Origin of the sequence: Kitasatospora sp. NPDC059599 (assembly GCF_042735125.1) — a bacterium.
Classification (GTDB): Bacteria; Actinomycetota; Actinomycetes; order Streptomycetales; family Streptomycetaceae; genus Kitasatospora.
In genome coordinates this window covers 1-55,554 of sequence record NZ_JBHWCL010000029.1, presented here as the reverse complement: position 1 = coordinate 55,554, position 55,554 = coordinate 1, and the positions used below count along the sequence as shown (strand labels likewise).

55 protein-coding genes (1 of these 55 only partly in view) are annotated in these 55,554 nt (G+C 72.7%); 27 read left to right on the top strand and 28 right to left on the bottom strand.

Translation table 11 applies throughout. The features are described 5' to 3' along the window. On the top strand, positions 1-41 hold the end of the coding sequence (locus ACFV04_RS13465) for a type II toxin-antitoxin system VapC family toxin (protein WP_380346221.1). The gene continues 379 nt to the left of window position 1, outside the view; 41 of the gene's 420 nt are visible here — the last part of the coding sequence; its start codon lies off the left edge, out of view; the stop codon is at positions 39-41. Positions 42-441: 400 nt separating this feature from the next. Here ACFV04_RS13465 and ACFV04_RS13460 read toward each other — a convergent pair whose 3' ends face one another. Beyond that, positions 442-1,563 carry a serine hydrolase domain-containing protein gene (locus ACFV04_RS13460; RefSeq protein WP_380528962.1) on the bottom strand — a complete coding sequence of 374 codons (1,122 nt, stop codon included), beginning with the start codon at positions 1,561-1,563 and terminating at the stop codon, positions 442-444. A gap of 242 nt (positions 1,564-1,805) precedes the next feature. Next, positions 1,806-2,252 (bottom strand): Lrp/AsnC family transcriptional regulator, encoded by a 447-nt coding sequence (locus ACFV04_RS13455; RefSeq protein WP_380346216.1) that lies wholly within the window; start codon positions 2,250-2,252, stop codon positions 1,806-1,808. A gap of 93 nt (positions 2,253-2,345) precedes the next feature. Here ACFV04_RS13455 and ACFV04_RS13450 point away from each other — a divergent pair, with 93 nt between their 5' ends. Continuing rightward, positions 2,346-3,155 carry an LLM class flavin-dependent oxidoreductase gene (locus ACFV04_RS13450; protein ID WP_380528960.1) on the top strand — a complete coding sequence of 270 codons (810 nt, stop codon included), beginning with the start codon at positions 2,346-2,348 and terminating at the stop codon, positions 3,153-3,155. Next, positions 3,152-3,646: a nucleoside deaminase gene (locus tag ACFV04_RS13445; protein WP_380346212.1), complete on the top strand. Its 495-nt coding sequence runs from the start codon at positions 3,152-3,154 to the stop codon at positions 3,644-3,646. The genes ACFV04_RS13450 and ACFV04_RS13445 overlap by 4 nt, the downstream gene beginning before the upstream one ends. Here the strand turns inward: ACFV04_RS13445 and ACFV04_RS13440 are convergent. Continuing rightward, a complete protein-coding gene (locus tag ACFV04_RS13440) occupies positions 3,574-4,230 on the bottom strand; it encodes a TetR/AcrR family transcriptional regulator (RefSeq protein ID WP_380346210.1) in 657 nt (218 codons plus the stop codon). The two genes, ACFV04_RS13445 and ACFV04_RS13440, sit on opposite strands and share 73 nt — an antisense overlap. Positions 4,231-4,305: 75 nt before the next feature. Between ACFV04_RS13440 and ACFV04_RS13435 the strand changes: the two genes are divergently transcribed. The 7 genes from ACFV04_RS13435 (at position 4,306) to ACFV04_RS13405 (ending at position 10,742) form a co-directional block, all read left to right on the top strand. Continuing rightward, positions 4,306-4,893 (top strand): RBBP9/YdeN family alpha/beta hydrolase, encoded by a 588-nt coding sequence (locus ACFV04_RS13435; RefSeq protein ID WP_380346207.1) that lies wholly within the window; start codon positions 4,306-4,308, stop codon positions 4,891-4,893. A gap of 179 nt (positions 4,894-5,072) precedes the next feature. Further along, entirely contained in the window at positions 5,073-5,969 is an 897-nt protein-coding gene (locus ACFV04_RS13430) for a LysR substrate-binding domain-containing protein (RefSeq protein WP_380346205.1), read from the top strand. 126 nt (positions 5,970-6,095) lie between these two features. After that, positions 6,096-6,278: a 4-oxalocrotonate tautomerase DmpI gene (gene dmpI, locus ACFV04_RS13425; protein WP_380528957.1), complete on the top strand. Its 183-nt coding sequence runs from the start codon at positions 6,096-6,098 to the stop codon at positions 6,276-6,278. A 247-nt stretch (positions 6,279-6,525) separates the two neighbouring features. Next, on the top strand, positions 6,526-7,632 hold the full coding sequence (locus tag ACFV04_RS13420; RefSeq protein ID WP_380528956.1) for a threonine aldolase family protein: 1,107 nt from the start codon (positions 6,526-6,528) through the stop codon (positions 7,630-7,632). A 172-nt stretch (positions 7,633-7,804) separates the two neighbouring features. Beyond that, positions 7,805-8,386, top strand: a complete 582-nt coding sequence (locus tag ACFV04_RS13415) for an NADAR family protein (protein WP_380346199.1) — start codon at positions 7,805-7,807, stop codon at positions 8,384-8,386. Then, positions 8,383-9,540, top strand: coding sequence for a hypothetical protein (locus ACFV04_RS13410; protein WP_380528954.1), 1,158 nt, complete (start codon positions 8,383-8,385; stop codon positions 9,538-9,540). The genes ACFV04_RS13415 and ACFV04_RS13410 overlap by 4 nt, the downstream gene beginning before the upstream one ends. 68 nt (positions 9,541-9,608) lie before the next feature. After that, positions 9,609-10,742: a hypothetical protein gene (locus ACFV04_RS13405; RefSeq protein WP_380528952.1), complete on the top strand. Its 1,134-nt coding sequence runs from the start codon at positions 9,609-9,611 to the stop codon at positions 10,740-10,742. A 110-nt stretch (positions 10,743-10,852) separates the two neighbouring features. Here ACFV04_RS13405 and ACFV04_RS13400 read toward each other — a convergent pair whose 3' ends face one another. Next, positions 10,853-12,235, bottom strand: coding sequence for a glycine--tRNA ligase (locus ACFV04_RS13400; protein WP_030233601.1), 1,383 nt, complete (start codon positions 12,233-12,235; stop codon positions 10,853-10,855). Positions 12,236-12,429: 194 nt separating this feature from the next. Between ACFV04_RS13400 and ACFV04_RS13395 the strand changes: the two genes are divergently transcribed. The 4 genes from ACFV04_RS13395 to ACFV04_RS13380 are packed head-to-tail and all read left to right on the top strand — an operon-like array spanning position 12,430 to position 15,646. Then, complete coding sequence (locus ACFV04_RS13395) at positions 12,430-13,491, top strand: metal ABC transporter substrate-binding protein (RefSeq protein WP_380528972.1); 1,062 nt, start codon at positions 12,430-12,432, stop codon at positions 13,489-13,491. Between the two features lie 15 nt (positions 13,492-13,506). Further along, on the top strand, positions 13,507-14,271 hold the full coding sequence (locus ACFV04_RS13390) for a metal ABC transporter ATP-binding protein (protein ID WP_360248761.1): 765 nt from the start codon (positions 13,507-13,509) through the stop codon (positions 14,269-14,271). Beyond that, positions 14,268-15,200 carry a metal ABC transporter permease gene (locus ACFV04_RS13385; RefSeq protein WP_360248758.1) on the top strand — a complete coding sequence of 311 codons (933 nt, stop codon included), beginning with the start codon at positions 14,268-14,270 and terminating at the stop codon, positions 15,198-15,200. The genes ACFV04_RS13390 and ACFV04_RS13385 overlap by 4 nt, the downstream gene beginning before the upstream one ends. A 35-nt stretch (positions 15,201-15,235) precedes the next feature. Beyond that, on the top strand, positions 15,236-15,646 hold the full coding sequence (locus ACFV04_RS13380; protein ID WP_189918013.1) for a Fur family transcriptional regulator: 411 nt from the start codon (positions 15,236-15,238) through the stop codon (positions 15,644-15,646). A 112-nt stretch (positions 15,647-15,758) separates the two neighbouring features. Here ACFV04_RS13380 and ACFV04_RS13375 read toward each other — a convergent pair whose 3' ends face one another. The 4 genes from ACFV04_RS13375 to leuA form a co-directional block, all read right to left on the bottom strand. Next, entirely contained in the window at positions 15,759-16,592 is an 834-nt protein-coding gene (locus ACFV04_RS13375) for an isoprenyl transferase (RefSeq protein WP_380347018.1), read from the bottom strand. Between the two features lie 4 nt (positions 16,593-16,596). Beyond that, a complete protein-coding gene (recO, locus tag ACFV04_RS13370; protein WP_360248752.1) occupies positions 16,597-17,343 on the bottom strand; it encodes a DNA repair protein RecO in 747 nt (248 codons plus the stop codon). 342 nt (positions 17,344-17,685) lie between these two features. After that, complete coding sequence (locus tag ACFV04_RS13365; RefSeq protein WP_380347016.1) at positions 17,686-18,381, bottom strand: TerB family tellurite resistance protein; 696 nt, start codon at positions 18,379-18,381, stop codon at positions 17,686-17,688. 250 nt (positions 18,382-18,631) lie between these two features. Then, positions 18,632-20,428 carry a 2-isopropylmalate synthase gene (gene leuA / locus ACFV04_RS13360; protein ID WP_380347014.1) on the bottom strand — a complete coding sequence of 599 codons (1,797 nt, stop codon included), beginning with the start codon at positions 20,426-20,428 and terminating at the stop codon, positions 18,632-18,634. Between the two features lie 337 nt (positions 20,429-20,765). On the opposite strand from leuA, the gene ACFV04_RS13355 reads away from it, so the two are divergent. Beyond that, the gene (locus ACFV04_RS13355; RefSeq protein ID WP_380528948.1) at positions 20,766-21,788 is read left to right on the top strand and encodes a M4 family metallopeptidase; all 1,023 of its coding nucleotides are present in this window, start codon (positions 20,766-20,768) and stop codon (positions 21,786-21,788) included. Between the two features lie 176 nt (positions 21,789-21,964). Then, positions 21,965-22,231, top strand: coding sequence for a protealysin inhibitor emfourin (locus ACFV04_RS13350; protein WP_360248740.1), 267 nt, complete (start codon positions 21,965-21,967; stop codon positions 22,229-22,231). A 123-nt stretch (positions 22,232-22,354) separates the two neighbouring features. Here ACFV04_RS13350 and era read toward each other — a convergent pair whose 3' ends face one another. From era to hrcA, 15 genes are all read right to left on the bottom strand, one after another. Beyond that, positions 22,355-23,284 carry a GTPase Era gene (gene era / locus ACFV04_RS13345; RefSeq protein ID WP_049651090.1) on the bottom strand — a complete coding sequence of 310 codons (930 nt, stop codon included), beginning with the start codon at positions 23,282-23,284 and terminating at the stop codon, positions 22,355-22,357. Positions 23,285-23,372: 88 nt separating this feature from the next. Next, positions 23,373-23,540, bottom strand: a complete 168-nt coding sequence (locus tag ACFV04_RS13340) for a hypothetical protein (RefSeq protein WP_360248737.1) — start codon at positions 23,538-23,540, stop codon at positions 23,373-23,375. A 160-nt stretch (positions 23,541-23,700) separates the two neighbouring features. Continuing rightward, on the bottom strand, positions 23,701-24,054 hold the full coding sequence (locus tag ACFV04_RS13335) for a cytidine deaminase (RefSeq protein WP_360248734.1): 354 nt from the start codon (positions 24,052-24,054) through the stop codon (positions 23,701-23,703). Positions 24,055-24,082: 28 nt separating this feature from the next. After that, positions 24,083-24,628, bottom strand: coding sequence for a DUF4383 domain-containing protein (locus tag ACFV04_RS13330; protein ID WP_380347010.1), 546 nt, complete (start codon positions 24,626-24,628; stop codon positions 24,083-24,085). 26 nt (positions 24,629-24,654) lie between these two features. Next, a complete protein-coding gene (locus ACFV04_RS13325; RefSeq protein WP_360248728.1) occupies positions 24,655-24,891 on the bottom strand; it encodes a hypothetical protein in 237 nt (78 codons plus the stop codon). 33 nt (positions 24,892-24,924) lie between these two features. Then, positions 24,925-26,250 (bottom strand): hemolysin family protein, encoded by a 1,326-nt coding sequence (locus ACFV04_RS13320; protein ID WP_360248725.1) that lies wholly within the window; start codon positions 26,248-26,250, stop codon positions 24,925-24,927. A gap of 19 nt (positions 26,251-26,269) precedes the next feature. Next, entirely contained in the window at positions 26,270-26,764 is a 495-nt protein-coding gene (gene ybeY, locus ACFV04_RS13315; protein ID WP_030061268.1) for an rRNA maturation RNase YbeY, read from the bottom strand. Between the two features lie 14 nt (positions 26,765-26,778). Then, the gene (locus ACFV04_RS13310) at positions 26,779-27,912 is read right to left on the bottom strand and encodes a PhoH family protein (protein ID WP_380528944.1); all 1,134 of its coding nucleotides are present in this window, start codon (positions 27,910-27,912) and stop codon (positions 26,779-26,781) included. Positions 27,913-28,156: 244 nt separating this feature from the next. Beyond that, complete coding sequence (locus tag ACFV04_RS13305) at positions 28,157-29,080, bottom strand: ribonuclease Z (RefSeq protein WP_380528942.1); 924 nt, start codon at positions 29,078-29,080, stop codon at positions 28,157-28,159. A 6-nt stretch (positions 29,081-29,086) separates the two neighbouring features. Beyond that, positions 29,087-29,440 carry a histidine triad nucleotide-binding protein gene (locus tag ACFV04_RS13300; protein WP_380347006.1) on the bottom strand — a complete coding sequence of 118 codons (354 nt, stop codon included), beginning with the start codon at positions 29,438-29,440 and terminating at the stop codon, positions 29,087-29,089. Between the two features lie 52 nt (positions 29,441-29,492). Continuing rightward, positions 29,493-30,230 (bottom strand): RDD family protein, encoded by a 738-nt coding sequence (locus ACFV04_RS13295; RefSeq protein ID WP_380528940.1) that lies wholly within the window; start codon positions 30,228-30,230, stop codon positions 29,493-29,495. Between the two features lie 111 nt (positions 30,231-30,341). Beyond that, the gene (locus tag ACFV04_RS13290) at positions 30,342-33,590 is read right to left on the bottom strand and encodes a S41 family peptidase (RefSeq protein WP_380528939.1); all 3,249 of its coding nucleotides are present in this window, start codon (positions 33,588-33,590) and stop codon (positions 30,342-30,344) included. Between the two features lie 106 nt (positions 33,591-33,696). Continuing rightward, the gene (locus ACFV04_RS13285) at positions 33,697-34,446 is read right to left on the bottom strand and encodes a 16S rRNA (uracil(1498)-N(3))-methyltransferase (protein ID WP_380528937.1); all 750 of its coding nucleotides are present in this window, start codon (positions 34,444-34,446) and stop codon (positions 33,697-33,699) included. Positions 34,447-34,548: 102 nt separating this feature from the next. Next, the gene (dnaJ, locus tag ACFV04_RS13280) at positions 34,549-35,688 is read right to left on the bottom strand and encodes a molecular chaperone DnaJ (RefSeq protein ID WP_360248710.1); all 1,140 of its coding nucleotides are present in this window, start codon (positions 35,686-35,688) and stop codon (positions 34,549-34,551) included. Positions 35,689-35,759: 71 nt separating this feature from the next. After that, on the bottom strand, positions 35,760-36,794 hold the full coding sequence (gene hrcA, locus ACFV04_RS13275; protein ID WP_380347001.1) for a heat-inducible transcriptional repressor HrcA: 1,035 nt from the start codon (positions 36,792-36,794) through the stop codon (positions 35,760-35,762). A 288-nt stretch (positions 36,795-37,082) separates the two neighbouring features. Between hrcA and htpX the strand changes: the two genes are divergently transcribed. From htpX to ACFV04_RS13260, 3 genes are read left to right on the top strand one after another with little or no spacing between them, the layout of a single operon-like run. Beyond that, positions 37,083-38,003 carry a zinc metalloprotease HtpX gene (htpX, locus tag ACFV04_RS13270; RefSeq protein ID WP_380347000.1) on the top strand — a complete coding sequence of 307 codons (921 nt, stop codon included), beginning with the start codon at positions 37,083-37,085 and terminating at the stop codon, positions 38,001-38,003. A gap of 26 nt (positions 38,004-38,029) precedes the next feature. After that, positions 38,030-38,614 carry a hypothetical protein gene (locus ACFV04_RS13265; RefSeq protein ID WP_380346998.1) on the top strand — a complete coding sequence of 195 codons (585 nt, stop codon included), beginning with the start codon at positions 38,030-38,032 and terminating at the stop codon, positions 38,612-38,614. A 31-nt stretch (positions 38,615-38,645) separates the two neighbouring features. After that, positions 38,646-39,479, top strand: a complete 834-nt coding sequence (locus ACFV04_RS13260) for a DUF3097 domain-containing protein (protein ID WP_380346996.1) — start codon at positions 38,646-38,648, stop codon at positions 39,477-39,479. Here the strand turns inward: ACFV04_RS13260 and ACFV04_RS13255 are convergent. From ACFV04_RS13255 to ACFV04_RS13245, 3 genes are all read right to left on the bottom strand, one after another. Then, positions 39,470-40,036: a Uma2 family endonuclease gene (locus tag ACFV04_RS13255; protein WP_380528933.1), complete on the bottom strand. Its 567-nt coding sequence runs from the start codon at positions 40,034-40,036 to the stop codon at positions 39,470-39,472. The two genes, ACFV04_RS13260 and ACFV04_RS13255, sit on opposite strands and share 10 nt — an antisense overlap. Before the next feature lie 40 nt (positions 40,037-40,076). Continuing rightward, positions 40,077-41,306, bottom strand: a complete 1,230-nt coding sequence (gene hemW / locus ACFV04_RS13250; protein ID WP_380346994.1) for a radical SAM family heme chaperone HemW — start codon at positions 41,304-41,306, stop codon at positions 40,077-40,079. Between the two features lie 79 nt (positions 41,307-41,385). After that, the gene (locus tag ACFV04_RS13245) at positions 41,386-43,308 is read right to left on the bottom strand and encodes an AMP-dependent synthetase/ligase (RefSeq protein ID WP_380346993.1); all 1,923 of its coding nucleotides are present in this window, start codon (positions 43,306-43,308) and stop codon (positions 41,386-41,388) included. 356 nt (positions 43,309-43,664) lie between these two features. On the opposite strand from ACFV04_RS13245, the gene ACFV04_RS13240 reads away from it, so the two are divergent. The 4 genes from ACFV04_RS13240 to ACFV04_RS13225 all read left to right on the top strand — a co-directional run bounded on the left by ACFV04_RS13240 (position 43,665) and on the right by ACFV04_RS13225 (position 49,774). Then, positions 43,665-45,398: an ABC transporter ATP-binding protein gene (locus ACFV04_RS13240; protein WP_380346991.1), complete on the top strand. Its 1,734-nt coding sequence runs from the start codon at positions 43,665-43,667 to the stop codon at positions 45,396-45,398. 161 nt (positions 45,399-45,559) lie between these two features. Further along, complete coding sequence (locus ACFV04_RS13235) at positions 45,560-47,458, top strand: ABC transporter ATP-binding protein (RefSeq protein WP_380347024.1); 1,899 nt, start codon at positions 45,560-45,562, stop codon at positions 47,456-47,458. Between the two features lie 123 nt (positions 47,459-47,581). Then, a complete protein-coding gene (gene sigJ / locus ACFV04_RS13230; protein WP_380528931.1) occupies positions 47,582-48,493 on the top strand; it encodes an RNA polymerase sigma factor SigJ in 912 nt (303 codons plus the stop codon). A 198-nt stretch (positions 48,494-48,691) separates the two neighbouring features. Continuing rightward, positions 48,692-49,774 (top strand): NAD(P)/FAD-dependent oxidoreductase, encoded by a 1,083-nt coding sequence (locus tag ACFV04_RS13225; RefSeq protein WP_380528929.1) that lies wholly within the window; start codon positions 48,692-48,694, stop codon positions 49,772-49,774. A gap of 111 nt (positions 49,775-49,885) precedes the next feature. Here the strand turns inward: ACFV04_RS13225 and lepA are convergent, their stop codons facing one another. Further along, the gene (gene lepA, locus ACFV04_RS13220) at positions 49,886-51,754 is read right to left on the bottom strand and encodes a translation elongation factor 4 (protein ID WP_380346986.1); all 1,869 of its coding nucleotides are present in this window, start codon (positions 51,752-51,754) and stop codon (positions 49,886-49,888) included. Positions 51,755-51,941: 187 nt separating this feature from the next. Between lepA and ACFV04_RS13215 the strand changes: the two genes are divergently transcribed. From ACFV04_RS13215 to ACFV04_RS13205, 3 genes are all read left to right on the top strand, one after another. Further along, entirely contained in the window at positions 51,942-52,247 is a 306-nt protein-coding gene (locus tag ACFV04_RS13215) for an antibiotic biosynthesis monooxygenase (protein WP_360248674.1), read from the top strand. Positions 52,248-52,582: 335 nt separating this feature from the next. Then, positions 52,583-52,852 carry a 30S ribosomal protein S20 gene (rpsT, locus tag ACFV04_RS13210; protein ID WP_329931122.1) on the top strand — a complete coding sequence of 90 codons (270 nt, stop codon included), beginning with the start codon at positions 52,583-52,585 and terminating at the stop codon, positions 52,850-52,852. 457 nt (positions 52,853-53,309) lie between these two features. Continuing rightward, positions 53,310-53,981 carry a hypothetical protein gene (locus ACFV04_RS13205; RefSeq protein ID WP_360248671.1) on the top strand — a complete coding sequence of 224 codons (672 nt, stop codon included), beginning with the start codon at positions 53,310-53,312 and terminating at the stop codon, positions 53,979-53,981. 112 nt (positions 53,982-54,093) lie between these two features. On the opposite strand, the gene holA is transcribed toward ACFV04_RS13205, so the two are convergent. Further along, positions 54,094-55,092 carry a DNA polymerase III subunit delta gene (holA, locus tag ACFV04_RS13200; protein WP_360248668.1) on the bottom strand — a complete coding sequence of 333 codons (999 nt, stop codon included), beginning with the start codon at positions 55,090-55,092 and terminating at the stop codon, positions 54,094-54,096. A 102-nt stretch (positions 55,093-55,194) separates the two neighbouring features. Here holA and ACFV04_RS13195 point away from each other — a divergent pair, with 102 nt between their 5' ends. Next, positions 55,195-55,488 carry a hypothetical protein gene (locus ACFV04_RS13195; protein WP_360248665.1) on the top strand — a complete coding sequence of 98 codons (294 nt, stop codon included), beginning with the start codon at positions 55,195-55,197 and terminating at the stop codon, positions 55,486-55,488. Positions 55,489-55,554: the final 66 nt, after the last annotated feature.

Sequence of the window (55,554 nt, the reverse complement as noted above, 5' to 3'; positions counted from 1 at the left end):
CGGTGATCGCCCCCGGCCTGCCCGTGGGCGGCTCTCGGTGAGCGGCTCGCGGTGAGCGGCGGCCGAACGGTTCGAAACCGTAGCCATGGAGATCGAGGAACTGACCGCCGGGGAGCTGCTGGAGCCGGATCCGGCGGAGACCTCCCGGCTGCAGCTCACGGACACCGGGCGCGGGCTGCACGAGCGCACCACCGCCGAGATCTCCGGGATCACCGACCGGCTGTACGCCGGCGCTCCGGCCGAAGACCTGGCCGTCGCGGGCCGCGTGCCGCGTGCCGACCATGATCACGGAGCGCGCGAACGCCGAACCGGCCGGAGCCCGGGGCACCGGCGCCTGAGCGCCGGGCGGGCCGTACGGGCAGGGCGGGCAGGGCGGGCAGGGCGGGCAGGGCGGGCGCCGGGTGCGGGGCCCGGGGCCCGGGGCCCGGGATGCCATCCGATTCAGCGGCAGAGCGCCGTGTCCACGACGTCCTCGACGTGCCGGGTGACGGCGCCGTCGGCCGGGACGGTGGTCACCGCCACGGTGACGGCGCGGCCGTCGTCGGTGGCACCGCCCCGGGTCTCGTACCCCGGGATGTCGCCGCCGTGCCCCCAGTAGACCCCGCCGCAGGACAGCGGCCGGCTGAAGATCCCCAGGCCTGCGCCCATGCCGGTGTCCCCGACCGGGACGGTGGTGCGCATCTGGGCGAGTTGGGCCGGCGGGAGGAGACGACCGGCGAGCAACGCGGAGTAGAAGCGGTTGAGGTCGGAGCCCGTGGAGATCATCTGCCCGGCCGCCCAGCCCGCCGAGGGGTCCATCTCCGTGAAGTCCTGCAGCGGCTCGTCGGCGGTGCCCCTGCGGTAGCCGTGCGGGTGGGGCTCGCGGATGGTGCGGTCGCCCGCGGCGGGGAAGTAGGTGTGCCGCAGCCCGATGCGCCGGACGACGCGGCGGTCGATCTCCTCACCGATCGGCCGTCCGGTGACCTTCTGGACGATCAGGCCGGCGAGCACGTAGTTGGTGCTGCTGTAACCGAACTTCTCCCCCGGGGCGGAGACCGGCTTCTGCCCGAGGGCGAGGTCCAGGAGCTCGCGCGGCTCGAAGTACCGTTCCCGGAGCGAGGCTTCGTCGAGCGCCCCCTCGTAGTCGGCCAATCCGCTTGTGTGCTGGAGGAGTTGGCGGACGGTGATGCTCCGTCCGTCGATGCCCTCGCCGCGGACCAGGCCGGGGAGGTAGGTGTCGACCGGGGCGTCGAGGTCGACCTTCCCCTCCCCCACCAGTTGCAGCACGACGACGGCGGTGAAGGTCTTGGTGTTGCTGCCGATCCGCACCTGCCCGTCGACCGGAGCCTTCGCCCCGGTGGCCAGGTCCCCCACCCCTGCGGTGAAGTGGCGGACGCGGCCGTCCCGGTCCCGGACGGTCGCGAGCGCGGCGGGCACGCCGTCCGCCCGCACCAGCGCGTCCAGCCCCTGCCGCACCGGTTCGGGCCGGTCGGCGGCCGAGGCGGCGGGTGCCGCCAGGACTCCGGCGCCGACGACGAGCGCGGCCGAGAGCGCGAGGGCCGTGCGGCGGATCCGCTGACGCATGGGTCAACTCCTCTGGGTTCGTGGGGAGTAGGGCCTCCCTGGTCACGACCGCCAGTCTGGTCGGCCGGTTCGTGGACGACCTCCCCCGTTCGAGGGAGCTTTCCGTCGTACCCGCACCCGCACCGCACCCGCACCCCGTTCCCGGCCACCGCGCCTGCACCCGCACCCCGTTCCCGGCCACCGCACCTGCACCCGCGTCCGTCTCCGCGTCCGTCTCCGCGCCCGCTTCCGGGCATCCGCGGTCAGGGCCGGGCGGGCCCGCGCAGGGGCAGCGTCGGGCGGTAGACGACGCTGGTGGTGGTGCTGCCGAAACCGGCCAGCTCGTCGACCAGGGTCTCCAGGTGTTCCATCGAGGTCGCCGCGACCTTCAGGGTGTAGCAGTCGTCGCCGGTGGTGCGCAGGCACTCCAGGATCTCCCGCCGCTCGGCGAGCAGCCGCCGCAGCGGCTCGTGCCGGTTGCCCGGGTACTTCAGCCGGACGACGGCGAGGACGGGGTAGCCGACCTTCGCCAGGTCCACCGAGGCGTGGTAGCCGGTGATGACACCCAGCGTCTCCAGGTTCCGCACCCGTTCGGTGGTCGCGGAGGCGCTGAGGCTGACCCGCCGGCCCAGTTCGCTGAGGGAGATCCGGGCCTCGCGCTGGAGCTGCTCGATGATCGCCCAGTCGGTCTCGTCAAGATTCACGGCCATCCGGCGAATCTACCGGGAGAACCACGGTCACGGGCGGCCAGAACCGGGAGGAGTCCGTTCCTTCGCCCATGATCACGGGGATAGCCTCGAAGCATGCAACTTGGCGTCAACGTCCCGAACTTCGGCCCGGGCACCGATCCCGGCGTACTGCGCGAATGGGCCCGCACCGTGGAGGGCCTCGGCTTCGACCTTCTCATGGTGTCGGACCACGTGGCGGTCACCCCGGACGTGGCCGTGCGGTACCCGGAGCCGTTCCACGAGCCGTTCACCACCCTGTCCTGGCTGGCCGGGACCACCACCGGCCTGCGCCTGGGCACGACCGTTCTCGTCCTGCCGTACCGCAACCCGCTGCTGGTGGCGCGCATGGCAGGCACCCTCGACCGGCTCAGCGGCGGCCGGTTCGTCCTCGGGGTGGGGGTCGGCTGGGCCCGCCAGGAGTTCGACGCGCTCGGCGTGCCGTTCGGCGCGCGCGGCCGGCTGACCGACGAGTACCTGGGCGTCCTGCGGGAGACCTGGCAGCAACACGGCGGGTCCGTACCGGTCTGGGTCGGCGGCCACAGCGAGGCGGCGCTGCGACGCGCGGTCCGGTTCGGCGACGCCTGGCACCCCCTGCGGCTGCCCCTGGCCCGGATGCGGTCGGTACTGGCCGAACACCCGGTGCCGGGCTTCGCCCCCCGCATCGCCCTGCGGCTGACCGACGCCCCGGTCGAGGACCCCGAGCGTCCGGCCGGGGTGGGCAGTGTCGACCAAGTCATCGGCGACCTGCGGCAGTTGCGCGACCTCGGCGCCGAGACCGTCGTGTTCGACCCCTACCACGGGGACCCCGAGGAGACCCGCCGACCACAGACGGCCTGGCGGGACCTCACCACCGTGACCAGCCAGTGGAAGGCGGAGACCACGTGATCACCGAAGCCGACGAGACCCTGCTGCGCCGGGCGCTCGCCATCGCCGCCCACGCGGTCACCCTGGGCGACGCCCCGTACGGATCCCTGCTGGCCGGCCCGGACGGCGAGATCCTCGCCGAGGCCCACAACACCGTGCGGCGCGACAATGACATCACCGCCCACCCGGAGCTGAAGCTCGCCCGCTGGGCGGCCCGCGAACTCGACCCGGCCACGGCCGCCGGGACCACGCTCTACACCAGCTGCCAGCCGTGCGGGATGTGCCACGGCGGCATCGTCCGCTCCGGCCTCGGCCGCGTCGTCCACGCCCTGTCGACGGAGCAACTCGTCGCCCTCAACCCGCAGTCGGGCGCCTGGCCGGTGGTGCCGCAGGACGGCCCCGCCCTGCCCGAGGAGGCCCGCGCCCCGATCGAGGCGTACTACCGACCCCCGGGTCCGCCCGGTCCGGATCGCGGCGCCCCGGGCCGTCCGAGGAGGCCGTTCAGCAGCTGATCGACGTGGGCGGCGGCCAGGGCGGGCTCCAGCGGCTGGTGCTCGACCAGTAGGCGGTACCAGAAGAGGCCGAAGAAGTGGTCGGTGGCGGCCTGGAGGTCGGCGCCGGCGGGGAGTTCGCCGCGCCGGACGCCGCGGGCGAGCAGGGCGAGCACGACGGCGCGCCGGGTCTCCACCCACTCCCGGAAGGGCTCGGCGAACGCCGGGTCCAGCTGGGCCTCCGCCATGAGGCCGCGCAGCGTGCGGACCCGGACGGGGTGCGCGGTGACGCCGTACAGGGCGGTGGCGAAGGCGGTCAGGTCGTCGGCGAGCGAGCCGGTGTCGGGCTCGGGCATCCGCTGCTCGACGGCGGCCCGGTAGGCGTCCATGACGAGGACCGCCTTCGACTTCCACCAGCGGTAGACGGTGCTCTTGGCGACGTCGGCGCGGGCGGCGACGCGTTCGATGGTGACGGCCCGGTAGCCGAGGTCCTCGACGAGTTCGATCGCGGCGGTCAGGACGGCGTCGTGGGCGTCCTGGCTGCGGATCCGGCCGCCGGTGCGGCGACCGCGGGCTTCTCCGCTGGGGTTTTCTCCGGAAGGCACCTCCTCACGCTAGCAGCGTGCTACCTTCTAATCGAAACGCTACGGATCGTTTTAATTCAGGGGAGTGAATCGACCATGAGCGAGATCGTGGTGGCGCACGGCTACGGCGCGAGTGACGACAGCGTCTGGTTCCCGTACCTCACCGAGCAGTTGGCGAAGGCCGGGCACCGGGTCACCGTGCCCCGGCTGCCGGAGACCGAAGCCCCGCGCCTGCAGCCGTGGCGCGAGGCCTACGGCGAAGCCGCGCTCGCCGCGGGCCCGGCCGAATCCACCGTCCTGGTCGGGCACAGCATCGGCGGGGTCAACGTGCTGCGCTTCCTGGAGCAGCACGACCCCGAGGCGAACGGGGTGTTCGCGGGCGTGCTGCTGGTGTCGGCCTCCGCCCACCCCGTCGGGTACGAGGCGCTCGCCTCCTTCTTCGAGGACGAGTTCGACTGGGAGCGCATCCGCCGCTCGGCCCGGGAGTTCCGGATCCTCCAGGCCATGGACGACCCGGTCAACCAGCCCGACCCGGCCGAGCACGTCCGCCTCTTCGTCCGGGGCCTCGGCGCGACCGCCGTCGTGACGCCCACCGGCGGCCACTACGGAGCCGCCCCGGACGACCACGTCGAGGTCCCGGAGGCCGTCCGGCTGGTCACGGAGCTGCTCGCGGCCCGGCCCTGACCCGACCACCGAAGGCCGCAGGCCGCGGACCGAGGACCGCGGACCGCGGACCGAGGCCGTCGGGCGAACGACGGCCACCGCCCGGCGGCCCACGCCCGCCAGTCCGCCCAGCCCGGCAGCGGGGACCGCCTCCGGGCCTGCGACCATGGGCCCGTCGGCACATCGAGCAGGGGGGCCGCATGGAGCTACGGCAGCTGCGCTGCTTCGTCGCCGTGGCCGAGGAACTGCACTTCGGCCGGGCCGCCGAGAAGCTGCTGCTCGGCCAGCCCGCCGTCAGCCAGCAGGTCCGGCGTCTGGAAAGGGAGTTGAAGGTCGAGCTGTTCGACCGCTCGCCCCGGCACGTCCGGCTGACCGCGGCCGGCGAGCGTTTCCTGCCCGCCGCCAGGAACGTCCTGACCGCCGAGGGCGCCGCCCGCGCCCTCGCCGCCGACCTGGCCGCACCCGCCGTGCTCCGACTCGGTACGGTCACCGGACTCGGCGACCGGCTCGACCTGATCCTGGACACCTACCAGCGCCGGGCCCCCGACGTCCACGTCGAACTCCACTCCGCCCCGGTGCGGGACCGGCTCGCCCGACTGGCCGACGGCCGCCTCGACGCCGCCTTCGTGCGCGGGGCCGTCCCCGGGAGCAGCACCGACCTCCGCTTCCTGCCCGTCTGGCAGGACGAGTTGGTGCTCGCGCTCCCCGCCCGGCACCCCCTCGCCGACCGGCCCGAGGTCGACCTCGCCGACCTCGCCGACCTGCCGCTGCGGCTGACCGAACACCGCAACCACCCGGCGCTGGTGGACCTGGTGACGGACGCCTGTGCGCGGGCCGGCTTCGCCCCGGTCCTCGGCCCGGTCCACGGCAGCCTGCAGGACACCCTGGCGTCGATCGGCACCGGCACCCCGATGTGGACGGTGGTCTACGCCGCCAACGCCCGGATGACCAACGCCCACCGGGTCGCCTTCCGCCCCTGCCGCACCCCGCTTGCCCTGCCGACCTCGCTCGCCGTGCGGCGCTCCGCCCCGCTCCCCCGGCTGCTCCTGGAAGCCTGCCGACAGACGCCCCCGAGCTGCGACGATCAGGATTCGTGATCGCTGCCGGAGCGAATCGGGTCTGGGTGCGGGCGGCCCGATCGGATGGACTGTTCCCAGCCGGAGCACCCGGCGACGAGGCCCGGCAGGAATGCCCGGCACGGAACACCCGATCAGGAGCCGAAGATGCCCATCGTCACCATCCAGCAGGGCCCGCGCGACGTCGAGCAGAAGCGCGAGCTGGTCCGGAAGGTCACCGAGGCCTTCGTGGAGGCACTGGAGGTCCCCGCCGAGAGCGTGTACGTCTGGATCCAGGAGTACCAGGCCGAGAACTGGGGCGTCGCCGGCAAGCTCACCGCCGACCGGTGACCTGAAAACCGACGAGGGGATGCCGCCGCTGCGCCGGTCGGCGAGGCGCCTGCGGCTGCCCGGGACCGTCGGGAGGTCGCCGGTCACGGCAGGCGTGAACCAGCCGGCCTCGAAGGACTCGTCGGAGGCGCGGAGCCCGCCGTCGGCGGGGCCGGCGAGCAGGCGGACGGGGCCCCGACGGTCCGGCGCCGACGACCTGCGGGAAAAGCAGTTGGTCCGTTCCTGCCACCGGTCCGACAATCACCGGATGACCGATGACCAGAGCGAGCTCCACCGGCGGCGCGCGGCCCGCATGTCCTGCAAGCGGTTCCTCTCCGGCGACCGCGCCCTCAGCATCCGCGAGCGCCTCGCCCGGCTCGCCGCCCTGGACGGCCTGGACGTCCTCCCCGACTTCTACGGCAGCGACGGCCCGGTGCGCGAGCTGGAGGAGCGGACCGCGGCGCTGCTGGGCAAGGAGGACGCGGTCTTCTTCCCCACCGGGACCATGGCCCAGCAGGTCGCGCTCCGCCACCACGCCGAACGCACCGGCAACCCGGCCGTCGTCCTCCACCCGCTCAGCCACATCGAGCGGCACGAACGCCACGCCTACACCCAGCTCACCGGTCTGCGCGGCCTCTGGCCCACCACCGAGCTGCGCCAGCCCACGCCGGAGGAACTCGCCGCGCTCGGCGAACCCTTCGGCACCCTGACCGTCGAACTCCCGCTGCGCGACCCGGGGTTCCTCCTCCCCACCTGGGACGAACTGACCGAACTCGTCGCGGCGGCCCGCGGGACCGGCGCCCGGGTGCACTTCGACGGCGCGCGCCTCTGGAACACCACGGTCCACTTCGGCAGGCCACTGGACGAGATCGCCGCCCTCGCCGACAGCGTCTACGTCTCCTACTACAAGGACCTCGGCGGCATCAGCGGAGCGGCACTCGCCGGGGACGCCGCTCTCACCGCCCACGCCCGCACCTGGCGCCACCGCTACGGCGGCCAACTCTCCCAGCAGTGGCCGGCCGCCCTCGCCGCCCTCGACGGCCTGGACACCGTCCTCCCACGCGTCGCCGGCCACACCCGGCACGCCGCGTCCCTCGTCCCGGCCCTGGCCGCACTCCCGGGAGCCCGCGTGTACCCGGACGTCCCGCCGACCCACGACTTCCAGCTCTGGCTCCCGCACCCGGCGAGGGCCCTCAACGCCGCGCACCTCGCGCTCGCCGAGCAGGAGGGCATCTGGTTCGTCCCGCACTGGTCGGACGCCGCCCCCGGCCTCGCCATGGCCGAGGTCCGCCTCGCCGGACCGGCGCGGGAATGGACGGCGGACGAGGTGACGGAGGTCGGGCTGCGCTTCCTGGAGCTGGCCGCGGCGGGCTGACGGCATCGGCGGGCGGGCGCGCCACCCCAGGCGTGCCGGCGCACCACCCTCGGTGTACGGGCGCACCACCCTCGGTGTACGGGCGCACCACCCTCGGCGTGCGGGCGTGCCCCCGAGGTGGTGCGCCGCAACCGGGTCGCTACCCCCCGACCCTTTGTGTCACTATGACGATATGAGCGAGATGCACGTGGGGGACCCCGCCGCCGTCCGGAGCCGCGAGGAGCTGGCCGCGCTGACGGCCGGCGGGGTGCACCCGAAGTGGGTGATGTTCTGGGGGCACACCGCCCGCAACGGCGGTGGCGGCACCCGGCAGGAGTGCCTGAGCCAGTGGTGGCCCGGCGAGTTCACCGTCGACGGGGTGACGTACGCGTCCGCCGAGCACTGGATGATGGCCGGCAAGGCCCGGATGTTCGGGGACGAGGCCGTCGAGCGGCAGATCCTGGCGGCCCGGACGCCCGCCGAGGCGAAGAAGCTGGGCCGACTGGTCGAGGGCTTCGACGACGAGACCTGGGTGGCCGGCCGCTTCGAGCTGGTCGTGGCGGGCAACGTCGCGAAGTTCGGACAGGACGAGACGCTGCGCACGTACCTGCTGGGCACCGGCAGGCGGGTGCTGGTCGAGGCCAGCCCGGTGGACCGGATCTGGGGCATCGGGCTCGCGGCGGACGACATCCGGGCGCAGCGGCCCGACGAGTGGCGCGGGCTGAACCTGCTGGGCTTCGCGCTGATGGAGGCGCGGGCGCGGCTGGCCGCGTGAGCACGGTCGCGCCGCTGCTGAACGGGACGGTGGTGGTCTCGGCCGCCGCCTCCCTGGTCCTGGTGCCGGGGGTGCTGCGGGCCGGGCCCCGGCCGCCGAGCCGCACAGGCCGCACGGGCTGTTCAGGCCGAACGGGCCGCACGGGCCGCACGGGCCGGATCGGCCCGGAGGCGGCCCTCGCCGCCGTCGTCGCGCTCGTCTTCGTCAACCAGGTCCTGGTCGCCGTCTACGTGAACCGGGTGCACGGCGGGGACGCCTCCTTCATCGCCCGCTACCTGCCGCCGGGCTGGTTCGACGTCCCCCGCCTCGACTCCCTCGCCGCCCGCTTCCCCGCACCCGAGCTGCTGGCGCCCTCCGTCCTACGGGTGCAGGCCTGCCTCGAACTGCCGCTGGTCCTGCTGGCGTTCGTCTCCGTCGTCCGGCGGCTGGACCGCGACCTGTACGTCCGGCTGGCCCGTTCGCCGCTGGTGCCGCTCGCCGCCGTCTCGTACACGGTGGCGTTCTGCGCGATCGAGTGGGACCTGCGGAACCCGTACACCGTGGACGACCTGGTGCTGCGCGTGCTCTCGGCCGTCGTCACGCCGCCGCTGATCGACCGGCTGGCCCGGCGCGAACCCGCGGTCGGGAGCCCTCCCCGCAATCCGTTCCTCTTCGCGCTCGACCTGTGGGCGTACGGCCAGTTGATGCTGGTGCTGTACGACACCGCGCTGCTCTACAACCTGGCCCGGCTCGGCGCCCACCTCCTCCCCGCCGCGGCCGCGGCGGCGGTCCTCACCGCAACCCGCCTGTTCCGCCGCTCCGCGACCTCACCGACCGGCCCGTACGTCGCCACGCTCGCGGCGACCATCGGCCGGGCGCTGGCGCTCTTCCTCGTGCCCGCCCTGGCGATCCGCTACGCGCAGACCTTCGCCACGCCCCGACTCGCCGCACTGGCGGGCCTGGTGGTGATCGGCGCGGCCGCCCGGCGGGACACCGTACGCCTCCTGCTTCCCGCCGTCGCCGCCACGGCGGTCGGTTGCGTCGTCGCCGTCCTCCTCCCGGGGCCCTACTACGAGGCGACCCTGCTGCGGAGCGCGACCGGCGCACTTCTTGCCGCGACCGCCGTCTGCGCGCTCCTTGACACCACTCGGGCACGACTGGTCGTGCGCTCTTAACTCCCCAGCCACATACCGACGTCAGGATGTCCTGCAGTCAGGGTCTGGATGGACAGGTTGGGGCGATCATGCGCATGCGGCCGACGGCACAATCCGCAGGCCAGCAGCTGGAGGGCGAGCACCAAGCCGCCGAACTCCGCGCAGAGCTGGACGAGTTACTCCGCGCGAGCCGCTACGCGAGCCAGCGTGAACGGCGACTGAACGAGGCGATCCGGGCCAGCCCGGGGCGGCAGCGGCCGGACGGCGACCTGCTGCGGCAGCTCGCCCAGGCCCGCACCCTCCGCGAGGGGCTGGGCGCCCGGTGTCTCCAACTCAGCGACCAGCTGGAGGCGTTGGAGACCCGGCTCAGACACCGGCAGCAGCGGGAACAGGAACCACCGCAGTACCGCCGGCAGCCTCCGGACCCCGGGCCCGAACCGGAACCCGCAGCCCCGAAGGCCCCGCCGCCCCCCGCCCGCCCCGATATCGGCGCCCTCACCGAGCGGATCACCACCCTCCACCGCACCGGCGCCCTCACCGAGGCCGCGGAGCTGCTCGACCAGGCCGCCACCCGCCTCGACGCCGCCGACGCCGCGCTGCTGGTCGGCATGCTCGCCCGGTACGGCCCGACCGGCGCCTCCCTCGACCTCGCCCGCGGCGCCGCGCGATCCACGCCCGAACACGCCGTCGCCGTCCTGGCGGAGCTGCGCGAACTGGGCCTGGCCGAGGAGGCCGCCGCGCTGTTCCACGCCTTCTGGGCCTACCCCGCCGCCTCCGTCCCCGGGCTGCTCTCGGCACTGGAGCGGGCCGGGCAGAACGCCGACAGCGCGACGCTCCTGTGGGAGTGGGGCTCGGCACCGACGCCCGAACTGACCTCCCTCGCCGCCTGCCTCCAGCAGCACGGCCGGCTCGGCGACGTCCGGACCCTGCTGCGCCAGGCCGTCGGCCGCCCCACCGCCGACCTCGCCTCGCTCGCCACCGAGCTGCCGCCCGCGCTCGCCACCGACCTGCTGCACGCGCTGGCGGCGCTCCGACCGCCCGTCGAACTCGTGCGCCTGGCAGCCGCGTTGGACGGTGCCGGCAGCCGGGACCTGTACGGGCAGCTGCTGGGCGCGCTGCTCGCCGACGGCCCCCGCCACCGCGCCACCCTCGCCGCCCTCCGCGCGGCCGGCCTGCCGACCACCCCGCCCGCGGCGCCGCGCTCCCGCTGGGGACGGCGCTAGGGCCCGTCCGGCCGAGGCAGCGGCCGACGCCCGGTGCGTGGAGCAGAAGCAGGAGCCCCCGCCCGCCCCGGTTCGGGGTGGACGGGGGCTCCCCGGCGGGAGGACCCGACCTAGCAGCCGATCAGGCGCGCACCGAGGTACGCCTTGACCTGGTCCAGCGAGACGCGCTCCTGCGACATGGTGTCGCGGTCGCGGACGGTCACCGCGTTGTCCTCGAGGGTGTCGAAGTCGACGGTGACGCAGAACGGCGTGCCGATCTCGTCCTGGCGGCGGTAGCGCTTGCCGATCGCGCCGGCGTCGTCGAACTCGACGTTCCACGCGGTGCGCAGGTCGGCGGCGAGGCCGCGGGCCTTCGGCGAGAGGTCGGCGTTGCGCGACAGCGGCAGGACGGCGACCTTGACCGGGGCCAGGCGCGGGTCGAGCCGCATGCCGACGCGCTTCTCCATGACGCCCTTGGCGTTCGGCGCCTCGTCCTCGAAGTAGGCGTCGATCAGGAAGGCCAGCATGGCGCGGTTGAGGCCGGCCGCCGGCTCGATGACGTACGGGAAGTAGCGCTCGCCGGACTCCTGGTCGAAGTACTTCAGGTCCTGGCCGGACGCCTCGCTGTGCACCCGCAGGTCGTAGTCGGTGCGGTTGGCGACGCCCTCCAGCTCGGAGAACTCACTGCCACCGAAGTTGAAGCGGTACTCGATGTCCACCGTGCGCTTGGCGTAGTGGGAGAGCTTCTCCTTCGGGTGCTCGAAGAAGCGCATGTTCTCGGTGCGCAGGCCGAGGCCGACGTACCAGTCCCAGCGCTGCTGCAGCCAGTACTCGTGCCACTGCTCGTCCTCGCCGGGCTTGACGAAGAACTCCATCTCCATCTGCTCGAACTCGCGGGTCCGGAAGATGAAGTTGCCGGGGGTGATCTCGTTGCGGAAGCTCTTGCCGGTCTGGGCGATGCCGAACGGCGGCTTCTTGCGCGACGTGGTCTGGACGGCCTTGAAGTTGGTGAAGATGCCCTGGGCGGTCTCGGGGCGCAGGAACGCCAGGCCGCTGGCCTCCTCGGTGACACCGAGGTGGGTCTTCAGCATGCCCGAGAAGTCCTTGGGCTCGGTGAACTGGCCCTTGGTGCCGCAGTCGGGGCAGTTGACGTCCTTGAGGCCGTTCGGCGGCGGGAAGCCGTGCTTGGCCTCGTACTTCTCCTCCAGGTGGTCGGCCCGGTGGCGCTTGTGGCAGGAGAGGCACTCGGTCAGCGGGTCGTTGAAGGTGGCGACGTGGCCGGAGGCCTCCCAGACCTCGCGGGCGAGGATCACCGACGAGTCGAGTCCGACGACGTCCTCACGGGCCTGGACCATCGCGCGCCACCACTGGCGCTTGATGTTCTCCTTGAGCTCGACACCCAGCGGCCCGTAGTCCCAGGCGGCACGCGTGCCGCCGTAGATCTCGCTGCAGGGGTAGACGAAGCCACGGCGCTTGCTCAGGCTGACGATCGTGTCGATCTTGTCGGCGGCCACAGTGCTCTCTTCAGTACGTACGGCACGGTCAGGGCACGGCTGGTTGCGCGTACCCGAATACCTCAGGTTACCGGCCATATGGGTACGTGGTTCAAATCGGTATCGTCCGGCGGCCCCCACTCTTCGCCACCTGCCGTTCACCCGTCCGAGTGAGTTGACAATCATTTCCATCTGAGATGAGAATGATTGTCATGATGATCGGACGACGTACCCGCAGCTCCATAGCCCTCGCCGCCACCGCCCTCGTCTCCTCCCTCGTCCTCACCGCCTGCGGAGGCAGCAGCAGTGCCGACAGCGGCAACGGCAAGCTCAAGGTCGTCGCGTCCTTCTACCCGATGGAGTTCCTCGCCCGGCAGATCGGCCAGGAGCACGTCACGGTCACCGACCTCACCGCCGCCGGCGTCGAGCCGCACGACCTGGAGCTCACCGCCAAGCAGGTCGGCGCCGTCCAGAAGGCTGACGCGATCATCTACCTCAAGGGCCTGCAGCCCACCGTCGACCAGGCCGTCGCGCAGTCCTCCAGCAAGCACCGGATCGACGCCACCGCCGCCAGCCCGCTGGTCGACCACCACCTCGACGAGGGCGAGGCGGCCGACGGCCACAAGCACGAGGGCCCGGCCGGCGACCCGCACATCTGGCTCGACCCGACCCGCTACGCGGCGATCGCCAGGAGCGTCGGCGACGAGTTCGCCAAGGCCGACCCGACCCACGCCGAGGACTACCGGAAGAACACCGACGCGCTGGTCACCTCGCTCACCGCGCTCGACCAGGACTTCCGGGCCGGACTGCAGGACACCCGGACCAGGACCTTCGTCACCAGCCACGCCGCCTTCGGCTACCTCGCCGACCACTACGGCCTCACCCAGGTCGCCATCAACGGCGTCGACCCGGAGTCCGAGCCCACCCCGGCCCGCCTCGCCGCCGTACAGAAGGCCGCCAAGGACAACGGCGTCACCACGATCTTCTTCGAGACCCTGGTCAGCCCCAAGCTCGCCGACACCGTCGCCAAGGACCTCGGCCTCAAGACCGCCGTCCTGGACCCGCTGGAGGGCGTCAAGGACACCTCCAAGGACGACTACCTCACCGTCATGAAGCAGAACCTGGCCAACCTCCGGGCCGCCCTCGGCGCCAGCACCACGACCGGCACCGACGCCCCGGCCGCGCCGGACACCCCGGCCGCGAGCAGCACCCCGGACGCCACCCCGGCCGCAACCCCGGCCGGCCAGGACGCCACCACCCCTGCCGCCACCAGCTGACGGGACGCGAACACCATGACCCACGCGATACCCCCGGCCGTCCGCCTCCGTGACGCCGTCGCCTCCCGCGGCGGCCGACCGGTGCTGCGCGGCGTCGACCTCACCGTCCGGCCCGGCGAGGTCGTCGCCCTGCTGGGCGCCAACGGCTCCGGCAAGTCGACCACCGTCAAGACCGTGATCGGCTCCGTCCCCCTGGAGCACGGCACCCTGGAGCTGTTCGGCGCCCCGTACGGCTCCTTCCGCGCCTGGCACCGCATCGGGTACGTCCCGCAGCGCACCACCGCCGCCTCCGGCGTCCCGGCCACCGTGCGCGAGGTCGTCTCCACCGGCCGGCTGCCCCAGCACCGGCTGCTGCCGTTCCGCCGCAAGGACCGCGAGGCCGTGGACCGCGCCCTGGCCGCCGTCGGCATGCTGGAGCGGGCCGGGGACGGCGTGGCCGACCTGTCCGGCGGCCAGCAGCAGCGGGTGCTGATCGCCCGCGCCCTGGTCGGCTCCCCCGACCTGCTGATCATGGACGAGCCGATGGCCGGCGTGGACTCCGCCAGCCAGCAGGTGCTCGCCGAAACCCTGCGCACCGAGGTCGGCCGCGGCGCCGCCGTCCTCCTCGTCCTGCACGAACTCGGGCCGCTGGAGCCGCTGATCGACCGCGCCGTCGTCCTGCGGGACGGCTGCGTCGCCCACGACGGCCCGCCCGTGCCCAACACCGGCCTGCACGCGCTGCCCGGCCACGACCACGTCCACCCGCACGCCGACCTGACCCCGCCGAGGCTGCTCGCATGACCGAGATGCTGTCCTACGACTTCATGCAGCGCGCCCTGCTCGCCGCCGTCCTGGTCGGGATCACCGCCCCCGCCGTCGGCATCTACCTGGTGCAGCGCCGCCAGGCCCTGATGGGCGACGGCATGGGCCACGTCGCGATGACCGGCGTCGGCCTCGGCTTCATCTTCCAGACCAGCCCGGTCTGGATGGCCGTGCTGGTCTGCGTGCTCGGCGCCGTCACCATGGAGCTGGTCCGCTCGCGCGGCAACCAGCGCGGCGACATCGCCCTCGCGATGCTCTTCTACGGCGGCATGGCCTGCGGCAAGCTGCTCGTCTCGCTCTCCGCCGAAGCCGGCGCCGGCTCGCTGGAGAGCTACCTGTGGGGCTCGATCCTCACCGTCGCCCCCGCCGACCTGGCCGCCATCGCGGTGCTCGGCGCGGTGGTCATCGCGGTCACCGTCGGCCTGCGCCGCCAGCTCTTCGCGATCTGCCAGGACGAGGACTTCGCCCGGGTGACCGGCCTGCCGGTGCGCACCCTCAACCTGCTGCTGGCCGTGATGGCCGCGGTCACCGTCACCGTCGCCATGCGGGTGGTCGGACTGCTGCTGGTCAGCGCCCTGATGGTGGTCCCGGTGGTCGCCGCCCAGCAGCTCACCCGTTCCTTCGCCGCCACCCAGGCCGCCTCGATCGCGCTCGGCGTGGTGGTCTCGCTGGCCGGCGTCACCGGCTCGTACCAGCTCGACGTGCCCTCCGGCCCGGCCATCGTGCTGCTCGCCATCGCGGTCTTCGCGGTGTTCAGCGCGCTCGCCGCGCCGCTCGCCCGGCGGCGCCACCGCGCCGACACCGAGCAGGGACCGAAGGTCTGCGACGTCGAACTGCCGGTCCAGTCGCCGGACCGCACTTCCTCCGGCACGACCGCCCCTGAGGGGCGGGCCGGGCTGGCACAATGAGGTGCGAGACGACCACGACCCCAGGAGGACCCACGGTGACCACCGCAGGCCCGTCGCCGCGCGCCCGATCGACCCGGCAGCGTGCCGCCGTCTCGGCGGCCCTGGACGAGATCGCGGACTTCCGCAGCGCGCAGGAGCTCCACGACCTGCTCAAGCACCGCGGGGACTCCGTCGGTCTGACCACGGTCTACCGCACCCTGCAGTCGCTCGCGGACGCCGGTGAGGTGGACGTGCTGCGCACCGCCGACGGCGAGGCGGTCTACCGCCGGTGCAGCAGCGGGCACCACCACCACCTGGTCTGCCGGCACTGCGGCGCCACCGTCGAGGTGGAGGGCCCCGCGGTGGAACGCTGGGCGAACTCCGTCGCCGCCGAGCACGGCTTCAGCGACATCGCGCACACGCTGGAGATCTTCGGCACCTGCGCGGAGTGCGCCAAGAAGGCCTGAGCCCCGCACGCCGTCCGCTCGCGGCCCGCGCACGACGAAGAGGACCCCCGGGATCTGCCCGGTGGGTCCTCTTCGTCGTACGCGGGGGCTGCGCCGGCCCGTCCGGTCGGCGTCAGAACTGGGACGGCCGCGGGGCGGGCAGCTCGTTCGGGATCGCCCCGCCGAAGCGCCGGTCACGCATCGCGTACTGCTCGCAGGCGCGCCACAGGTCCCGCCGGTCGAAGTCCGGCCAGAGCACGTCCTGGAACACGAACTCGGCGTAGGCCGACTGCCAGAGCAGGAAGTTGGAGGTGCGCTGCTCCCCGCTGGGGCGCAGGAAGAGGTCCACGTCCGGCATGTCCGGGTGGTACATGTACTTGGCGAGGGTCTTCTCGTTGACCTTCTTCGGGTCCAGCTTCCCGGCCGCGACGTCGCGGGCGATCCCCTGCGCCGCGTCCGCCAGCTCGGCCCGGCCACCGTAGTTGACGCACATGTAGAGCGTGACGGCGTCGTTGTCCTTGGTGTGCTCCTCGGCGACCTGGAGCTCCTGGACGACGCTCTTCCACAGCTTGGGCATCCGGCCGGCCCAGCGGATCCGCACGCCCATCGCGCCCATCTCCTCGCGGCGGCGGGCGATGACGTCCCGGTTGAAGTTCATCAGGAACTTCACCTCGTCGGGCGAGCGCTTCCAGTTCTCGGTGGAGAAGGCGTACAGCGAGATGTTCTTGACCCCGAGCTCGATGGCGCCGGCGAGGACGTCCAGCACCACGGACTCGCCGACCTTGTGGCCCTCGGTGCGGGGCAGTCCGCGCTCCTTGGCCCAGCGGCCGTTGCCGTCCATCACGATGGCGACGTGGCCGGGGACCAGCTCACCGGGGATCTTCGGGGGCTGTGCGCCGCTGGGGTGCGGGGTCGGGGGCGCGTACGCCCGCTGCTTGCCGCCGCCGAAGAGCCGTCGCGCTGCCATGTGCTCACTTCTCCACGTATCTCATCGAGCGGATGCCCCGCTCCAGGTGCCACTGCAGATAGGCCGCGACCAGGCCGCTGCCCTCCCGCCAGTACCGCGGCTCGCAGGCGTCGGCCGTCCGCCAGTCCCCTGACAACAGCGCCCCGAGCAGTACCAGTGTCTCAGGGGAGGGTACGGCACATCCGGGGACACGGCAGTCCGCGCAGAGCACCCCGCCCGCCTGGAGCGAGAAGAAACGGTTCGGCCCGTCCAGGCCGCACTTGGCGCAGTCGGTGAAGCTCGCGCCGTACCCGTTCACCGCGAGCGACCGCAGCAGGAAGGCGTCCAGTACCAGGTGCGACTCGTGCAGCCCCGCCGCCAGCGTGCGCAGCCCGCCCACCAGCAGCAGGTACTGCTGCACGGCGGGCTCCCCCTCGTTCTCGGCGAAGCGCTCGGCCGTCTCCAGCATCGCCGTGCCGGCGGTGTAGCGGCCGTAGTCGGTGACGATCGACCCGCCGTACGGCGCGATGGTCTCCACCTGGGTGCAGAGCGGCAACCCGCGGCCGACCAACTCACTCCCCCGGCTGAAGAACTGCACGTCCACGTGCGAGAACGGCTCCAGGCGGGCACCGAACTTGGACTTGGTCTTCCGCACCCCGCGCGCCACCGCCCGCACCTTGCCGTGCTGGCGGGTCAGCAGGGTGATGATCCGATCGGCCTCGCCGAGCTTCTGCGCCCGCAACACGACGCCGTCGTCCCGGAAAAGACTCATGGGGACCATTGTCCCCCAGCCGCGGACAACCGCGGACAGCCGTGTTGCCCGCACCGGGGCCGTGGGGGAGGACCACTGCGGTGCGGGTCACGGCGGGCCCGGAGGGGGGTTCGGGCCCGTTTTTGTGGGGGATCTCGGAGATGGTCCACGGGTGGTCGACGGTCGGGGTCGACGGTCAGGGGTGTGACGTGGCCGCAGGGGCCGGGGGTGGGCGGTGTCTCGGGGGTGAGCGGTGTCTCCGGGGGTCGACGGTGTCTCGGGGGCCGGCGGTGACCGACGGCCGTCGACGGTGTCCCGCGGGGTCGGCGCTGCGCTCGCGGCCCGTCGTGCGCCCGGGTCGGGCTACTTGTACGGGGTCCGGGTCGCCGCCTCCAGCAGCGCCCCGACCCGGGCCTTCGGCAGGTCCAGGCAGCGCCCGACCGCGGCCAGCGCCTCGCGCTCCTGCGGCAGGTACCGACCGTCGGCCAGGGCGATCGCCGCGCCCTGCAGCAGCAGCCGCTCGCGGCCCTGGTGGGCGATGTGGGGGGTGAGCGGTTCGAGCACCGCGTGCAGTTCCACGGCCAGGCCGCCGGTGTCCCCCAGCCTCCGGCCGGGGGGCGACTCCAGTTCGTGGGCCTCGTAGAGCTCGCCGCCGAGTCCGGACAGCGCCGCGAGCGCGGCCAGCACCTGGGCCTCGCCGCAGTCCTCGAACCCGGCCTCGCGCACCGCCGCGCAGGCCGCCTCGCGGGCCGCCCGGTGGGCGGTGCCGCCGGCCGCGAGCAGGGTCAGCGCGATGGTGTACTGCGCGTCCCGCAGCATCCCGCCCAGTCGCACGCAGGTCGGCTGTTCCAGGCTCTCGACGCCGTACCGGCCGTGGCAGCTGGTGCACTGCACGCTGCCGATCACCGGTCCGAGCGGGAGCACCGGGGTGCCCAGCAACCGCAGCCACCGCCGGCCGTGCTGCCGGCGGTAGTTGCGGTCCCCGCCGCAGCCCGGGCAGAAGAAGTCACCGAGAACGTCAGTCCGCCACCGCGGGCGAACACCCCACAACCTGGTCACGGCGCCACTCCCCAGACATGGCAGGCGGCCTGCTCGACGATGGGCAGGTCACGCGACCGGACACCGGGCCGTCCCACCGACCCGGCTTTCCGGTGGATCGATGTTGCCACGGTTACCGGCACGTGTCAGTACCTCGAACGGCTTCCGATCCCAAAAAATGTGGCGCAGGACACAGCGCCCCGACGGAGGTGCCGGAGCACGGCGAAGGGCCGCCCCGCAGGACGGCCCCGCCGCGTGCCACTCGTACGAACTACCCGCGCTGCGACCGGTTGACGGCGCTGATCATCGCCTTCAGCGAGGCCAGCACGGTGTTGCCGTCGATCCCCACGCCCCACAGCACCTTGCCGTCCACCGCGCACTCGACGTACGCGGCGGCCTGGGCGTCACCGCCCTCGCTCAGCGCGTGCTCGGCGTAGTCCAGGACGCGGACGTCGAAGCCGATCCTGGCCAGCGCGTCCGCGAAGGCCGAGACCGGGCCGTTGCCGGTACCGCTCAGCGCAACCGGGGCGCCGTCCACCACGGCCTCCGCGGTCAGCGCGTCCCGGCCGTCCTCGGTGGTCAGGGTGCGCGAGCCGCTCAGCGACAGCCGGCCCCACGGGTTGCCCGTGGTCGGCAGGTACTCGTCCTCGAAGACCCGCCAGATCTCCGCCGGGGTGACCTCGCCGCCCTCGGCGTCGGTCTTGGCCTGGATGATCCGGGAGAACTCGATCTGCATCCGGCGCGGCAGGTCCAGCTTGTGGTCGTTCTTCAGGACGTACGCCACCCCGCCCTTGCCCGACTGGCTGTTGACCCGGATGACCGCCTCGTACGTGCGGCCGACGTCCTTCGGGTCGATCGGCAGGTACGGCACGCCCCAGGTGTGCTCCTCCACCGGCACGCCCGCCGCCTTCGCGTCCGCCTCCAGGGCGTCGAAGCCCTTCTTGATGGCGTCCTGGTGCGAGCCGGAGAAGGAGGTGTACACCAGGTCACCGGCGTACGGGTGGCGCGGGTGCACCTCCATCTGGTTGCAGTACTCGGCGGTGCGGCGGACCTCGTCGATGTCGGAGAAGTCGATCTGCGGGTCGATGCCCTGCGAGAACAGGTTCATCCCCAGCGTCACCAGGTCGACGTTGCCGGTCCGCTCGCCCTGCCCGAACAGACAGCCCTCGATGCGGTCCGCGCCCGCCATGTACGCCAGTTCGGCGGAGGCGACGGCGGTGCCGCGGTCGTTGTGCGGGTGGACCGACAGGCAGACGAACTCGCGGCGCGACAGGTTGCGCGACATCCACTCGAACTGGTCGGCCTGGACGTTCGGGGTGGCCCGCTCGATGGTGGCCGGCAGGTTCAGGATGATCTCGCGGCCCTCGCCGGGCTGCCAGACGTCCATGACCGCCTCGCAGACCTCCAGCGCGAAGTCCAGCTCGGTGTCGACGAAGATCTCCGGCGAGTACTGGTAGCCGAAGACGGTGTCGTCGCCCAGCAGCTTCTCCGCGTACTCCATCACCAGCCGGGTGCCGTCGGTGGCGATCGCCCTGGTCGCCGCCCGGTCGTTGCGGAACACCACCCGGCGGAACAGCGGCGCCGTCGCGTTGTACAGGTGGACGGTCGCGCGCGGGGCGCCGACCAGCGACTCGACGGTCTTCTCGATCAGCTCCTCGCGGGCCTGCGTCAGCACCGAGATGGTGACGTCCTCGGGGATCGCCCCCTCCTCGATCAGCGACCGTACGAAGGCGTGGTCGGTCGCCCCGGAGGAGGGGAACCCGACCTCGATCTCCTTGTAGCCCATCGCGACCAGCAGGTCGAACATCTTGCGCTTGCGGGCCGGGGACATCGGGTCGATCAGGGCCTGGTTGCCGTCCCGCAGGTCGGTCGAGAGCCAGCGCGGCGCCTTGGTGATCACGGCGTCCGGCCAGGTGCGGTCCGCCAGGTCCACGGCGCCGAACGGCAGGTAGCGCCCGTACCGCATGCCCGAGGGCTGCTGGCGCACGGAGGCGGCGGTGATCGGGGTGGGCCGGTCGACGAAGGCCGGGGCGGCGGGGACGGACGCGGCGGAGGTCTGCTCGGTCATGGAGGTGACTCTCGGCTTCCTGTGGATGCGTGGTGCGGGCGGGTCGGGAGGGATCAACACCGACTGGCCGGCCTCTGCTGCCGCTGCACGACCCGCCGTTGGGTCGCCCGATGACGCGCACAGCTCGTTCCCCGCGGCGAGGGAGCCGGCCCCAGTGGACTACAGGCCCTCGACGCGGCAGCTAAGAAGAAGCAGCCCGTTGCGCATGATGGGACCCAGCGTAACCCAGCGCCGCGCGCCCCCGAAGTGATCCGGGCCCCCGTTCCACTCCTTGAGACGTCGACCGGTCATGTCAAGGGTGATGACATCCGGTCACCGGGGCCTCACCCTGGGCCACATGACTGCAGCAGTACCGATCTGCGCGATCGTCCCGCCGTACGTCCTGGACCGCCTCGCCGAGGCCGGTCACGAAGCCGCCGTCCACTCCCTCGCACTCGACGCCGCCCACCGTGCGGCCCGCCTCTCCCCGCCCCCGCCCGCCGGCGGCGCCCCGGGACTCGACCGGGTGGTCTCCGACGCCGGCCACGGTCGGCGACTGCCCGGGCGCACCGCGCGCACCGAGGGCCAGGCGGCCGTAACCGACGCCGCCGTCAACCACGCCTACGACGGCCTCGGCGCCACCTTCGCGCTCTACGCCGACGCCTTCGGCCGGCACTCGATCGACGACCACGACCTGCGGCTGGACGCCAGCGTCCACTACGGCCGCAACTACGACAACGCCTTCTGGAACGGCCACCAGATGGTCTTCGGCGACGGCGACGGCGAGATCTTCGGCGACTTCACCGCCTGCATCGACGTCATCGGCCACGAACTCACGCACGGCGTCACCCAGTTCACCGCCGGACTGGACTACCAGGACCAGCCCGGCGCGCTCAACGAGTCGGTCTCCGACGTCTTCGGCTCGCTGGTCAAGCAGTACGCGCTGCACCAGTCCGCCGCCGACGCCGACTGGCTGATCGGCGCCGGCCTGCTCGCCCCCGGGATCCAGGGCGTGGCACTGCGCTCGATGAAGGCGCCCGGCACCGCCTACGACGACCCCCGGCTCGGCAAGGACCCGCAGCCCGCACACATGCGGGACTACGTGAACACCGCCGAGGACAACGGCGGGGTGCACATCAACTCCGGCATCCCCAACCACGCGTTCTACCTGCTGGCCACCGCCCTCGGCGGCTCGGCCTGGGAGCGCGCCGGGCGGATCTGGTACGACGCGCTGACCGGGCGCACGCTGCCGGCCGACGCCGGCTTCACCGCCTTCGCCCGGGCCACCGTGGCCGCCGCCGAGGCCCGCTACCCCGACCAGTCCTCGATCGCGGACACCGTCACGGCCTCCTGGGCGCAGGTCGGCGTCAGCCCGGGGTGACCGGAAGCCCCGGACCGGACCGCCGGATCCGGGCCTCCGGGCCGGGTCTCCGGGCCAGGTCTCCGGGCCGGGTCTCCGACCGACCGAGACCGGTTGAGACCGGGTTGAGGTGCGCTTAAGGTCACGGTCCGGGAAAAGCGCCGCAAAAGCCTTCCCTGCGTAGCACCATGGACACCATGCGTATCCAGGTGACCCGGACCGGCGGCTTCGCGGGAATCGTCCGCCACGCGGAGCTCGACACCGCCGAGCGCACGGACGCCCCGCACGTCCACGCGCTCGCCCGCGAGGCCGTCGCGGGCGGGTTGCGCGCCCCCTCCTACGGGGTGCCGGACGGCTTCCACTACGAGATCACCGTCGACGGCCGGAAGGTCTACTGCGCCGATCCGAAGCTCACCGACTCGCAGCGGGAGCTGGTGTCACTGGTGTTGCGCGAGGGCGCCTAGGATCCGCCTTCCGGCCCCTGCCCGTGGGGCCGGGGAACGGCGGTGGCCCGCCCGGACGCTGCACGTCCGGACGGGCCACCGGCCATCCCGTTCTCGCCGAACTCCCTTTCCGGGAGGGCTGGTTCAGAAGCCGAGCTTGCGCAGCTGCTTCGGGTCGCGCTGCCAGTCCTTGGCGACCTTGACGTGCAGGTCGAGGTAGACCGGCGTGCCGAGCAGTGCCTCGATGTGCTTGCGGGCGGTGGTGCCGACGTGCTTGAGCCGCGCGCCCTTGGCGCCGATCACGATCGCCTTCTGGCTCTGCCGCTCGATGTAGACGTTGGCGTGGATGTCCAGCAGCGGGCGGTCCGCCGGGCGGCCCTCGCGCGGGAGCATCTCCTCGACCACGACGGCCAGCGAGTGCGGCAGTTCGTCCCGCACGCCTTCGAGCGCGGCCTCGCGGATCAGCTCGGCCACCATGATCTGCTCGGGCTCGTCGGTGAGGTCGCCCGCCGGGTAGAGCTGGTCGCCCTCCGGCAGCAGCTTGGTGAGCAGGTCGGCGACCAGCTCCACCTGCTTGTCGCCGACCGCGGAAACCGGGATGATCTCGGCCCACTCGAAGCCCAGCTCGATGCCGAGCTGGTGGATGGCGATCAGCTGCTCGGCCAGGCGCTTGGAGTCGACCAGGTCGGTCTTGGTGACGATGGCGACCTTCGGGGTCTTCTTGATCCCGGCGATCTCCTTGGCGATGAACTTGTCGCCGGGGCCGATCTTCTGGTCGGCGGGCAGGCAGAAGCCGATCACGTCGACCTCGGCCCACGTGGTGCGGACCAGGTCGTTGAGGCGCTCGCCGAGCAGCGTGCGCGGCTTGTGGAGGCCGGGGGTGTCGACCAGTACGAGCTGGGCGTCGGGGCGGTGCACGATGCCGCGCACGGTGTGCCGGGTGGTCTGCGGTCGGTCGGAGGTGATCGCGACCTTCGTCCCCACCAGGGCGTTGGTCAGGGTCGACTTGCCCGCGTTGGGCCGGCCGACGAAGCACGCGAACCCGGAGCGGTACGAGGAGGAAGGGGCATTCATGGGCTCCATTCTCCCTGATCACCGGAGCCCCGCCGTCCGGGGTCGTCCGAGGGGGCTCCGACGGCCGCGGGCGCGCCCGGCGCGGGGCTCAGCCCTTCTTGCCGCCCTTGCCGCCGCCGGGGATCAGCGAGACCACCACCAGCACCAACAGGAAGGCCAGCGAGCCGAACAGCCAGACCTGCGATCCGGTCTCCTGCCACTTGCCCAGCCCCATCACGAACAGCAGCAGCCCGGCGAAGAACGCCACCGCCCCCATGCCCCAGTCCCCTCACCGAGTCCACTCCCCCGGTGAGATTATCTGCAGAAGCCATGGGGGCAACCACGCCGGGCCACCCTGGCCGGAAAGGCCTCCCCGAGGCCCCCGCCGACGTTCCCGACGGCACCCCGCCCCGCCTCCGACGCCCCCGCGCGAGGCCTCAGCGCGCCTCGGCGGCCACCCGCAGCACCCCGTCCGGACCGGCCAGCAGCACCGGCGTCCCCGCCCCGCCCAGGTCCCGCACGGCGGCCAGGTCCGCCTCGGCGGGCTGCTCCGCCTCGCTCACCACGGCCGCCGCCTCCAGCGACCTGGCGCCACTGGCCACCGCCATCGCCACCGCCGTCTGCAGTGCGCTCAGCCGCAGCGACTCCAGGGCGACCGTCCCGGCCACGTAGGTGCGACCGGTCTCGTCACGCACCGCGGCCCCCTCGGGGACGCCGTTGCGGGCGCGGGCCGAGCGGGCCAGGGTGATGATCTTCTTGTCTTCGGGGTCGAGCTCGACGATGTCACTCATGCCGCCGAGCATAGGGACCCGTCGCGGATCAGTGGCCGACCGGGTGGGTAGGGCCCGGGTTCGGGTTCATGACCTTGACGAAGGTCTTCGGCCCGGACGGCATCGGCTCCTCGGTCTCCGCACGGTGGCGCCAGTACGGGTTGTCGTGCGGCAGGTGGCTGCTCACCCGGCCGTACATGCCGAAGGTCGTCAGGACGACCCCGAAGAGGAACGCGAACAGCACGTTCGACATCCGGAAGTTGAGGATGTTGGCGTCCGGGCGTCCGAGCACCGTCAGGCCGTAGAAGCCGGACACCACGAACAGCACGCCCACCACCATGTTCAGGTTGGCGGCGAAGTTCCCGCCGATCACCGCGCCGATCACCAGGATCGCGCCCACCACGATGGACAGGACGGCCAGCGTCCCGTTGGTCGACAGCCCGACGATCCGGTCCCCCTCGGTGTCCAGGAAACCCGGGTGGTCGGCCAGCCCGAGGGCGCCGAACACGATCAGGAAGACCCCCCCGAGTCCCGCTCCGATCCGCCAGACCAGGAGGAGCTTGTGGTCGACGGGCAGTTCGTCTTGCAGCTTCATGGCGACCTCCATGGCTCGGCCACGGCCTAGCTGTAGGGATGGCTCCCCTGCATGTGCGGCACCTCGTGCATGTAGAGCGAGCCGCACTGCTGGCAGCACCGCAACCCGGTCCCCCACTCCTGCTCGGGCCGCGTCTCGGCGTCGTCGGGCATGGTGCGCCCGCAGAGCGCCACCGACAGGTCCTCGTCCCGCACCACGTGCCAGGACTTGACTCCGCCGGCCGCCCCCTGCGGGCCGTACTCCGCGCGAAGTTTGTGCGTCATGCCCTCCATGGTCGCTCGGCGACCGCCCACCCGCTACTCGCCCGCCGGGTCCTCGGGGTCGTCGGTGGCGCGGACCGGGGCGGCGACCACGGAGCCGATGCGGTTGCGGCGGCCGGCCGAGGACTCGGCGGTCAGCAGGATGCCGGTCAGGCCGTCCTCGACGGGTTCCGGCAGCGGGATCTCGCAGGCGGAGCCGGGGATCGGCACCCGGCCGAGGTGCTTGGCCAGCAGTCCGCCGACGGTCTCGACGTCCTCGTCCTCCAGCTCGATGCCGAACAGCTCGCCCAGGTCCTCCACCAGGAGGCGGGCGGTGATCCGGTACGAGCCGTCACCGAGGTCCTCCACCGGCGCGATCTCCCGGTCGTACTCGTCGGTGATCTCGCCGACGATCTCCTCCAGGACGTCCTCGATGGTGACCAGGCCGGCCGTGCCGCCGTACTCGTCGATCACGATCGCGACGTGCGAGCGGCGCTGCTGCATCTCGCGCAGCAGGTCGCCGGCCGGCTTGGAGTCCGGGACGAAGACGGCCGGGCGCATCACCGCGCCGACCTCCTCGGCCTCCGCCTCCCGGTTGATGTGGGTACGCCGCACCAGGTCCTTGAGGTAGACGATGCCGACCACGTCGTCCTCGTTGTCGCCGACCACCGGGATCCGCGAGAAGCCCGAACGCAGCGCCAGGGTGAGCGCCTGACGGACGGTCTTGTGGCGCTCGATCATCACCAGGTCGGTGCGCGGCACCATCACCTCGCGCACGATGGTGTCGCCCAGTTCGAAGACCGAGTGCACCATCCGGCGCTCCTCGTCCTCGATCAGGTCGTCCTTCTCGGCGAGGTCCACCAGCGCCCGCAGCTCCGCCTCGGAGGCGAACGGCCCCTCCCGGTAGCCCTTGCCCGGGGTCAGCGCGTTGCCGAGCAGGATCAGCAGCCGCGGGATCGGGCCGAGCACCGCGGCCAGCGGCAGCAGCACGAAGGAGGCGGCGGTGGCCGTGGTGAGCGGGTGCTGGCGCCCGATCGTGCGCGGCGAGACTCCCACCGCGACGAAGGACACCAGCACCATCACGCCGAACGCCAGCAGGACGGCCTGCCAGGTCGGGGTGACGTTGCGCACGCACACCACGGTGACCAGGACGGCCGCCGCCATCTCGCTGGCCACCCGGATCAGGGTGGCCAGGTTGAGGTAGCGGATCGGGTCGGAGGCGAGGGTCAGCAGCCGCGCGGAGCCGCGCCGTCCGACCCGGACGGCCTCCTCCGCCCGGAACCGGGAGACCCGGGAGATGCCCGCCTCGGCGCACGCGGCCAGCCAGCCGAGCACGACGAGCAGCACGGCACCCAGGATGAAGCTCGTACTCTCACCACTCACAGGGGTTCGGGCTCCGCGCTCAGTGGGTGGTGGGGGCCGGGGAGATGCCGCCGAGGCCACGGCCCGCCCGCCAGTCGTCCAGGATGCGCTTCTGGAGGGCGAACATCTCCTCCTCCTCCTCGGGCTCCTCGTGGTCGTAGCCGAGGACGTGCAGCACGCCGTGCACGGTGAGCAGTTGCAGCTCCTCGTCCATCGAGTGCTTGGAGGGGGCGGCCTTGCCCTGCTGCTCGGCGACCTCGGGGCAGAGCACGATGTCGCCGAGCAGGCCCTGCGGCAGCTCCTCGCCCTCCTTGCCGGGCCGCAGCTCGTCCATCGGGAAGGACATCACGTCGGTGGGTCCGGGGAGGTCCATCCACTGGATGTGCAGCTCCTCCATCGCCGCACCGTCCACCAGGATCACGGACAGTTCGGACTGCGGGTGGATCCGCATCTTGTCCAGGGCGAAGCGGGCGACGTCGAGGATGGCTTCCTCATCGGCGTCCCAACCGGACTCGTTGGCGATGTCGATCGACATGACGGGCTGTGTGCTCAGCTTTCGGTGCGATGGGACTGGCGGGGTGCGCGGGGCGCGGTCGTCTTGCCCGGGCGCCGCTGGGCGGGCTTGCGGGCGGCCGGGGACGCGTCCTCGGCCTCCTGACGGGCGTCCCAGCGCTCGTACGCGTCCACGATCCGGCCGACCAGCTTGTGGCGGACCACGTCGGTGCTGGTGAGGACGGAGAAGTGGATGTCGGGCACGTCGGCCAGGATCTCCTGGACGACCTTGAGGCCGCTGCGGGTGCCGCCCGGGAGGTCGATCTGGCTGGTGTCGCCGGTGACGACCACCCGGGAGTTGAACCCGAGGCGGGTGAGGAACATCTTCATCTGCTCGGGCGAGGTGTTCTGGGCCTCGTCGAGGATGATGAAGGCGTCGTTGAGGGTGCGGCCGCGCATGTACGCGAGCGGAGCGACCTCGATGGTGCCGGCCGCCATCAGGCGCGGGATGGAGTCCGGGTCCATCATGTCGTGCAGCGCGTCGTAGAGCGGGCGCAGGTAAGGGTCGATCTTCTCGTAGAGGGTGCCGGGCAGGAAGCCCAGCCGCTCCCCCGCCTCGACCGCCGGGCGGGTCAGGATGATCCGGTTGACCTCCTTGGCCTGCAGGGCCTGGACGGCCTTGGCCATCGCCAGGTAGGTCTTGCCGGTGCCGGCCGGGCCGAGGCCGAAGACGATCGTGTGCTTGTCGATCGCCTCGACGTAGCGCTGCTGGTTGAGGGTCTTGGGACGGATCGTGCGGCCGCGGTTGGACAGGATGTTCGCGGTGAACACCTGGGACGGCGCCGGGCTGTCCGGGTCCTCCTCCTGGCTGCGGAGCATCGCGATGGAGCGCTCCACGGAGTCCTCCGTCAGGGGCTGGCCGGTGCGCAGCACCAGCATCATCTCGTTGAAGAGCTTCTGCACGAGGGCGACCTCGGCGCGCGCCCCGGTGGCCGTCACCTCGTTGCCGCGGACGTGGATGTCGGCGGCGGGGAAGCCCTGCTCGATCACGCGCAGCAGCGAGTCCGCGGCGCCGAGCAGGGTGACCATCGGGTGCTTCTCGGGGATGACGATCCGGGCGCTGACGTGGCCGTCGTCGGCCGGTTCGGGGCGCGACTGACCGTTGGTACGGGTCTGCGATGTGTCACTCATAGGTCGGCGCTGGGGCCTGCCTCATCCCATCCGTGGTGTCGTGTGCCGCTCGGTGTCTCCGGGGCACCAGGGTACGCCGCAGGCGTGATCGCCGCGGCGGGCGGCGGGGCCGCACCCGTCGATGCTGCGGCAGTTCGGGGGACGGCGCGAGCCCTTTTTCCGCGGGTGCCCGGCGCGGGCCGGTCCACGGCCGGTGCGGGCGGGGCCGCGGCCCGGGTCGCGGCCGTCGGCGGCGGGGGCGGGTTCACGGCTGGCGGCGGGCGGGGACGGGCACCCGGGCGAGGTCGGCGGCCAGCACCAGCTCCCCGTCGAAGTGCTTGCGGGCGTCGGCCAGGTGCTGGCCGAGGTCCGGGTAGCGCTGGGAGAAGTGGGTCAGCACCAGGGTGCGCGCGCCGGCCTCGGCGGCGACCTTGGCGGCCTGCCCGGCGGTGAGGTGGCCGTGGTCCTCGGCGAGCCGGGCGTCGGCGTCGGTGAAGGTGGCCTCGACGACCAGCAGGTCGGTGCCCTCGGCGAGCGCGTACACGCCCTCGCAGAGCCGGGTGTCCATCACGAAGGCGAACTTCTGGCCCGGCCGGGGCTCGCTGACCTCGTCCAGGGTGACCTGGCGGCCGTCCACCTCGATCGCTCCCCCGTGCTGCAGCCGGCCCACCGCGGGGCCCCCGACGCCGAGCGCGGCGAGCCGTTCGGGCACCAGTCGGCGGCCGTCCGGCTCGGACAGCCGGTAGCCGAAGGACTCCACGGGGTGGTCCAGCCGCACGGCGTCCAGCGCGAAGCGGGCGCCGGGCGCGGGCAGCGGCCCGGGCTCGTCGATCGGCCGGGGTCGCAGGACGGCGGTCTCGTGGTAGGCGGTGGCGTGCCGCAGCCGCTCGAAGTACACCTCGCCGGAGGCCGGGAAGTAGACGTCCACCGGGTGCGGGACCCGGTCCAGGTTGATCCGCTGGATCACTCCCGCGAGGCCCAGGCAGTGGTCGCCGTGGAAGTGGGTGACCGCGATCCTGGTGATCTGGGTGGCCGTGACCCCGGCGTGCAGCATCTGGCGCTGGGTGCCCTCGCCGGGGTCGAACAGCAGCCCCTCGCCGTCCCAGCGCAGCAGGTAGCCGTTGTGGTTACGGTGCCGGGTGGGCACCTGGCTGGCGGTGCCGAGGACGACGAGTTCGCGCTGGGACACCTGGGATCAGACCATGCTCTCGGTCATGTGCGTGCCGCCGAGCACGTGGACGTGGGCGTGGAAGACCGTCTGCCCGGCCCCCGCACCGGTGTTGAAGATCAGCCGGTAGTCCGCGATGCCCTCGTCCTCGGCCACCCGGCCCGCCTCGGCGAGCAGTTCGCCGGCGATCTCCGGCTCGGCGGCGGCCAGCGCGGCCGCGTTCGGGTAGTGGGCGTGCGGGATCACCAGGACGTGCACGGGGGCCTTGGGGGCGATGTCGCGGAAGGCGAGGGTGCGCTCGGTCTTGCGCACCACGGTCGCCGGGATCTCGCCCGCCGCGATCTTGCAGAACAGGCAGTCGGGCTGCGGCTCGCCGGCCATCGGCTACTCCTCGGGATCGGTACGTCGGGTGGTGGGGCCGTACGGGCGCAGCCTAGCCGAGCCCGGCCACGGCCTGCTGGTACTCCTGCAGGTGCTTCCAGCGCACCGCACGCATGCCGACGATGTCGCCGTCGTCCAGGTCGAAGTCCTCGGAGATCAGCGCCACCGCGAGGAAGACGAAGCCGAGCAGCCAGCGCCTGGTGAGCCGCCAGGTGTTGGGCCGCATCACCCGCTTGGTGCGCACCACCCGCATCGCCAGGACCGCCTTCCCCACGCTGAAGCCGACGAGGCGGGCGAGCACCACCTGGTTGAGGAAGGACACGGCGAGGCCGACGACGAGCAGCGCCACGACGTACGGCACGGCCGGGCCGCCGCTCTGGACGGTGTGGCCGGCCACGTGACGGACCTTCGGCCGGCTCGCGGCGTCGGCGGCGACGAAGCCGAGGCCGACGGCGAGGGCGAAGTCGAGCACGATCGCCAGGAAGCGCCGCCCGCCGCCCGCCTCCTTGGGACAGGGCGGCAGGGCGGCGCCGGGCCGCGGGTGCTCCGGCTGCTGCGGGTAGGGGTTCGGGTACGGCTGCGGCTGCCCGTACTGCGGCGGCTGGGGCTGCGCGTACCCCTGCGGCGGGTACCCCTGCGGTTGTTGCTGCGGGTACCCCTGCTGCTGCGGCGGGTACGGCTGCGGTTGCGGCTGTCCGTAAGGGTCCTGGCCGTACGGGCCCTGGCCGTACGGATTCTGACCGTAAGGGTTCTGTCCGTGCTGCTGCGGCGGCGGGTAGCCCTGCGCCATGGTGGTTCCCCCGTGAGCTGTCGATCCGGTGCGCGATCAAGAAACAGCCCCGCATCCTACCCACGCCCGGGAGCGGGAAGTCGGCCCGTCCGACTTCCCGCTCCCCGGCCGCTACCGCCAGGGCAGCGGCGGCGCCGTGCGGGCCGGGCTCTCGGCGAGCGCGGCCAGCGCGAGCCGGACCCCCTCGGCGAGCTGCGGGTCCTCGCCGGCCGCCCAGTGGTGCGGGGCGATCGGCACCTCGACGTCCGGGTCGACGCCGTGGTTCTCCACGCCCCAGCCGTAGTTGTCCAGCCAGAACGCGTACTTGGGCTGGGTGACCAGGGTGCCGTCGACCAGCCGGTAGCGGCTGTCGATGCCGATCACCCCGCCCCAGGTGCGGGTGCCGACGACGGGGCCGATCCCCAGCGCCTGGATGGCGGCGTTGACGATGTCGCCGTCCGAGCCGGAGTCCTGGTCGGCGAGCGCGACGACCGGCCCGCGCGGGGCGTCGCCGGGGTAGGGCACCGGGCTGTCGGTGTCCCGGCTGACGTTCCAGCCGACGATCCGGCGGGCGAGCTTCTCGATCACCAGCTGGGAGGTGTGGCCGCCGCGGTTCTCCCGGATGTCGACGATCACGCCCTCCTTGGCCATCTCCGAGCGCAGGTCGCGGTGGATCTGGGCCCAGCCGGTGGTCTGCATGTCGGGGACGTGCAGGTAGCCGAGCCGCCCGCCCGCCAGTTCGCGCACCGCGGCCCGCCGCCCGGCCACCCAGTCGTGGTAGCGCAGCGCCTCCTCGTCGGCGAGCGGGACGACCACCGGGTGGCGCCGGTCGGTGCCGTCCTTGCCGGCCACGGTCAGCTCGACCGGCTGCCCGGCGGTGCCGGCCAGCAGCGGGGCCGGGCCGGTGACCGGGTCCACCGGACGGCCGTTGACCGCGAGGACCGCGTCGCCCGGGCGGATCGCCGCGCCGGGGGCGGCCAGCGGCGAACGGGCCCGCGGGTCGGAGGACTCGCCGGGCAGGATCCGGGCGATCAGCCACTGCCCGCCCTCCTTCACGAGGTCCGCGCCGAGCAGCCCCTGGCGCCGGGCGGGCTCGGTGTGCGCGCCGTACGGGACGACGTAGGCGTGCGAGGTGCCGAGTTCGCCGTGCACCTCCCAGAGCAGGTCCACCAGGTCGTCGTGCGAGCCGACCCGCTCGACCAGCGGCCGGTAGCGCTCCAGGACGCCGGCCCAGTCCACGCCGGCCAGGTCGGGGCGCCAGAAGTTGTCCCGCATCAGCCGGCCGTTCTCGGCGAACATCTGCCGCCACTCGGCGGCCGGGTCGACGGTGACCCGCAGCCGGGCGAGGTCCACGGCGGTCTCGTCGTCCTCGCCGGCCGCCTTGTGGTCGGCCGGGACGATCCGCAGCTCGCCCTCGTCCAGCACGGCGACCCGGCTGCCGTCCCCGCTGACCGCGAAACCGTCGACGTCGTGCACCAGTTGCTCGGCCCGGCGCTTCTTCAGGTCGAAGCGCTCCAGCACCGGCCGGGGCCGATCGTCCTCCAGGGAGGCCGCCTCGTCGCCGAGTTCGCCGAGCAGTGGGACCCTGGTCCACAGCAGGCCGTCCTTGGCGGCCCGCAGGGTGCCGAACAGGCCGCCCTCGACCGGGAACGGGACGATCCGGTCGGCGATGCCGTCCAGGTCCACCCTGGTCACCGGTGCGGCGTCGCCGCCGCCCTCCTCACCGTCGGCCTTCTTGGCCCGCGGCTCGTCCTCCTCCCCGCCGAGCGGGCGCCCGGCCCGCTGCGGGCCGAACGGGGACGGCGTGTCGGCCGCCAGCGTGATCAGGTACGGGCGGCAGCCGTTGGGGAACGACAGGTCGAAGACGTGCGAGTCGTAGACCGGGTCGAAGTTGCGCACCGACAGGAACGCCAGGTAGCGGCCGTCCGCGGTGAAGGCCGGCGAGGTGTCGATGAAGCGCTGCTGGGTGGCCTCGCTCACGGTGCGGGTGGCCAGGTTGGCCAGCACGATCTGGCGCAGCGAGTACGGGCCCAGCCCCGGCACCGGCCGCGACCAGGCCAGCCAGGCCGAGTCCGGGCTGAAGACCAGCCCGCTGACCTCGCCGTCGGTGCTGCGGTCCAGCTCGTGCACGGTGCCGTCGGCGAGCGCCACCAGCAGCACCCGGCCGTCGTGCACGCCGAGCGCGGCCTGCTTGCCGTCCGGGGAGACCGTCAGCGCGTTGACCCGGCCGAGCTGCCCGGCGGCCAGCCGGCGGCGCTCGGCGCCGTGCACGGCGGGCGCGAACTCCAGGGCGTCCTCGCCCTCGGCGTCGGACACCCAGAGCACGCCCTGGGAGCCGTCCTCGCCCGGCACCACCCGCACCAGGCGCCCGCGCACGCCCGGCGTCTCGTCCAGCACCCGGGCCGGGCCCTCGCGGTGGGTCAGCCAGTGCACGCTGCCGCGCACCACGACGGCGCTGGCCCGGCCGGTGCGGTCGGGGGCGACGGACTCCAGCCAGTGCGCGGCGGGCACCGGGCGGGGGCGGCGGCCGCTGCGCGGGCCGGCCAGCCGGATGTCCAGGCGGCGCGGCTCGGCGCCGGCCAGGTCGTCCAGCAGCCAGACGTCACCGGCCCGGTGGAACACCACCCGGGTGCCGTCGGTGGCGGCGTTGCGGGCGTAGAAGCCGTCCGTGCCGGTGGTGTGGCGGCGCAGGTCGGTGCCGTCCGGGAGGCTGGACCACAGTTCGGCGACGCCCTCGTGGTCGGACAGGAAGGCGATGCGGCCGCCGTCCCCGCCGGCCACCCACAGGGGCGAGGACAGCTGCCCGTCCAGCTCCTCGTGGACCCGGGCGAACTCCTCCCGGCCCAGCCACAGCTTGCCCGCCCGGCCGCCCCGGTAGCGCTTCCACCAGGCCGGTTCGCGGATCGCGGCGCTGGCCAGCAGCACCCGGTCGCCGCCCGGCTCGAAGGCGATCCCGCCGACCGGCCCGTACGGCAGTCGCGCGGGCTCGCCGCCGTCCGGCGGCACGGCGTGCGCCCAGGTGCGGCGCGGGGTGGCCTGGCCGGCGGTGGTGGTGGCGATCGGGCGGCCGTCGGCCGTCCAGCCCTGGACCCGGGTCTGGCCGCTGCCCCAGTGGGTGAGCCGGCGGGACGGGCCGCCGTCCACCGGCACCACGTGCACCTCGGGCGCGCCGTCCCGGGTGGAGGTGAAGGCGATGTGCCGCCCGTCCGGGGAGAACCGGGGGTCGTGGACCGGCAGGTGGTCGGCCGTCAGCCGCCAGGCCCGGCCGCCCTCCAGCGGGGCGAGCCAGAGGTCGTTCTCGGCGACGAAGGTGACCAGGTCGCCGTGCAGGTGGGGGTGGCGCAGGTAGGCGCCCGCGGGGGTGCTCAGGGAGTCCGTCACGCGGCCAGGGTAGGCACGTACGCGTACGAGCCGCCGGGCTTTTCGGCAGAGTCGGGCCACTCGGGCGAGCCCGCTGGACCCGGCCGCGGGACCGTAGTACGGCGGGCTACGCCCAGCGGCGGGTGCGTCCCAGCAGCAGCGCGCCGGCGGCCACCCCGGCGGTGGAGGTGCGCAGCACCGAGGGGCCCAGCCGGTACGGCTTCGCTCCCGCGTCGGCGAACGCGGCCAGCTCCTCCGGGGACACCCCGCCCTCCGGGCCGACGACGAGCACGAGGTCGCCGGCGGCGGGCAGCGCGGCGTGCGCCAGCGGTTCGGCGCCCTCCTCGTGCAGCACGGCGGCGAACGCGGCCCCGGCGAGCACCGGTGCCAGCTGCCTGGTGGTCATCGGGTCGCGCACCTCGGGGAAGCGCAGCCGACGGGACTGCTTGCCCGCCTCCCGGGCGGTGGCCCGCCACTTGGCGAGCGCCTTGGCGCCGCGCTCGCCCTTCCACTGGGTGATGCAGCGGGAGGCCGCCCAGGGGATCACCACGTCCACACCGACCTCGGTCATGGTCTCCACGGCCAGTTCGCCGCGGTCGCCCTTCGGCAGCGCCTGGACGACGACGATCCGCGGCGCGGGCTCCGGCTCGCGCCGCACCGCGGCGACCGCGACGTCGATCGCGTCCTTGCCGTGCACCGTGGCGACCGTTCCGTCCACGCCGAGCCCCCGTCCGTCGGCGAGGGTCACCGCCTCACCGGCCTCCAGGCGCTTCACCGCGGCCGCGTGCCGCCCCTCCGGGCCGTCCAGGCGCACCAGCGCGCCGGGCGCGGCGGCGGCGATCCGTTCGGTCTCGACGACGAAGACGGGCGCGGTCATGCGGGGGCACCTTTCCGGGGCGGGGCCTGGGGCGGGAGGGGGAACCGGCGGGGGCACGCGAAAGGGGTGCCGGGGTCGGCCCCCGGCACCCCCGCGCGACGGCTACCGGCCGTTGAAGGCGTCCTTCAGCCGGGAGAACAGGCCCTGCTGGCCGGGCGCGAACTGGCCGGAGGGCCGCTCCTCGCCGCGCAGCACCGCCAGACGGCGCAGCAGCTCCTCCTGCTCGGGGTCGAGCTTGGTGGGCGTCTTCACCTCGACGTGCACTATCAGGTCGCCCCGGCCGCCCCCGCGCAGGTGGGTGATGCCGCGGCCGTGCAGCGGGATCGACTGGCCGGACTGGGTGCCGGGCCGGATGTCGACCTCCTCCAGGCCGTCCAGGGTCTGCAGCGGCACCTGGGTGCCGAGCGAGGCAGCCGTCATCGGGATGGTGACGGTGCAGTGCAGGTCGTCGCCGCGCCGCTGGAAGATCGCGTGGGCGGACTCGGCGATCTCGACGTACAGGTCGCCGGCCGGGCCGCCGCCGGGGCCGACCTCGCCCTCGCCGGCCAGCTGGATCCGGGTGCCGTTGTCGACACCGGCCGGGATCTTGACGGTCAGGGTGCGACGGGCGCGGACCCGGCCGTCGCCGGCGCACTCCGGGCACGGGGTCGGCACGACGGTGCCGAAGCCCTGGCACTGCGGGCAGGGGCGGGAGGTCATGACCTGGCCCAGGAAGGACCGGGTGACCTGGGAGACCTCGCCCTTGCCGCGGCACATGTCGCAGGTCTGGGCGGAGGTGCCGGGGGCCGCGCCCTCGCCGCTGCACGTGGTGCAGGTGACGGCGGTGTCGACCTGGAGCTCCTTGGTGGTGCCGAACGCGGCCTCCTCCAGGGTGATCTCCAGCCGGATCATGGCGTCCTGGCCGCGGCGGGTGCGCGAGCGCGGGCCGCGCTGGCCGGCCGCGGCGCCGAAGAAGGCGTCCATGATGTCGGAGAAGCCGAAGCCCGCCGCGCCCGCGCCGAAGCCGCCCGCACCGCCCCCGCCCGGGGACAGCGGGTCGCCGCCGAGGTCGTAGACCTGGCGCTTCTGCGGGTCGGAGAGCACCTCGTAGGCGGCGTTGATCTCCTTGAACCGCTCCTGCGTCTTCGGGTCCGGGTTGACGTCCGGGTGCAGTTCGCGTGCCAGGCGCCGGAACGCCTTCTTGATCTCGTCCTGCCCCGCATCCCGTCGGACGCCGAGTACCGCGTAGTAGTCCGTGGCCACCAAATGCTCCGCTTGTTCCGCCTGTAGTAGTGCTGCGACTGGACGCCGTCAGGATGTCCGACGGCTGTTTGCTACGACTCGGCCAGGATCTGACCCACGTACCGCGCCACCGCCCGCACCGCCCCCATTGTGCCCGGGTAGTCCATCCGGGTCGGACCGATCACACCCAGTTTGGCCACGCTCTCGTCGCCCGAACCGTAACCGACCGACACGACCGAGGTGGAAATCAGCCCTTCGTAGGCGTTCTCCCGCCCGATCCGGACCGTCATCGCGGCGTCATTGGTCTCACCCAGGAGGCGGAGCAGGATGACCTGCTCCTCCAGGGCCTCCAGCACCGGCTGGATGGTGAGGGGGAAGTCGTGGCCGAAGCGGGTCAGATTGGCCGTGCCGGCCAGCATGATCCGTTCCTCGTTCTGTTCCGCGAGCGTCTCGAACAGGGTCGCCAGGACCGTGCTGACGGTCGGCCGGTCGGCCTGCTCGAACATCGCCGGGAGTTCCTCCAGCAGCCCCGGGACGTCCGGGAGGAGGCGGCCGGCCGCTCTGCCGTTCAGCGCGGTCCGCAGGTCCGCCAGGACCGTCTCGCCGACCGTACCCGGGCAGTCGACCATCCGCTGCTCGACCCGGCCGGTGTTGGTGATCAGCACCAGCATCACCTTGGCCGGGGCCAGCGCCACCAGCTCGATGTGCCGGACGGTCGAGCGCGTCAGCGACGGGTACTGGACGACCGCGACCTGCCGGGTCAGCTGGGCGAGCAGCCGCACGGTGCGCGCGACCACGTCGTCCAGGTCGACCGCGCCGTCCAGGAAGTGCCGGATCGCCCGGCGCTCGGGGGCGCTCATCGGCTTGACCTCGGCGAGCCGGTCGACGAAGAGGCGGTACCCCTTGTCGGTCGGGATGCGGCCGGCGCTGGTGTGCGGCTGGTGGATGTAGCCCTCCTCCTCCAGCGCCGCCATGTCGTTGCGGACCGTCGCCGGCGAGACCCCGAGATTGTGCCGCTCCACGAGGGCCTTGGACCCGACCGGCTCCTCGGTGCCCACGTAGTCCTGCACGATCGCGCGGAGCACGGCGAGCTTGCGGTCGTCCAGCTGGCGGACCTCTCCGGCCATGGGGCACGCACCTCCGTCTTCGCACGTTGTCCGTCTGTGTCCCTGAGTGCTGCGGGCCGCTCCGGGAGGCCCCGGTCCTGGCACTCTGAACGCGCGAGTGCCAGAACCGTACCTGCCAGTGTAAGGCCCGGGTCCTACGGCAGGAACGGCCGGACCGGAGTGATCCTGCCCGCAGTTCCGGGTACGGCCCGCGGGACGGGGAGCGTTCACGCTTCCCGGCGCGGGGGTGGTGCCTCGCGGCCGTCCGGGTGGCAGCATCGAAAGCGACGGCGAATGGAGGAGCAAGCGATGTCGAGCTCGGGCCAGCACACCCGTTTCGCGCCCGACCGCGGCCTGACCGGCCGCATGGTCGCCACGATGTTCGTGATCGGGCTGCTGTACGTCGGTTTCACCGGCCTGCTGATCGCGCTGCTGCGCGGCGCATGGCCGCTGATCGTCCTGATCTCCGGCGGGCTGTTCGTGGCCCAGTTCTGGTTCAGTGACAAGATCACCGAACGGGCCATGGGAGCCCACCAGGTGTCCCCGGAGGACTTCCCCCAACTGCACGGCACGATCGACCGGCTCTGCGCGCTGGCCGACATGCCCAAACCCCGCGTGGCGGTCGCCGACAACGACATGCCCAACGCCTTCGCCACCGGCCGCAACCCGCAGAACGCGGTGGTCTGCGTCACCACCGGCCTGCTGCGCCGGCTGGAGCCCGAGGAACTGGAGGGCGTCCTCGCGCACGAGCTGTCCCACGTCGCCCACCGGGACGTCGCGGTGATGACGATCGCCGGCTTCCTCGGCGTGCTCGCCGGAGCGATGACCAGGATCGCCGTGTACGGCGGGTTCATGGGCGGCGGCCGCAACAACAACGACCAGAACACGGCGATCCTGGCGCTGATCATCCCGCTGGTCTCGATGGTCGTCTACGCGATCAGCTTCCTGCTCACCCGGCTGCTGTCCCGCTACCGCGAGCTGGCCGCCGACCGCGCCGCCGCCCAGCTCACCGGCCGGCCCAGCGCGCTCGCCTCGGCGCTCACCAAGGTGACCGGGCAGATCTCCGCCATCCCCACCGAGGACCTGCGCAAGTCGCAGCCCTACAACGCCTTCTACTTCGCGCCCGCGCTGAGCGCCCGGGAGACGGCCTCGCAGCTGTTCTCCACCCACCCGACGCTGGAGACGCGGCTGGCGCAGCTGGCGAAGATCTCCGAGCAGCTCGGCCGCTGACCGTCCGAGCACACGAAAGGACCGCCGTGGGAATCCTGGACGCCCTGTTCGGCCGCACCAAGCCCGTCAAGCCCGACCTCGACCAGCTGTTCGGCGTGCCGTCCGCCGCGCTCACCCTGGAGGCCGCCACCGGCTTCCTGCCCACCGGGCTCGGCTCGGTCTGCTTCGCGGCCGTCGAGGGCGCGGCCTTCGTCCAGGTGGAGCAGCAGGTGCGGGCGCTGCTGGACGCCGACACCGAGCGCGGCGGCGTCCCGGTGGAGGCCTCCAAGGACGACTACGGCTACTCGTGGCTGCTCGCCCGGCACTCCCCCGGGGAGTTGCCGGAGCTGGTGAACGACCTGCACGCGGTCAACAGCGAACTGGAGGCGAACGGCTTCGGGCCGCAGCTGCTCTGTTCGCTGGTCGGCTTCCGCGACGCGCAGGGGCAGTCGCTGGCCCTGGTCTACCTCTACAAGCGCGGCACCTTCTACCCGTTCGCCCCGATGCCCGGCGGCGGGGAGAAGCGCAACAGCCCGCTGGAACTGCAGGTCAACGCGATGCTGGGGAACGACCTGCGGCTGGAGAAGGACCTGAGCCGCTGGTTCCCGGTCTGGGGCGCGCCGGGCCTCTGACGCACCGTCCGCCCTCCCTATGATCACCCGTATGCGCAGCCGCCAGTACGGACCCGACCTGACCCCACCGTGGAAGAAGCAGACCCCCGCCCCGGAGGTGCCCGCCGAGCGGGACCTGGTGGTCGAGGAGGCGGCGACCGGCTTCTGCGGGGCCGTGGTGCGCTGTGAGAAGACCGCCGAGGGGTTCACCGTCACCCTGGAGGACCGCTTCGGCAAGCACCGGGTGTTCCCGCTGGTGCCGCGCGGCTTCCTGCTGGAGGGCTCGGTGGTCACCCTGGTCCGTCCCGCCGCCCCCGCGGCGCCCCGCACGCCCGGCCGCACCGCCTCCGGCTCGGTCGCCGTGCCCGGCGCCCGCGCCCGGGTCGCCCGGGAGTCGCGGATCTACGTCGAGGGCCGGCACGACGCCGAGCTGGTCGAGCGGGTCTGGGGCGACGACCTGCGGATCGAGGGCGTCGTGGTGGAGTACCTGCGCGGCATCGACGACCTGCCCGCGATCGTCGCCGACTTCGCCCCCGGCCCCGGCCGCCGCCTCGGCGTCCTGGTCGACCACCTGCTCCCGGGGACGAAGGAGCACCGCATCGCCGCGCAGGTCACCGGGGAGTCCGTCCTGGTCGTCGGCCACCCCTACATCGACGTCTGGCAGGCCGTGAAGCCCTCCTCCGTCGGCATCCCCGGCTGGCCCGCCGTCCCCCGCGGCGAGGACTGGAAGGAGGGCACCTGCCGCCGCCTGGGCTGGCCGGTCGACACCCCGGCGGCGTGGAAGCGGATCCTGTCCGGGGTGGACAGCTACAAGGACCTGGAGCCCGAACTGCTGGGCCGGGTCGAGGAACTGATCGACTTCGTGACGCTGCCGGATCAGGCGTAGGTCCGGAACTCCGAGGTGTCGAGCGTGACGCCGAGCACGTCGACCTCGATCGGATCGCCGAACTTGCTGGTCCGTTCGGCCCAGTACACGGGGACACCGGAAGCCGTGTCGGTGGTCGGATCCGTGAGGAGCACGCACACACCCTTGAGCGGATCGACGATGAGGTACGCCGGGATCCCGCCCTGGGCGTACATCTCGCGCTTGGTCCGGTAGTCCCGGTGCACGCTGGTCCTGGAAACCACCTCGACCGCCACGGTCACCGCGGAGGCGGGCAGCAGACGGCCCGCCTCCGGGACGACACCCCGCTCGAAGACGACCAGATCCGGCTGGGGTTCGCCGGCCTCGCCGGAGATGATCAGATCCTGGGTCTGCAGCGCCCGGAACCGTGCGTAGGGAGTTTGGTGCTGAATCGCGGAGACGATGAGGTTGTGGACCGTGTCCGGCCCGGCCGTCATCACGATTTCCCCCCCCCCCCCCCGGATGAGCTCGGCCTTGACGCCCTCCGGAGCCTCCAGGTTCTCGAAGATCCCCGTCATCCGGCCATCGATGGCGGTCATTGCGCGCTCCCTCCGACGGCTGACACCACGTCAACGAACGTCAGTCCACGAGGTCACGCACGACCCCGTCGGCCAGCAACCTCCCCCGGAGGGTGAGGGCGGCGCGGCCCCGCCGGTAGGGCTCCTCGGCGAGCAGGCCGTCGGCGAGGGCCCGGTCGGCGGCCTTCCGGCCGGTGTCGGTGAGCAGGTCGAGGGCGACGCCCTCGACCAGGCGCAGCTCCAGCAGGACGCGTTCGACGCGGCGGTCCTCGTCCGCCAGGACCTCGCGGCCCAGCGCCGGGGTGCGGCCCTCGGCGAGGGCCTGCGCGTAGGCGGCCGGGTGCTTGGCGTTCCACCAGCGGACGCCGCCGACGTGGCTGTGCGCGCCGGGGCCGGCGCCCCACCAGTCGGCGCCGGTCCAGTAGAGCTCGTTGTGGCGGCAGCGGCCCTCGGGGGTGGTGGCCCAGTTGGAGACCTCGTACCACCGGTACCCGGCGGCGGAGAGCGCCTGCTCGGCGATGAGGTAGCGGTCGGCGTGCACGTCGTCGTCGATCATCGGCAGTTCGCCGCGCTTGACCCGGGCGGCGAGCTTGGTGCCCTCCTCGACGATCAGGGAGTACGCGGAGACGTGGTCCGGTCCGGCGCCGATCGCCGCGTCCAGGGAGGCCCGCCAGTCGTCGTCGGACTCGCCCGGGGTGCCGTAGATCAGGTCCAGGTTGACGTGCTCGAAACCGGCCTCGCGGGCCTCGGCGACGCAGGCCTCGGGGCGGCCCGGGGTGTGGTGGCGGTCGAGCAGGCTCAGCACGTGGGGCCGGGCGCTCTGCATGCCGAAGGAGATCCGGTTGTAGCCGCCCTCGCGCAGCTCGGCCAGGTACGCCGGGTCGACGGACTCCGGGTTGGCCTCGGTGGTGACCTCCGCGTCCGGGGCGAGCCCGAACTCGTCGCGGATCGCGGCGAGCATCTTCACCAGGTCGCGGGCGGGCAGCAGGGTGGGGGTGCCGCCGCCGAGGAAGACGGTGCGCACCGGCAGTTCCGCGTCCCCGAGCACCCGCCGGGCCAGCCGGACCTCGGCGACCACGTTGTCGGCGTACGTCTCCTGGGAGGCGACGGCCCCGGAGGAGCGCAGCTCGGTGGCGGTGTAGGTGTTGAAGTCGCAGTAGCCGCAGCGGCTGGCGCAGTACGGCACGTGCAGGTAGAAGCCGAACGGCCGGCTGCCGAGCCCGGCGAGGGCGTGCGCGGGCAGGGAACCGTCGGACGGCACGGGTTCGCCGTCGGGGAGTGCGGAGGGCATGCCCCCATTGTCCCGTACGGCCCGCGGAGCTCCCGTACGGTCCGCGGCGCACGCGCGGACCGTACGGGGACGGGGTGGGTCAGGCCTCGTTGGCGCCCGCGTACATCGCGGTCACGGCGTCGGCGTAGGTCCGCTCCACCACCGGGCGCTTGATCTTCAGGCTCGGGGTGAGCTCGCCGTGCTCGATGTCGAGGTCGCGCGGCAGCAGGTGGAACCTCTTGATCGTCTGCCAGCGCTGCAGCCCCGCGTTGAGCCGCTTCACGAAGCCCTCGATCAGCTCGTGGACGGCCGGCTCGGCGGCCAGCTCGGCGTAGGACCTGCCCGCCAGGCCGTGCTCGGCGGCCCACGGCATGAGGACCGCCTCGTCCAGGCCGATCAGCGCGGTGCAGTAGTTGCGGCCGTTGCCGATCACCAGGATGTTGCTGACGAACGGGCAGACCGCCTTGAACTTGCCCTCGACCTCGCTGGGCGCCACGTACTTGCCGCCGGAGGTCTTGAACAGGTCCTTCTTGCGGTCGGTGATCCGCAGGAAGCCGTCCGGGCTGAGCTCGCCGATGTCCTCGGTGTGGAACCAGCCGTCCGGCTCCAGCACCTCCGCGGTCTTCTCCGGCAGGTTGTGGTAGCCGCGCATGATGCCCGGGCCGCGCAGCAGGATCTCGCCGTCCTCGGCGATCCGCACCTCGGTGCCGGGCAGCGCGCGGCCCACCGTGCCGATCCGCACGTCCTCCTCGCGGTTCACGCAGGAGCCGGCGCTGGTCTCACTGAGGCCGTAGCCCTCCAGGATCGGCACGCCCGCGCCGAGGAAGAAGTAGCCGATCTCGGGGGCGAGGGCGGCGCTGCCGGAGACCGCGCCGCGCAGCCGCCCGCCGAAGGCCGCCCGGATCTTCGCGTACACCAGCTTGTCGGCCAGCGAGTGCTGCACCCGCAGCCCGAACGGGGCGGTGCCGGTGCCGGTGGCGACGCGGCTCTCCTGGACGGCCCGGGCGTGCTCGCGGGCGACCTTGGCCGCCCACAGGAAGATCTTGTACTTGGCGCCGCCCTCGGCACGGGCCTTGCCCGCGATGCCGTTGTAGACCTTCTCGAAGATGCGCGGCGCCGAGGCCATGATGGTCGGCCGGATCACCGGCAGGTTGTGGATGATCCGGTCCACCCGGCCGTCCAGCGCCATCACGTGGCCGGTGGCGATCTGCCCCGAGATCAGCGTCTTGCCGAAGACGTGCGACAGCGGCAGCCACATGAACTGCACGTCGTCGGAGCGCAGCAGCCCGCTGGCCTCCTGCGCCCGGCCCTCGTACGCCCAGCAGTCGTGCACCAGTCGCACGCCCTTGGGGCGGCCGGTGGTGCCGGAGGTGTAGATCAGGGTGGCCAGCTGTTCCTTGCCCAGCCCCTCGACGGCCTTCTCGACCGCGTCCGGGTGCTCCGCCAGGTACTCGGTGCCGCGCCGTTCCAGCTCGGCGAGGGTGAGCACGTCGAGGCCGGCCGCGTCGGGGGCCTCGTCGGGGGCGTCGAACAGGACGACGGTGCGCAGCTCGGGCAGCTTCTCCAGCTGCGCGGCGGCCTTGGCCAGCTGGGCGGCGTTCTCCGCGAACAGCGCCCGGGAGCCCGAGTCGGACAGGATGAAGGCGGTCTCGTCCTCGTTGGTGCTCGGGTAGACGGTCGTGATCGCGGCGCCCGCGCACATGGCGCCGAGGTCCGCGAGGACCCATTCGAGCCGGGTGGACGACGCCAGGGCGACCCGGTCCTCCGGCTGGATGCCGAGCGCCATCAGACCGGCGGCCACCGCCTTGACCCTGGTCGCGGTCTGCGCCCAGGTCAGCGAGCGCCACTGCTCCGCGCCGGGCGCGCCGTCGGCGGCCTGCTCGTCGACCGGGGCGGGGTAGCGGTAGGCCTCGCCGTTCGGGGTCGCGGCGACCCGCTCCAGGAACAGGTGGGCGACGGATGCGGGACGCCCGGCGACGAGGTCGGGCCTGCCGGAGTCGATCAAGGACTGCGCGGAACTCAACGAGGACCTCCGGGGGCGGGTGGCCGTCTGAGGGATTGTCTCGGCGGCCGTGGGGGCGGTCACCGGGCCCCGGGTTCACCTGGACGGTACCGGTCGGTAACAAGGGGGCAACCAGCAGCCTAGGGGGAAACCGGTCATTCCGTAAGGGGGCGAAGCCGGACGGCACGCCCCGACGGCACCGGTGACCACGCCGCGCCGACGGACGCGGCCCGCGTGGAAACCAACGAGCGAACTGCCGGACGGTTCGGCAAAAGCCCGGCAAACCCCCGGTTCCCACACGCCGAATGGCCTGTACGACGCTACAGAAGAACGAGAATTGGGGTGCGAACCCGACCGGCGACGACAAGAGTGTGCAAGTGCTGATCAGACTGCTGAGGGCGTACCTGCGCCCCTACTCCCGACCGATCACCCTGCTGGTGCTCCTCCAGCTGGTGTCCACCCTCGCGGCGCTCTACCTGCCGACGCTCAACGCCGACATCATCGACGACGGCGTGGTCAAGGGCGACACCGGCTACATCCTGCGAGTCGGCGGGGTGATGATCGGCGTGACCGTCCTCCAGGCGCTCTGCTCCATCGGCGCCGTCCTCATCGGCTCCCGCGTCGCCATGGCCTTCGGCCGGGACGTCCGCGCCGCCGTCTTCGACCGGGTGCAGAGCTTCTCCGCCCGCGAGGTCGGCCAGTTCGGCGCCCCCTCCCTGATCACCCGCACCACCAACGACGTCCAGCAGATCCAGATGCTCGCCCTGATGAGCTTCACGCTCATGGTCGCCGCACCGATCATGTGCGTCGGCGGCATCATCATGGCGCTCAACCAGGACGTCCCGCTGTCCGGCCTGCTGCTCGCCGTCATCCCCGCCCTCGCCGTCGTCGTCGTCCTCCTGGTCCGCGCGCTGCGCCCGCAGTTCCGCAGCATGCAGGAACGGATCGACACCGTGAACCGGGTCCTGCGCGAACAGATCACCGGCATCCGGGTCATCCGCGCCTTCGTCAAGGACGGCCAGGAACAGGCCCGCTTCGCCACCGCCAACGAGGACCTCACCGACGTCGCCCGCCACGTCGGCCGGCTGATGGCCGTCATGTTCCCCGCCGTCATGCTCGTCGTGAACGTCTCCAGCGTCGCCGTCCTCTGGTTCGGCGCCCACCGCATCGACAGCGGTGCCATGGAGATCGGCGCGCTCACCGCCTTCCTCTCCTACCTGATGCAGATCCTGATGAGCGTCATGATGGCCACCTTCATGTTCATGATGGTGCCCCGCGCCGAGGTCTGCGCCGAACGCGTCCAGGAAGTCCTCGGCACCGAGTCCAGCGTCGTCCCGCCCGCCACGCCCACCACCGAGGTCCCCCGCCGCGGCAACCTCGAACTGCGCGCCGTCGACTTCCGCTACCCCGGCGCCGAGGCCTCCGTCCTGCGCGGCATCGACCTCACCGCCCGCCCCGGCGAGACCACCGCCATCATCGGCTCCACCGGCAGCGGCAAGTCCACCCTCCTCGGCCTCGTCCCCCGGCTCTTCGACGCCACCTCCGGCCAGGTCCTGCTCGACGGCATCGACGTCCGCGAACTCGGCGCCGACACGATCGCCGACAACGTCGGCATCGTCCCCCAGAAGCCCTACCTGTTCACCGGCACCGTCGCCAGCAACCTCCGCTACGGCCGGCCCGACGCCACCGACGAGGACCTCTGGCACGCCCTGGAGATCGCCCAGGCCAAGGACTTCGTCGAAAAGCTCCCCGAAGGCCTCGACGCCCCCATCGCCCAGGGCGGCAGCAACGTCTCCGGCGGCCAGCGCCAACGCCTCGCCATCGCCCGCGCCCTCGTGCGCAAGCCCTCCGTCTACCTCTTCGACGACTCCTTCTCCGCACTCGACTACGCCACCGACGCCAGACTGCGCAAGGCCCTCTCCCGCGAGACCTCTGACGCCACCGTCCTGATCGTCGCCCAACGCGTGTCCACCATCCGCGACGCCGACCGGATCGTCGTCCTCGACGAGGGCGCCGTCGTCGGCACCGGCACCCACCGCGAACTGATGGCCGACAACCCGACGTACCGGGAGATCGTGCTCTCCCAGCTCACCGAGCAGGAGGCGGCGTGACCAGCCCCGGAAGCCCCACCGCGGACACCGCGGACACCGCGAAAGCCGATCTGACCAAACCCGGCCCGGCACCGGCCGCCCCGGCCAAGGCCGCCGGCGGACTGACCACCGACTCCCAGGCCGCCGCCGCCCGCCGCGGCCCCGCCGGCCCCGGCCGCTTCATGGGCGGCCAGGGAGCCGAGAAGTCCATGGACTTCAAGGGCTCCGGCAAGCGCGTCCTCGGCCTGCTGCGCCCCGAACGCAACATCCTCGTCGGCGTCCTGCTCCTCGGCGTGCTCGGCATCGGCTGCGCCGTCATCGGCCCCAAGATCCTCGGCAACGCCACCGACCTGATCTTCGCCGGCGTCGTCGGCGCCCGCTTCGCGCCCGGCACCTCCAAGGCCCAGGTCATCGACGGACTGCGCGCCCACGGCCAGGGCGGCGTCGCCGACCTGCTCTCCGCCGTCGACTTCACCCCCGGCCAGGGCATGGACTTCGGCGCCATCGGCACCGTCCTGCTCTGGGTGCTCGGCATCTACGTCGCCTCCGCCGTCTTCGGAGTCTTCCAGGGCCGCCTGGCCACCAAGGCCATCCAGCTCGCCAGCTACCGGCTGCGCCAGGACGTCGAGGCCAAGCTCGCCCGGCTGCCGCTCAGCTACTTCGACAAGCAGCCGCGCGGCGAAGTCCTCAGCCGGGTCACCAACGACATCGACAACATCGGCCAGTCCATGCAGCAGACCATGGGACAGGTCGTCAACTCGCTGCTCACCGTGGTCGGCGTGCTGGCCATGATGTTCTGGATCTCCCCGCTGCTCGCCGTGATCGCCCTGGTCTCCGTGCCGGTCTCGGTGGTCGTCGCCACCAAGGTCGGCAAGAGGGCGCAGCCCCAGTTCGTCCAGCAGTGGAAGTCCACCGGCCAGCTCAACGCCCACATCGAGGAGATGTACACCGGCCACACCCTGGTCAAGGTCTTCGGCCGCCAGCGCGAGGCCGCCGAAACCTTCCGCGAGCACAACGAGGCCCTGTACGAAGCCAGTTACAAGGCCCAGTTCATCTCCGGGATCATCCAGCCCGCGATGATGCTGATCGGCAACCTGCAGTACGTGCTGGTCGCCGTCGTCGGCGGTCTGCGGGTCGCCGGCGGCGCCCTGTCCATCGGCGACGTGCAGGCGTTCATCCAGTACTCCCGGCAGTTCAGCCAGCCGCTCACCCAGGTCGCCAGCATGGCCAACCTGGTCCAGTCCGGCGTCGCCTCCGCCGAGCGCGTCTTCGAACTCCTCGACGCCCCCGAGCAGAGCGCCGAACCCGCCGTTCCCGAGAAGCCCGACGCCGTGCACGGCCGGGTCGCCTTCCAGGACGTCTCCTTCCGCTACGACCCCGACAAGCCGCTCATCGAGGACCTCTCACTCAAGGTCGAACCCGGCCACACGGTCGCCATCGTCGGCCCCACCGGCGCCGGCAAGACCACCCTGGTCAACCTGCTGATGCGGTTCTACGAGGTCAGCTCCGGACGGATCACCCTCGACGGCGTCGACATCTCCGCGATGTCCCGCGAGGACCTGCGCTCCGGCATCGGCATGGTCCTCCAGGACACCTGGCTGTTCGGCGGCTCCATCGCCGACAACATCGCCTACGGAGCCCGCGGCGCCACCCACGAACAGGTCGTCGAAGCCGCCAAGGCCGCCCACGTCGACCGCTTCGTGCGCACCCTCCCGGACGGCTACGACACCGTCATCGACGACGAGGGCGCCAACGTCAGCGCCGGCGAGAAGCAGCTCATCACCATCGCCCGCGCCTTCCTCGCCCAGCCGTCCATCCTGGTCCTGGACGAGGCGACCAGCTCCGTCGACACCCGTACCGAGGTGCTCATCCAGCGGGCCATGGCCCGGCTGCGCACCGGCCGCACCAGCTTCGTGATCGCCCACCGGCTCTCCACCATCCGGGACGCCGACGTGATCCTGGTGATGGAGAACGGCTCGATCGTCGAGCAGGGCTCGCACGACGAACTGATCGCCGCCGACGGCGCCTACGCCCGGCTCTACCAGGCCCAGTTCGCGGAGGCCGTGGCCGAGGTGGACTGACGCGAGGCGGACCGGCGGGCCGGGGCGGAACCTTCCGCCCCGGCCCTTCGCGCGTCCGGGCCCGGCCCCGCCCCGCCCGCCCCGGTCTTCGCAACCGGGCCCGGCGGGAGCTACCTTGGGCCCGTGATCGACGACCAGCCCCCGGCCGCACCGGACGCCTTCGAGGCCAACCGCCGTTACCTGGGCTCGGTCGCCTACCGCCTGCTCGGCTCCTTCACCGACGCCGAGGACGTCCTGCAGGACGCCTGGCTCCGCTGGCAGGCCGCCGACCGCTCCACCGTCGCCGACCCCCGCGCCTTCCTGACCACCGTCGTCACCCGGCTCTGCTACGACCAGCTGGGCTCCGCCCGGGCCCGCCGGGAGGCCTACTACGGCGAGTGGCTGCCCGAACCGGCCGTCTCCTACGCGGACGGCCCCGACACCCCCGCCGACCTCGCCGAACGCGGCGAGTCCGTCTCGCTCGCCCTGCTCGCCGTCCTGGAACAGCTCTCCCCGGCCGAGCGGGCCGCCTTCGTGCTGCACGACGTCTTCGCGGTCGGCTTCGAGGAGATCGGCGCCTCGCTGGACCGATCCGCCGACGCCGCCCGCCAGCTCGCCTCCCGGGCCCGCCGCCGGGTCAAGGACGGCAGCCGGCGCGGCGGCGGCACCGGCACCGCCGAGCACCGCCAGGCGGTCGAAGCCTTCGCCGCCGCCAGCAGCCGCGGCGACATCCTCGCCCTGATGGAGGTCCTCGACCCGGACGTGGTCTGGCACTCCGACGGCGGCGGCATCGTCCGCGCCGGCGTCCGCCCCATCCACGGCGCCGACCGGGTGTCCCGCATGGTGGCCGGCCTGGTCGCCAAGTGGTTCACCCCCGACACGGCGATCGGCCACGCCCTGGTCAACGGCGAACCCGGCCTCGTCTGGTACGACCGGGCCGGCGGCACCGTCGGCGGCGTGCTCGCCTTCACCGTGACCGACGGACGGATCACCGAGGCGTACGTCGTCGTCAACCCCGAGAAGCTCGGCCGGATCAGCCCCGTCACGGCCCCCTGACGACTCCCCGACGACCCTCCGGCACCCCCGGATACCTCCGAAGACCCCGGGAGACCCCGGAGGCACCGGAGGCACCGGAGGCCCCTGGCCGGACCCTCCGCGGTGCTGTGACGCGGGTCACGGTCACATCCCGACCGGCCGCGTCGTCCCCTTCCCGAACAGCGCCCCACGGGGGCGCACCGAACGGAGGCGGACGAGATGACCAGCACCACCACCACCGGAAAGCGGATCGTCGTCCTGGGCGCCGGGTACGCCGGGCTCACCGCGGCCAAGGGCGCCGGACGGCACCACGACGTCACCCTGGTCGCCCCCGAGGAGCGGCTCCTGCACCGCATCCGCCAGCACGAGGCGGCGGCCGGCCGCGGCCGCGACTGGCCGGCCATCGGCGAACTGACCCGCGGCCGCACGATCCGGCACCACCGGGCCCGCGCCGTCGAACTCGACCTCGCCGGCCACCGGGTCCGGCTCGACGACGGCGCCAGCCTCGCCTACGACACCCTGGTCTACGCCCTCGGCAGCCGCACCGCCTGGCACGGCGTCCCCGGCGCCGCCGAGCACGCCCTCCCCGCCGAACGCGCCGCCGAGGTCCGGCACCGGATCCGCGAAGCCGACCGGCCCGGCACGCTCGCCGTCGTCGGCGGCGGCGCCACCGGCATCGAGCTGGCCACCGAACTCGCCGAAGCCCACCCCGACTGGACGGTACGGATCGTCGCGGCCGGCCCGGTCGGCGGCATCTACTCACCCAAGGGCCGCACCCACGTCCGGCGCGTCCTCGACCGGCTCGGCGTCCACCTCCACGAGAACGCCACCGTCACCGAGGTCACCCCGGACGGACTGCGCACCACCGCCGGCCCGGTCGACTCCGACCTCACCGTCTGGGCCGCCTCGATGGAGCCGCACCCGCTCGCCGCCGAAGCCGGGCTGGCCGTGGACGAACGCGGCCGGGCCCTGGTGGACGACCACCTGCGCTCGGTCTCGCACCCGGACGTCCACGTGGTCGGCGACGCCGCCGCCGTCACCGTCCCCGGCGTCGGCACCCTGCGGATGGGCTGCGCCACCGCCCTGCCGCAGGGCCAGTACGTCGGCAAGCTGCTCGACGGACGCACCGGGAAGCCGTTCTCGTTCCGGTACGTCGTGCAGTGCCTGAGCCTCGGCCGACGGGACGGGCTGCTCCAGCTGGTCCACGCCGACGACTCGATGAAGCCCACCGTGTTCACCGGCACCATGGGCCGGCTGGCCAAGGCCGGGATCGTCTCGGCCGTCTTCAGCGCCCTGAAGTGACCGCCGCGGCGACCCGCGCCGCGTTCCGCTGCGGCGCCCCCGCCGCCGGAGTGCCCCGCGGGAACGCGAAAGGGCCCGGGCGTGACGCCCGGGCCCTTCGGCTCGCCTCGGTTACTTCTTTTCCTTCGGCGCCTCGGCGTCGGTGGACAGCGCGGCGATGAAGGCCTCCTGCGGGACCTCCACGCGGCCGACCATCTTCATCCGCTTCTTGCCTTCCTTCTGCTTCTCCAGCAGCTTGCGCTTGCGCGAGATGTCACCGCCGTAGCACTTGGCGAGGACATCCTTGCGGATCGCGCGGACCGTCTCACGGGCGATCACCCGGGAGCCGATGGCCGCCTGGATCGGCACCTCGAACTGCTGGCGGGGGATCAGCTTCTGCAGCTTGCCCGCCATCATCACGCCGTAGCCGTAGGCCTTGTCCTTGTGGACGATCGCCGAGAAGGCGTCCACCGCGTCACCGTGCAGCAGGATGTCGACCTTGACCAGGTCGGCGGTCTGCTCGCCGATGGGCTCGTAGTCGAGCGAGGCGTAACCGCGGGTCTTGGACTTCAACTGGTCGAAGAAGTCGAAGACGATCTCCGCGAGCGGGAGGGTGTAGCGCAGCTCGACCCGGTCCTCGGAGAGGTAGTCCATGCCCTGCAGGCTGCCGCGGCGGGACTGGCAGAGCTCCATGATCGCGCCGACGAACTCGTTGGGCGCGAGGATGGTGCCGCGCACGACCGGCTCGTACACCTCGGCGATCTTGCCGACGGGGAACTCGCTCGGGTTGGTGACGGTGTGCTCGGTGCCGTCCTCCATGATCACCCGGTAGACCACGTTGGGGGCGGTGGAGATCAGGTCGAGGTTGAACTCGCGCTCCAGGCGCTCCCGGATGATCTCCAGGTGCAGCAGGCCGAGGAAGCCGCAGCGGTAGCCGAAGCCGAGCGCGACCGAGGTCTCCGGCTCGTACACCAGGGCCGCGTCGTTGAGCCGCAGCTTGTCCAGGGCGTCGCGCAGCAGCGGGTAGTCCGAGCCGTCCAGCGGGTAGAGGCCGGAGAACACCATCGGGCGCGGGTCCTTGTAGCCGCCGAGCGGCTCGGTCGCACCCTTGTGCATCGAGGTGATCGTGTCACCGACCTTGGACTGCCGGACGTCCTTCACACCGGTGATGATGTAGCCCACCTCGCCGACGCCGAGGCCGTCGGCGACCTTCGGCTCGGGCGAGATGACACCGATCTCCAGCAGCTCGTGGGTGGCGCCGGTCGACATCATCGCGATGCGCTCGCGCTTGGTCAGCTGGCCGTCCACGACACGGACGTAGGTGACCACGCCGCGGTAGGAGTCGTACACCGAGTCGAAGATCATCGCGCGGGCCGGGGCGTCCTTGACGCCGACCGGGGCCGGGATGGTGTCGACGATGTGGTCCAGCAGGTCCTCGACGCCGAGGCCGGTCTTCGCGCTGACCTGGAGCACGTCACCCGGGTCACAGCCGATGATGTGCGCGATCTCGGCGGCGTACTTCTCCGGCTGCGCGGCCGGCAGGTCGATCTTGTTCAGCACCGGGACGATCGTGAGGTCGTTCTCCAGCGCCAGGTACAGGTTGGCGAGGGTCTGCGCCTCGATGCCCTGGGCCGCGTCGACCACCAGGATGGTGCCCTCGCACGCGGCGAGGGAGCGGGACACCTCGTACGTGAAGTCCACGTGGCCCGGGGTGTCGATCATGTTGAGGATGTGCGTCGTCCCGGCGTTCGAGCCGGTCTTCGGCGCCCACGGGAGGCGGACCGCCTGCGACTTGATGGTGATGCCGCGCTCACGCTCGATGTCCATGCGGTCGAGGTACTGGGCACGCATCTGCCGGGGGTCGACGACGCCGGTGATCTGCAGCATCCGGTCTGCGAGCGTCGACTTGCCGTGGTCGATGTGGGCGATGATGCAGAAGTTGCGAATCAGCGCCGGGTCGGTACGGCTGGGCTCTGGCACATTGCTGGGGGTCGCGGGCACCTTGGTCCGATTCTCCGTTGGTCCGGGGCCGGGGGCGTCCGGGTCATCACTGACCGGTTCCCGGGGACCGGACAGTCTCGTCCGATCGAAATAGTTCCTCCCATCCTCCCACGAGCAGGGGCCCTGCTGCCGTTCGGGCACCGTCCGGCCCTTCCCGCACCCCTCACCGGGCGGCAGGATGGCCCCCGTGATCCTCGAAAGCGCCCTGCTCGACGTCCTGCCCGGCCGGGAGGACGAGTTCCTCGCCGCCTTCGCCGAGGCCCGCCCGCTGATCACCGTCCAGCGCGGCTTCCGCTCCCTGCGGCTCCGGCGCTGCCTCGACGAGGGACGCGACTCGCGCTTCCTCCTCCAGGTCGAGTGGGACACCCTCGCCGACCACACCGAGGGCTTCCGTACCTCCCCCGAGTACCAGCGCTGGCGCGCGCTCCTGCACCACTACTACCGGCCGTTCCCCGAGGTCGAGCACTACGGCGAGCCGCTGCTCGACGCGTAGCGCCGGCCGAGGCTGTCCGGGCGTGGCGCGCGGGGGCGGAGCCGAGGGGCCAGCCGGGGGCTGGCCGGGGCGGTCCGGGGACGCTTCCGGGCCGCTTCCGGGGGCGGTCCGGGGACGCTTCCGGGGGCCGATCCCTGGGCAGTCCGGACACGGTCCGCAGGGCGGCGCCGGGGCGTCTCGCGCGACGGTCCGCGGACGGGAGCCCGGTTTGGGGCGTGCGGCGGGCCCTGGTAGCGTGGTCAGCTGCACCTGGCCTCGGCATGCCCTCTCAGCTGGTCCGACGGCCGCCCGGTGTGATCCCGTTCAGCATCTTTAGACAAGACTGAGGCTCTTTCGTGGCGAACATCAAGTCCCAGATCAAGCGCAACAAGACCAACGAGAAGGCGCGCCTGCGCAACAAGGCCGTCAAGTCCTCGCTGAAGACCGCTCTGCGCAAGGCCCGTGAGGCCGCTGCCGCCGGCGAGACCGAGAAGGCCGTCGTGCTGGCCCGCGCCGCCTCCAAGGCGCTGGACAAGGCCGTGAGCAAGGGCGTCATCCACGCCAACCAGGCCGCCAACAAGAAGTCGGCCATCACCAAGCGCGTCAACACGGCCGCCCAGGCCTGACGCCCCTCGGGGGTCTGAACCCCCGACCGCCTCGGGACGGTCCGGCCCTCTACCCGGACACCCGAGACGAGCGAGACTCGCACCGCACGCGGCCTGCGTTCGCCACGCGGGTGCGGTGCACGAAGCAGTACGGCAGGCGCCGTAGTCGGCCTCCTCCCCGGAGACCACTGCGGCGCCTGTCGCGTTCCCCGGTCCGGCCGCTATGGTCGGTCAGGTGCGATCGAGGTGCGGGGGAGCACCCCGGCGCCGGGTTTGGGGGGAGAACTTCATGACGACGCCACCACCGCCGGCACCGAACGGGCCGGGGTACGGATTCCCGCAGCAGCCGCAGGGCACGGGCGCACAGCCCGCACCGGGGGCGCAGCCTCCGTCGGGCGCGCCGGGCTTCGGGCCGCCCCCCGGATTGCCCGCAGCCCCGGGCATGCCCGCGGCCCCGGGGACGACGACCGCTCCCGGGATGACGGCGGTGCCGGGGGGCCGCGCACCGGGTTCCGGGGGGAACCTGCGACGCAACGCCGTCTGGGCCTTCGTCGGCGCCGTGCTCGCCTCGGCCGGCTGGACCGCCGCCGTGATGACCGTCCCCGGCATCGTCAGCAGCGCCTCCTCGCCGCGCAGCCTCGGCAGCTACCACCTCTCCGACGACTTCTGCACCACCGGCAAGCCCACCAAGCTGCTCCAGACGTACTCCGTCTCGGACACCTCCGCGCCGACCCACCACACCGACCGGAACCCGGCCCTGGACAGCATGAACTGCTCGATGAGCCTCAAGCGGACCGGCGGCAACAGCGACAGCGAGTACGCCTCGGTCTACCTGCGCGCCGACCTGCACAAGGCGGTCAACCCGGCGCCCGAGCTGCAGGCCAACAAGGAGCTCTACCGGGCCCGCGGGTACCAGGTCACCGACGTCTCCGGGATCGGCGAGGAAGCGTACTTCCTGTACAAGGACGACAGCTCGGACAAGTACCACAGCATCTACGCCGAGCTGGACATCCGCGACGGCGGGATGACCTACTACATCAACTACAGCGCCAGCTACACGGACGGGAAGGCCAAGCCGCCGTCCAAGGACGACCTGCGCAGCGCCCTGCAGTCCGACGGACAGGACGCCATCCGGGCCATGCGGAAGTAGGCCCCGGCGCGGGATGCCACGGTCCGCGCCGAGCCCCTCCGGTCAGTGCCGGTTCGTGCCGGTTCGTGCCGGATGGCGCCGGGCCACGCCGGGACCCGCCGAGGCCGCCGCGTCAGTAGGCGGGGCGGGAGCCGGCCCGTGCGGCCCGGGCGACGGCGACCACCGCGCGCTCCAGGGCGAAGGCCGGGTCGTCCGAGCCACCCTTGACGGCGGCGTCGGCCTGGGCGATCGCGGTCAGCGCAGTGGCCACCCCGTCGCCCGTCCAACCCCGCATCTGCTGGCGGACCCGGTCCACCTTCCACGGCGGCATGCCCAACTCGCGGGCCAGGTCGGCCGGACGCATGTTCCGCCCGGTGGTCGCCAGCCGCCCGATACTGCGCACGCCGGAGGCCAGCGCGTAGGTGATGCCGGTCGGCGGCTGGCCGACGGCCAGTGCCCACCGCAGCCGCTCCAGCGCCTCCGCCGCGCGGCCGGTCACCGCCAGGTCGGCCACCTCGAAGCCGGTCGCCTCGGCCCGGCCGCTGTAGTAGCGGGCCACCACCGTCTCGTCGATCGTGCCCTCGACGTCCGAAGTCAGCTGGTGGCACGCGGCCGCCAGCTCGCGCAGGTCGCTGCCGAGCGCGTCCAGCAGCGCCTGACAGGCCTCCGGCGTCGCCGAGCGGCCCAGCGCCCGGAACTCGCCCTTGACGAAGGCCAACCGCTCGTTCGCCTTGGTCAGCTTGGCGCAGGCCACCTCGCGGCCGCCCGCCTTGCGCCCGGCGTCCAGCAGGCCCTTGCCCTTGGCGCCGCCCGCGTGCACCAGCACCATGATCACTTCTTCGGCCGGTGCCTCGATGTACGCCTTGACCTCCTTCACCGAGTCGGCGGAGAGGTCCTGGGCGGCGCGCACCACGATGACCTTGCGCTCGGCGAACAGCGACGGCGTGGTCAGCTCCGCCAGACTGCCCGGCTGCAGCCCGCCGGGCGGCAGGTCCCGCACGTCGGTGTCCGGATCCGCCGCCTTCGCCGCCGCCACCACCTGGGCGACCGCGCGGTCCAGCAGCAACTCCTCCTGGCCGACCGCGAGGGTCAGCGGGGCGAGCAGGTCGTCGGGTGCACTCTTCCTGGCCATCGCCTACCAGCATCCCACGCGCCGCGGACACTCCGGCCCGACCGACGGCCTGACCAGCCGCCCACCCGAACGGCCGAACCGGGCGGCCTGGAGAATGGCCGGGTGACCGACAACCACACCACCGACCTCCCGGACGTCGCCGACCCGCACGCCCGGCAGCTGCTCGTCCTGCCCGACCGCGACGCCGCCGAAGAGGCGGCCGAGGACCTCGGCGCCACCCAACCCGACCTCGGCGAGCTGGAGATCGTGCGCGACTCGCTCGCGGGCGAGGACGACGCCGAGGACGCCCAGTGGCTCGTCGTCGTCGAAGCACCCGACACCGGCTGGACCCCCGCCGTGCTGAGCGCCCTCGACGCCCTGGCCGCCGAGCACGAGGGTTGGCGCGAGGAGGCCTGAACCGGAGGCATGACGGGCAAAATTTGGCCCTTCATTTCTCGGCGCGGGGCGGGGCGGGGCCCGGGC

What these genes read in the sequence shown, in the direction of transcription:
- ACFV04_RS13460 (WP_380528962.1), bottom strand. Translation starts at nt 1,563, where the DNA reads ATGCGTCAGCGGATCCGCCGCACGGCCCTCGCGCTCTCGGCCGCGCTC.
- ACFV04_RS13455 (WP_380346216.1), bottom strand. Translation starts at nt 2,252, where the DNA reads ATGGCCGTGAATCTTGACGAGACCGACTGGGCGATCATCGAGCAGCTC.
- ACFV04_RS13450 (WP_380528960.1), top strand. Translation starts at nt 2,346, where the DNA reads ATGCAACTTGGCGTCAACGTCCCGAACTTCGGCCCGGGCACCGATCCC.
- ACFV04_RS13435 (WP_380346207.1), top strand. Translation starts at nt 4,306, where the DNA reads ATGAGCGAGATCGTGGTGGCGCACGGCTACGGCGCGAGTGACGACAGC.
- ACFV04_RS13430 (WP_380346205.1), top strand. Translation starts at nt 5,073, where the DNA reads ATGGAGCTACGGCAGCTGCGCTGCTTCGTCGCCGTGGCCGAGGAACTG.
- dmpI (WP_380528957.1), top strand. Translation starts at nt 6,096, where the DNA reads ATGCCCATCGTCACCATCCAGCAGGGCCCGCGCGACGTCGAGCAGAAG.
- ACFV04_RS13420 (WP_380528956.1), top strand. Translation starts at nt 6,526, where the DNA reads ATGACCGATGACCAGAGCGAGCTCCACCGGCGGCGCGCGGCCCGCATG.
- ACFV04_RS13415 (WP_380346199.1), top strand. Translation starts at nt 7,805, where the DNA reads ATGAGCGAGATGCACGTGGGGGACCCCGCCGCCGTCCGGAGCCGCGAG.
- ACFV04_RS13405 (WP_380528952.1), top strand. Translation starts at nt 9,609, where the DNA reads ATGCGCATGCGGCCGACGGCACAATCCGCAGGCCAGCAGCTGGAGGGC.
- ACFV04_RS13395 (WP_380528972.1), top strand. Translation starts at nt 12,430, where the DNA reads ATGATCGGACGACGTACCCGCAGCTCCATAGCCCTCGCCGCCACCGCC.
- ACFV04_RS13390 (WP_360248761.1), top strand. Translation starts at nt 13,507, where the DNA reads ATGACCCACGCGATACCCCCGGCCGTCCGCCTCCGTGACGCCGTCGCC.
- ACFV04_RS13385 (WP_360248758.1), top strand. Translation starts at nt 14,268, where the DNA reads ATGACCGAGATGCTGTCCTACGACTTCATGCAGCGCGCCCTGCTCGCC.
- ACFV04_RS13375 (WP_380347018.1), bottom strand. Translation starts at nt 16,592, where the DNA reads ATGGCAGCGCGACGGCTCTTCGGCGGCGGCAAGCAGCGGGCGTACGCG.
- recO (WP_360248752.1), bottom strand. Translation starts at nt 17,343, where the DNA reads ATGAGTCTTTTCCGGGACGACGGCGTCGTGTTGCGGGCGCAGAAGCTC.
- leuA (WP_380347014.1), bottom strand. Translation starts at nt 20,428, where the DNA reads ATGACCGAGCAGACCTCCGCCGCGTCCGTCCCCGCCGCCCCGGCCTTC.
- ACFV04_RS13355 (WP_380528948.1), top strand. Translation starts at nt 20,766, where the DNA reads ATGACTGCAGCAGTACCGATCTGCGCGATCGTCCCGCCGTACGTCCTG.
- ACFV04_RS13350 (WP_360248740.1), top strand. Translation starts at nt 21,965, where the DNA reads ATGCGTATCCAGGTGACCCGGACCGGCGGCTTCGCGGGAATCGTCCGC.
- era (WP_049651090.1), bottom strand. Translation starts at nt 23,284, where the DNA reads ATGAATGCCCCTTCCTCCTCGTACCGCTCCGGGTTCGCGTGCTTCGTC.
- ACFV04_RS13340 (WP_360248737.1), bottom strand. Translation starts at nt 23,540, where the DNA reads ATGGGGGCGGTGGCGTTCTTCGCCGGGCTGCTGCTGTTCGTGATGGGG.
- ACFV04_RS13335 (WP_360248734.1), bottom strand. Translation starts at nt 24,054, where the DNA reads ATGAGTGACATCGTCGAGCTCGACCCCGAAGACAAGAAGATCATCACC.
- ACFV04_RS13330 (WP_380347010.1), bottom strand. Translation starts at nt 24,628, where the DNA reads ATGAAGCTGCAAGACGAACTGCCCGTCGACCACAAGCTCCTCCTGGTC.
- ACFV04_RS13325 (WP_360248728.1), bottom strand. Translation starts at nt 24,891, where the DNA reads ATGACGCACAAACTTCGCGCGGAGTACGGCCCGCAGGGGGCGGCCGGC.
- ybeY (WP_030061268.1), bottom strand. Translation starts at nt 26,764, where the DNA reads ATGTCGATCGACATCGCCAACGAGTCCGGTTGGGACGCCGATGAGGAA.
- ACFV04_RS13310 (WP_380528944.1), bottom strand. Translation starts at nt 27,912, where the DNA reads ATGAGTGACACATCGCAGACCCGTACCAACGGTCAGTCGCGCCCCGAA.
- ACFV04_RS13300 (WP_380347006.1), bottom strand. Translation starts at nt 29,440, where the DNA reads ATGGCCGGCGAGCCGCAGCCCGACTGCCTGTTCTGCAAGATCGCGGCG.
- ACFV04_RS13295 (WP_380528940.1), bottom strand. Translation starts at nt 30,230, where the DNA reads ATGGCGCAGGGCTACCCGCCGCCGCAGCAGCACGGACAGAACCCTTAC.
- ACFV04_RS13285 (WP_380528937.1), bottom strand. Translation starts at nt 34,446, where the DNA reads ATGACCGCGCCCGTCTTCGTCGTCGAGACCGAACGGATCGCCGCCGCC.
- hrcA (WP_380347001.1), bottom strand. Translation starts at nt 36,794, where the DNA reads ATGGCCGGAGAGGTCCGCCAGCTGGACGACCGCAAGCTCGCCGTGCTC.
- htpX (WP_380347000.1), top strand. Translation starts at nt 37,083, where the DNA reads ATGTCGAGCTCGGGCCAGCACACCCGTTTCGCGCCCGACCGCGGCCTG.
- ACFV04_RS13260 (WP_380346996.1), top strand. Translation starts at nt 38,646, where the DNA reads ATGCGCAGCCGCCAGTACGGACCCGACCTGACCCCACCGTGGAAGAAG.
- ACFV04_RS13255 (WP_380528933.1), bottom strand. Translation starts at nt 40,036, where the DNA reads ATGACCGCCATCGATGGCCGGATGACGGGGATCTTCGAGAACCTGGAG.
- hemW (WP_380346994.1), bottom strand. Translation starts at nt 41,306, where the DNA reads ATGCCCTCCGCACTCCCCGACGGCGAACCCGTGCCGTCCGACGGTTCC.
- ACFV04_RS13235 (WP_380347024.1), top strand. Translation starts at nt 45,560, where the DNA reads ATGGGCGGCCAGGGAGCCGAGAAGTCCATGGACTTCAAGGGCTCCGGC.
- ACFV04_RS13225 (WP_380528929.1), top strand. Translation starts at nt 48,692, where the DNA reads ATGACCAGCACCACCACCACCGGAAAGCGGATCGTCGTCCTGGGCGCC.
- ACFV04_RS13205 (WP_360248671.1), top strand. Translation starts at nt 53,310, where the DNA reads ATGACGGCGGTGCCGGGGGGCCGCGCACCGGGTTCCGGGGGGAACCTG.
- holA (WP_360248668.1), bottom strand. Translation starts at nt 55,092, where the DNA reads ATGGCCAGGAAGAGTGCACCCGACGACCTGCTCGCCCCGCTGACCCTC.